Source organism: Gramella sp. AN32 (assembly GCF_023718305.1).
GTDB lineage: Bacteria > Bacteroidota > Bacteroidia > Flavobacteriales > Flavobacteriaceae > Christiangramia > Christiangramia antarctica.
Genome location: NZ_QEYO01000001.1, coordinates 1 through 57,671, shown reverse-complemented (window position 1 = coordinate 57,671; position 57,671 = coordinate 1). Strand labels below are relative to the sequence as shown.

60 protein-coding genes and 1 tRNA gene (1 of these 61 running past the window's edge) are annotated in these 57,671 nt (G+C 37.1%); 23 read left to right on the top strand and 38 right to left on the bottom strand.

Annotated elements, in window-relative coordinates; genetic code table 11:
- The 4 genes in view from mutL to DHD80_RS00290 are tightly spaced (each overlapping or abutting the next) and all read left to right on the top strand, a layout consistent with a single transcriptional unit that may run on beyond the window.
- Window positions 1–309 carry the final stretch of a DNA mismatch repair endonuclease MutL gene (gene mutL / locus DHD80_RS00305; protein WP_251738884.1) on the top strand. Its footprint begins 1,542 nt before the window's first position, so the window shows 309 of its 1,851 coding nt (coding positions 1,543–1,851); its start codon lies beyond the left edge, outside the window; its stop codon occupies window positions 307–309.
- The gene (locus DHD80_RS00300) at window positions 309–1,058 is read left to right on the top strand and encodes a rhomboid family intramembrane serine protease (protein ID WP_251738883.1); all 750 of its coding nucleotides are present in this window, start codon (window positions 309–311) and stop codon (window positions 1,056–1,058) included. Before mutL ends, DHD80_RS00300 begins: the two co-directional genes overlap by 1 nt.
- The gene (locus DHD80_RS00295; RefSeq protein WP_251738882.1) at window positions 1,058–1,957 is read left to right on the top strand and encodes a rhomboid family intramembrane serine protease; all 900 of its coding nucleotides are present in this window, start codon (window positions 1,058–1,060) and stop codon (window positions 1,955–1,957) included. Before DHD80_RS00300 ends, DHD80_RS00295 begins: the two co-directional genes overlap by 1 nt.
- Window positions 1,958–2,986 (top strand): endonuclease/exonuclease/phosphatase family protein, encoded by a 1,029-nt coding sequence (locus DHD80_RS00290; protein WP_251738881.1) that lies wholly within the window; start codon window positions 1,958–1,960, stop codon window positions 2,984–2,986.
- Here the strand turns inward: DHD80_RS00290 and DHD80_RS00285 are convergent.
- The 8 genes from DHD80_RS00285 to DHD80_RS00250 all read right to left on the bottom strand — a co-directional run bounded on the left by DHD80_RS00285 (window position 2,981) and on the right by DHD80_RS00250 (window position 9,506).
- Window positions 2,981–3,619 carry a WbqC family protein gene (locus DHD80_RS00285; RefSeq protein WP_251738880.1) on the bottom strand — a complete coding sequence of 213 codons (639 nt, stop codon included), beginning with the start codon at window positions 3,617–3,619 and terminating at the stop codon, window positions 2,981–2,983. The two genes, DHD80_RS00290 and DHD80_RS00285, sit on opposite strands and share 6 nt — an antisense overlap.
- A 3-nt stretch (window positions 3,620–3,622) precedes the next feature.
- Window positions 3,623–5,188, bottom strand: a complete 1,566-nt coding sequence (gene lepB / locus DHD80_RS00280; RefSeq protein ID WP_251738879.1) for a signal peptidase I — start codon at window positions 5,186–5,188, stop codon at window positions 3,623–3,625.
- Between the two features lie 41 nt (window positions 5,189–5,229).
- Window positions 5,230–5,955, bottom strand: a complete 726-nt coding sequence (dapB, locus tag DHD80_RS00275; protein WP_251738878.1) for a 4-hydroxy-tetrahydrodipicolinate reductase — start codon at window positions 5,953–5,955, stop codon at window positions 5,230–5,232.
- Entirely contained in the window at window positions 5,956–6,534 is a 579-nt protein-coding gene (locus tag DHD80_RS00270) for a DUF5683 domain-containing protein (RefSeq protein WP_251738877.1), read from the bottom strand.
- The gene (locus DHD80_RS00265) at window positions 6,524–7,423 is read right to left on the bottom strand and encodes a ParB/RepB/Spo0J family partition protein (RefSeq protein WP_251738876.1); all 900 of its coding nucleotides are present in this window, start codon (window positions 7,421–7,423) and stop codon (window positions 6,524–6,526) included. The genes DHD80_RS00270 and DHD80_RS00265 overlap by 11 nt, the downstream gene beginning before the upstream one ends.
- The gene (locus tag DHD80_RS00260; RefSeq protein ID WP_251738875.1) at window positions 7,416–8,189 is read right to left on the bottom strand and encodes an AAA family ATPase; all 774 of its coding nucleotides are present in this window, start codon (window positions 8,187–8,189) and stop codon (window positions 7,416–7,418) included. Before DHD80_RS00260 ends, DHD80_RS00265 begins: the two co-directional genes overlap by 8 nt.
- Before the next feature lie 143 nt (window positions 8,190–8,332).
- Window positions 8,333–8,500 carry a hypothetical protein gene (locus DHD80_RS00255; RefSeq protein WP_251738874.1) on the bottom strand — a complete coding sequence of 56 codons (168 nt, stop codon included), beginning with the start codon at window positions 8,498–8,500 and terminating at the stop codon, window positions 8,333–8,335.
- Window positions 8,501–8,615: 115 nt separating this feature from the next.
- The gene (locus tag DHD80_RS00250) at window positions 8,616–9,506 is read right to left on the bottom strand and encodes an SDR family oxidoreductase (protein ID WP_251738873.1); all 891 of its coding nucleotides are present in this window, start codon (window positions 9,504–9,506) and stop codon (window positions 8,616–8,618) included.
- 183 nt (window positions 9,507–9,689) lie between these two features.
- Between DHD80_RS00250 and nirK the strand changes: the two genes are divergently transcribed.
- From nirK to DHD80_RS00225, 5 genes are all read left to right on the top strand, one after another.
- A complete protein-coding gene (nirK, locus tag DHD80_RS00245) occupies window positions 9,690–11,162 on the top strand; it encodes a copper-containing nitrite reductase (protein ID WP_251738872.1) in 1,473 nt (490 codons plus the stop codon).
- A gap of 32 nt (window positions 11,163–11,194) precedes the next feature.
- Window positions 11,195–11,998 carry a formylglycine-generating enzyme family protein gene (locus tag DHD80_RS00240; protein ID WP_251738871.1) on the top strand — a complete coding sequence of 268 codons (804 nt, stop codon included), beginning with the start codon at window positions 11,195–11,197 and terminating at the stop codon, window positions 11,996–11,998.
- Window positions 11,985–12,593 carry an SCO family protein gene (locus DHD80_RS00235; protein WP_251738870.1) on the top strand — a complete coding sequence of 203 codons (609 nt, stop codon included), beginning with the start codon at window positions 11,985–11,987 and terminating at the stop codon, window positions 12,591–12,593. Before DHD80_RS00240 ends, DHD80_RS00235 begins: the two co-directional genes overlap by 14 nt.
- 74 nt (window positions 12,594–12,667) lie before the next feature.
- Window positions 12,668–13,126, top strand: coding sequence for a hypothetical protein (locus DHD80_RS00230; protein ID WP_251738869.1), 459 nt, complete (start codon window positions 12,668–12,670; stop codon window positions 13,124–13,126).
- 8 nt (window positions 13,127–13,134) lie between these two features.
- Window positions 13,135–13,935 carry an alginate export family protein gene (locus tag DHD80_RS00225; protein ID WP_251738868.1) on the top strand — a complete coding sequence of 267 codons (801 nt, stop codon included), beginning with the start codon at window positions 13,135–13,137 and terminating at the stop codon, window positions 13,933–13,935.
- 124 nt (window positions 13,936–14,059) lie between these two features.
- On the opposite strand, the gene scpA is transcribed toward DHD80_RS00225, so the two are convergent.
- Genes scpA through udk form a run of 4 tightly spaced genes read right to left on the bottom strand, consistent with a single transcriptional unit; the run spans window position 14,060 to window position 18,562 of the window.
- Entirely contained in the window at window positions 14,060–16,180 is a 2,121-nt protein-coding gene (gene scpA, locus DHD80_RS00220) for a methylmalonyl-CoA mutase (protein ID WP_251738867.1), read from the bottom strand.
- 26 nt (window positions 16,181–16,206) lie between these two features.
- Entirely contained in the window at window positions 16,207–17,589 is a 1,383-nt protein-coding gene (locus tag DHD80_RS00215) for a methylmalonyl-CoA mutase subunit beta (protein WP_251738866.1), read from the bottom strand.
- Window positions 17,590–17,620: 31 nt separating this feature from the next.
- Window positions 17,621–17,935 carry a septum formation initiator family protein gene (locus DHD80_RS00210; RefSeq protein WP_251738865.1) on the bottom strand — a complete coding sequence of 105 codons (315 nt, stop codon included), beginning with the start codon at window positions 17,933–17,935 and terminating at the stop codon, window positions 17,621–17,623.
- Window positions 17,936–17,953: 18 nt separating this feature from the next.
- Window positions 17,954–18,562 carry a uridine kinase gene (gene udk, locus DHD80_RS00205; RefSeq protein WP_251738864.1) on the bottom strand — a complete coding sequence of 203 codons (609 nt, stop codon included), beginning with the start codon at window positions 18,560–18,562 and terminating at the stop codon, window positions 17,954–17,956.
- Between the two features lie 119 nt (window positions 18,563–18,681).
- On the opposite strand from udk, the gene DHD80_RS19975 reads away from it, so the two are divergent.
- Window positions 18,682–19,851, top strand: a complete 1,170-nt coding sequence (locus tag DHD80_RS19975) for a glycosyltransferase family 4 protein (RefSeq protein WP_251738863.1) — start codon at window positions 18,682–18,684, stop codon at window positions 19,849–19,851.
- On the opposite strand, the gene DHD80_RS00195 is transcribed toward DHD80_RS19975, so the two are convergent.
- The 5 genes from DHD80_RS00195 to DHD80_RS00175 all read right to left on the bottom strand — a co-directional run bounded on the left by DHD80_RS00195 (window position 19,823) and on the right by DHD80_RS00175 (window position 25,075).
- The gene (locus tag DHD80_RS00195) at window positions 19,823–20,758 is read right to left on the bottom strand and encodes a DUF1574 domain-containing protein (RefSeq protein ID WP_251738862.1); all 936 of its coding nucleotides are present in this window, start codon (window positions 20,756–20,758) and stop codon (window positions 19,823–19,825) included. The genes DHD80_RS19975 and DHD80_RS00195 overlap by 29 nt on opposite strands.
- 1 nt (window position 20,759) lies before the next feature.
- Complete coding sequence (locus DHD80_RS00190) at window positions 20,760–21,956, bottom strand: MBOAT family O-acyltransferase (protein ID WP_251738861.1); 1,197 nt, start codon at window positions 21,954–21,956, stop codon at window positions 20,760–20,762.
- 324 nt (window positions 21,957–22,280) lie between these two features.
- Complete coding sequence (locus DHD80_RS00185; RefSeq protein WP_251738860.1) at window positions 22,281–23,201, bottom strand: hypothetical protein; 921 nt, start codon at window positions 23,199–23,201, stop codon at window positions 22,281–22,283.
- Between the two features lie 217 nt (window positions 23,202–23,418).
- Window positions 23,419–23,886, bottom strand: a complete 468-nt coding sequence (locus tag DHD80_RS00180; RefSeq protein WP_251738859.1) for a cytochrome c — start codon at window positions 23,884–23,886, stop codon at window positions 23,419–23,421.
- A gap of 1 nt (window position 23,887) precedes the next feature.
- The gene (locus tag DHD80_RS00175) at window positions 23,888–25,075 is read right to left on the bottom strand and encodes a PQQ-dependent sugar dehydrogenase (RefSeq protein WP_251738858.1); all 1,188 of its coding nucleotides are present in this window, start codon (window positions 25,073–25,075) and stop codon (window positions 23,888–23,890) included.
- Window positions 25,076–25,196: 121 nt separating this feature from the next.
- On the opposite strand from DHD80_RS00175, the gene DHD80_RS00170 reads away from it, so the two are divergent.
- From DHD80_RS00170 to DHD80_RS00160, 3 genes are all read left to right on the top strand, one after another.
- Window positions 25,197–25,271 (top strand) — tRNA-Pro (locus DHD80_RS00170).
- Between the two features lie 217 nt (window positions 25,272–25,488).
- A complete protein-coding gene (locus tag DHD80_RS00165) occupies window positions 25,489–26,730 on the top strand; it encodes a site-specific integrase (RefSeq protein ID WP_251738857.1) in 1,242 nt (413 codons plus the stop codon).
- 284 nt (window positions 26,731–27,014) lie between these two features.
- The gene (locus DHD80_RS00160; protein ID WP_251738856.1) at window positions 27,015–27,875 is read left to right on the top strand and encodes a hypothetical protein; all 861 of its coding nucleotides are present in this window, start codon (window positions 27,015–27,017) and stop codon (window positions 27,873–27,875) included.
- A gap of 2,044 nt (window positions 27,876–29,919) precedes the next feature.
- On the opposite strand, the gene DHD80_RS00155 is transcribed toward DHD80_RS00160, so the two are convergent.
- The 3 genes from DHD80_RS00155 to DHD80_RS00145 are packed head-to-tail and all read right to left on the bottom strand — an operon-like array spanning window position 29,920 to window position 31,028.
- Window positions 29,920–30,264 carry a helix-turn-helix transcriptional regulator gene (locus DHD80_RS00155; protein ID WP_251738855.1) on the bottom strand — a complete coding sequence of 115 codons (345 nt, stop codon included), beginning with the start codon at window positions 30,262–30,264 and terminating at the stop codon, window positions 29,920–29,922.
- 20 nt (window positions 30,265–30,284) lie between these two features.
- On the bottom strand, window positions 30,285–30,635 hold the full coding sequence (locus DHD80_RS00150; protein WP_251738854.1) for a helix-turn-helix transcriptional regulator: 351 nt from the start codon (window positions 30,633–30,635) through the stop codon (window positions 30,285–30,287).
- Between the two features lie 33 nt (window positions 30,636–30,668).
- Window positions 30,669–31,028 carry a helix-turn-helix transcriptional regulator gene (locus tag DHD80_RS00145; protein ID WP_251738853.1) on the bottom strand — a complete coding sequence of 120 codons (360 nt, stop codon included), beginning with the start codon at window positions 31,026–31,028 and terminating at the stop codon, window positions 30,669–30,671.
- 140 nt (window positions 31,029–31,168) lie between these two features.
- Between DHD80_RS00145 and DHD80_RS00140 the strand changes: the two genes are divergently transcribed.
- From DHD80_RS00140 to DHD80_RS00125, 4 genes are all read left to right on the top strand, one after another.
- The gene (locus DHD80_RS00140) at window positions 31,169–31,576 is read left to right on the top strand and encodes a helix-turn-helix transcriptional regulator (protein WP_251738852.1); all 408 of its coding nucleotides are present in this window, start codon (window positions 31,169–31,171) and stop codon (window positions 31,574–31,576) included.
- Window positions 31,577–31,658: 82 nt separating this feature from the next.
- Window positions 31,659–33,086 carry an RNA-binding domain-containing protein gene (locus DHD80_RS00135; protein ID WP_251738851.1) on the top strand — a complete coding sequence of 476 codons (1,428 nt, stop codon included), beginning with the start codon at window positions 31,659–31,661 and terminating at the stop codon, window positions 33,084–33,086.
- Between the two features lie 42 nt (window positions 33,087–33,128).
- Complete coding sequence (locus DHD80_RS00130) at window positions 33,129–36,110, top strand: DEAD/DEAH box helicase (RefSeq protein ID WP_251738850.1); 2,982 nt, start codon at window positions 33,129–33,131, stop codon at window positions 36,108–36,110.
- Between the two features lie 395 nt (window positions 36,111–36,505).
- Window positions 36,506–36,697, top strand: a complete 192-nt coding sequence (locus tag DHD80_RS00125; protein WP_251738849.1) for an Arm DNA-binding domain-containing protein — start codon at window positions 36,506–36,508, stop codon at window positions 36,695–36,697.
- A gap of 522 nt (window positions 36,698–37,219) precedes the next feature.
- On the opposite strand, the gene DHD80_RS00120 is transcribed toward DHD80_RS00125, so the two are convergent.
- The 18 genes from DHD80_RS00120 to DHD80_RS00035 form a co-directional block, all read right to left on the bottom strand.
- A complete protein-coding gene (locus tag DHD80_RS00120) occupies window positions 37,220–38,458 on the bottom strand; it encodes an MFS transporter (RefSeq protein ID WP_251738848.1) in 1,239 nt (412 codons plus the stop codon).
- Window positions 38,459–38,463: 5 nt separating this feature from the next.
- Complete coding sequence (locus DHD80_RS00115; protein WP_251738847.1) at window positions 38,464–40,623, bottom strand: copper-translocating P-type ATPase; 2,160 nt, start codon at window positions 40,621–40,623, stop codon at window positions 38,464–38,466.
- 21 nt (window positions 40,624–40,644) lie between these two features.
- Window positions 40,645–40,938, bottom strand: coding sequence for a phosphoribosylpyrophosphate synthetase (locus tag DHD80_RS00110; protein ID WP_251738846.1), 294 nt, complete (start codon window positions 40,936–40,938; stop codon window positions 40,645–40,647).
- 6 nt (window positions 40,939–40,944) lie between these two features.
- Window positions 40,945–41,598 (bottom strand): hypothetical protein, encoded by a 654-nt coding sequence (locus tag DHD80_RS00105; protein WP_251738845.1) that lies wholly within the window; start codon window positions 41,596–41,598, stop codon window positions 40,945–40,947.
- Entirely contained in the window at window positions 41,595–42,983 is a 1,389-nt protein-coding gene (locus tag DHD80_RS00100; protein ID WP_251738844.1) for an MBL fold metallo-hydrolase, read from the bottom strand. The genes DHD80_RS00105 and DHD80_RS00100 overlap by 4 nt, the downstream gene beginning before the upstream one ends.
- A gap of 15 nt (window positions 42,984–42,998) precedes the next feature.
- Window positions 42,999–43,253 (bottom strand): hypothetical protein, encoded by a 255-nt coding sequence (locus DHD80_RS00095; RefSeq protein WP_251738843.1) that lies wholly within the window; start codon window positions 43,251–43,253, stop codon window positions 42,999–43,001.
- Window positions 43,254–43,292: 39 nt separating this feature from the next.
- Window positions 43,293–44,135, bottom strand: coding sequence for a restriction endonuclease (locus tag DHD80_RS00090; protein ID WP_251738842.1), 843 nt, complete (start codon window positions 44,133–44,135; stop codon window positions 43,293–43,295).
- 2 nt (window positions 44,136–44,137) lie between these two features.
- Complete coding sequence (locus tag DHD80_RS00085) at window positions 44,138–44,968, bottom strand: universal stress protein (RefSeq protein WP_251738841.1); 831 nt, start codon at window positions 44,966–44,968, stop codon at window positions 44,138–44,140.
- Between the two features lie 117 nt (window positions 44,969–45,085).
- Window positions 45,086–46,147, bottom strand: a complete 1,062-nt coding sequence (locus DHD80_RS00080; RefSeq protein ID WP_251738840.1) for a class I fructose-bisphosphate aldolase — start codon at window positions 46,145–46,147, stop codon at window positions 45,086–45,088.
- An 11-nt stretch (window positions 46,148–46,158) separates the two neighbouring features.
- Window positions 46,159–47,172: a type II glyceraldehyde-3-phosphate dehydrogenase gene (locus tag DHD80_RS00075; RefSeq protein ID WP_251738839.1), complete on the bottom strand. Its 1,014-nt coding sequence runs from the start codon at window positions 47,170–47,172 to the stop codon at window positions 46,159–46,161.
- A gap of 73 nt (window positions 47,173–47,245) precedes the next feature.
- On the bottom strand, window positions 47,246–47,452 hold the full coding sequence (locus tag DHD80_RS00070; protein ID WP_251738838.1) for a hypothetical protein: 207 nt from the start codon (window positions 47,450–47,452) through the stop codon (window positions 47,246–47,248).
- Between the two features lie 384 nt (window positions 47,453–47,836).
- Window positions 47,837–48,115: a DUF5676 family membrane protein gene (locus DHD80_RS00065; RefSeq protein ID WP_251738837.1), complete on the bottom strand. Its 279-nt coding sequence runs from the start codon at window positions 48,113–48,115 to the stop codon at window positions 47,837–47,839.
- 17 nt (window positions 48,116–48,132) lie between these two features.
- Window positions 48,133–48,351: an SHOCT domain-containing protein gene (locus tag DHD80_RS00060; protein ID WP_251738836.1), complete on the bottom strand. Its 219-nt coding sequence runs from the start codon at window positions 48,349–48,351 to the stop codon at window positions 48,133–48,135.
- A gap of 21 nt (window positions 48,352–48,372) precedes the next feature.
- Window positions 48,373–48,588, bottom strand: coding sequence for a heavy-metal-associated domain-containing protein (locus tag DHD80_RS00055; protein WP_251738835.1), 216 nt, complete (start codon window positions 48,586–48,588; stop codon window positions 48,373–48,375).
- A 10-nt stretch (window positions 48,589–48,598) separates the two neighbouring features.
- On the bottom strand, window positions 48,599–48,835 hold the full coding sequence (locus tag DHD80_RS00050) for a hypothetical protein (RefSeq protein WP_251738834.1): 237 nt from the start codon (window positions 48,833–48,835) through the stop codon (window positions 48,599–48,601).
- 182 nt (window positions 48,836–49,017) lie between these two features.
- The gene (locus tag DHD80_RS00045) at window positions 49,018–49,620 is read right to left on the bottom strand and encodes a WG repeat-containing protein (RefSeq protein ID WP_251738833.1); all 603 of its coding nucleotides are present in this window, start codon (window positions 49,618–49,620) and stop codon (window positions 49,018–49,020) included.
- A gap of 108 nt (window positions 49,621–49,728) precedes the next feature.
- Window positions 49,729–50,310, bottom strand: a complete 582-nt coding sequence (locus DHD80_RS00040) for a helix-turn-helix domain-containing protein (RefSeq protein WP_251738832.1) — start codon at window positions 50,308–50,310, stop codon at window positions 49,729–49,731.
- 175 nt (window positions 50,311–50,485) lie between these two features.
- Complete coding sequence (locus DHD80_RS00035) at window positions 50,486–50,899, bottom strand: hypothetical protein (RefSeq protein WP_251738831.1); 414 nt, start codon at window positions 50,897–50,899, stop codon at window positions 50,486–50,488.
- Window positions 50,900–51,300: 401 nt separating this feature from the next.
- Between DHD80_RS00035 and DHD80_RS00030 the strand changes: the two genes are divergently transcribed.
- The 6 genes from DHD80_RS00030 (at window position 51,301) to DHD80_RS00005 (ending at window position 56,919) form a co-directional block, all read left to right on the top strand.
- Window positions 51,301–51,675 (top strand): hypothetical protein, encoded by a 375-nt coding sequence (locus tag DHD80_RS00030; protein ID WP_251738830.1) that lies wholly within the window; start codon window positions 51,301–51,303, stop codon window positions 51,673–51,675.
- Window positions 51,676–51,785: 110 nt separating this feature from the next.
- The gene (locus tag DHD80_RS00025) at window positions 51,786–52,664 is read left to right on the top strand and encodes a DUF3347 domain-containing protein (protein ID WP_251738829.1); all 879 of its coding nucleotides are present in this window, start codon (window positions 51,786–51,788) and stop codon (window positions 52,662–52,664) included.
- Between the two features lie 32 nt (window positions 52,665–52,696).
- Window positions 52,697–54,979: a multicopper oxidase domain-containing protein gene (locus tag DHD80_RS00020; RefSeq protein ID WP_251738828.1), complete on the top strand. Its 2,283-nt coding sequence runs from the start codon at window positions 52,697–52,699 to the stop codon at window positions 54,977–54,979.
- Window positions 54,980–55,134: 155 nt separating this feature from the next.
- Complete coding sequence (locus DHD80_RS00015) at window positions 55,135–55,551, top strand: hypothetical protein (protein WP_251738827.1); 417 nt, start codon at window positions 55,135–55,137, stop codon at window positions 55,549–55,551.
- 309 nt (window positions 55,552–55,860) lie between these two features.
- Window positions 55,861–56,466: a DUF3347 domain-containing protein gene (locus tag DHD80_RS00010; protein WP_251738826.1), complete on the top strand. Its 606-nt coding sequence runs from the start codon at window positions 55,861–55,863 to the stop codon at window positions 56,464–56,466.
- A complete protein-coding gene (locus tag DHD80_RS00005; protein ID WP_251738825.1) occupies window positions 56,467–56,919 on the top strand; it encodes a heme-binding domain-containing protein in 453 nt (150 codons plus the stop codon).
- Window positions 56,920–57,671: the final 752 nt, after the last annotated feature.

Below are 57,671 nucleotides of genomic sequence, written 5' to 3'. Positions count from 1 at the left end.
GGTAAAGATGAGGTAGAAATTTCTGGAATTCCTACCCTAATTTCTGAAAGTGAAGTAGAAATTTTACTGGAGCATTTATTGGCAGATTTTGAAAAGGAAGTACCGGATAATGGTTTTACCCAAACCGATCTTTTAGCCAAATCCCTTTCCAATAGTATGGCGGTAAGACCGGGTACACTTTTAAATTATGCAGAACAACAACATATTTTAAACCGACTTTTTGCCTGCAAAGAGCCGGCCTTAACCCCTTTTAATAAAACGATTTTCACCACCTTAACCGTGGATGAACTGGATAAAAAATTTGCCTAATGGGAAGAATCACAGATACCGTAAAGGTTTTATTAATTATAAATGTAATCTTTTTTATAGGCAGCCAGATGATTGGCGACACTGCTTATGAGTACCTGGCACTCTGGTTTTTTAAACACCCGAATTTTGAATTTTGGCAGCCGGTAACCCATATGTTCATGCATGGTGGTTTTATGCATATTTTGTTCAATATGTATGCGCTTTGGGCTTTTGGTAGCCCCATTGAACAATACCTGGGACAAAAAAGATTCATATTTTTCTATTTTTCTGCGGGTTTAGGAGCTGCCCTTTTGCATACGTTGGTCAATCTTTTAGCCTATCAAAATGGATATAATGACCTGATCGCGATTGGATGGACCCCGGCAGAAATTACAGAATTTATATCACAGGCTTATTCAAATAATAAATTCCCTGTACCTGCGGGAACCGACGAGGACACGCTTCGCTCAATGTTGAGTGCTTTTGGAAACCCGGCAGTTGGTGCCTCCGGGGCAATTTATGGAGTATTGGTTGCGTTTGGTATGTTGTTTCCAAATGTTGAGCTATTTTTACTTTTCGTTCCGGTTCCTATAAAGGCGAAATATTTCATTCCGGGACTAATAGCCATCGATTTGTTTTCAGGATTTACGGGACACTCATTATTCGGGGAATCTATCGCGCATTTTGCCCATATTGGGGGTGCACTTTTTGGGTTTATAATGATGTATTACTGGAAGAAAAATCAGTTTAATGATAAACGCTGGGACTAATGTCTACTTCAGAAAGAATAAAATATAAAATAAAAACAGCTACGGTTACCGAAAAGATTATCGCGGTAAATGTGGCAGTTTTTGTGCTCTTTTATCTTGTTCAAACTATAGCTTATTTATTTAATGCCCCTGCCAATTCTATTTTGGAATGGCTTGTTTTCTCAAAGGAACCGGTAGATTTTCTCTGGAAACCCTGGTCGATCATTACCTACGGATTTATGCACGGTGGGTTTATGCATATCCTTTTTAATATGCTGATCCTCTACTTCGCCGGAGTTTATTTTCTGAATTATTTTTCTCCCAAGAGACTTCTTAACTACTATTTTCTCGGCATCATTATCGGAGGCCTGGTATATATGTTGAGTTATAATTTATTTCCGGTTTTTCAGGAAACGGGAAAATCTTATTTAATGGGAGCTTCTGCCGGGGTGATGGCGGTACTTATTGGAATTGCCACGCATGTTCCTAATATGAGGGTCCGGTTGCTCCTTATTGGTAGTGTGAAATTCTGGTGGATCGCGGCGGTACTTGTGGTCATCGATCTTATTCAGATCCCTTTTGGCAATGCCGGGGGTCATTTTGCACATTTAGGGGGTGCAGCCCTGGGTTATATTTATACCACACAACTTCAAAAAGGGAATGATATTGGAAAATGGTTTGAGAACATTTTAGATGGAATTTCGGGCATGTTTAAGTCCAAACCTAAACAGGCGAAAATGAAAACGGTATACCGGAATGAAAACCGAACTGCCCAAAAAGCCGGGCCAGCCCGAAAAATGGATAAAACTGAAAAGCAACAGCGTATAGATTTTATCCTGGATAAAATTAGTAAAAGCGGTTACGATAGTCTTACCAAAGCTGAAAAAGACTTTTTATTTCAAGCGGGTAAAGAAAATTGAATGAAGAATCTCGGCATTTTTGATAAGCTGATTTTTATTTTGAATTCGCTTGCGGCAACAGCCTTGCTATTATCTTACTTACTGCCGCTGGTTCCGCCGAAGTCTTTTCCCTTGTTATCGGTTTTAAGTTTGGGGGTACCGGTTTTAATTGTCCTGAACGTTTTATTTATTATTTACTGGTTATTTCGGCTGAAGAAGCAGTTAATACTTTCCCTACTCATTCTTGTAATCGGCTATAATTACGTGAGTAATTTCTTTGAATTTTCCCCGGATAAAGAAGAAGGTGAAAAAGCTGATTTTACAGTGATGAGTTACAACGTGCGTATGTTCAATGTTTATAACTGGTCTCAGGATAAGAACATTCCCGGGAATATCTATGATTTTGTTTCAGAAAAAAGGCCTGACGTCTTGTGTCTTCAGGAATATTATGTGGGTGAGTCTAAAATATCGAATCTTTACCCTTATCAATTTATACAACTAAAAGATAAAAATTCTGAATTTGGTTCTGCTATTTTTTCAAAGTACCCCATTTTAAAATCCTATTCTTTTGATTTTCCCCACGATGGAAATAATAATGCGATTTATACAGACTTATTAATCAAGGAGGATACGGTAAGGGTTTATAATGTCCATTTTCAGTCTCTAAATATTAAGCCTGGAATAGGTGATCTTCAGAAAGAAGATTCCAAAAAACTATTAGGAAGGATTGGTTCCGGTTTCTCCCTGCAGCAGGAACAGGCAGAGAGTATGTTAAAAAACCTGAGGGAATCTCCGTATAAAAATATGATTGTTGGGGATTTTAATAATACCAGTTTTTCCTATATCTACAATTTATTAAAATTTGACGGAAAATATAAAGACGCGTTTTTACAGGCCGGCAACGGCTTTGGTCAAACCTTTAAATTGAATTATTTTCCGCTTAGGATCGATTTTATGCTCGTAGAGAAGTCTATGGAAGTAATGGAATATAAGAAATACAAGGTCGATTTTTCCGATCACTACCCGATTTCAACTGGAATCCAATTATAATTTTTCCTGGTTTTCCAGATATTGTAATGCAGCATTGCCTTCGTTGAATAAAAGGTCCAGGATGCTTAGATTTTCTATAAAACCCAGTTTAGGTGCAAAAACCTGTGGGTATTTAGAATTCTGATAATCAATTCCTTTTTTGGCTTTTACCAAATGTCGAAAATCTTTATTTTGAAACTGTTCTTTTTCGAATGCATCAGTTTTCTGAAATTCCCATTCCAGCTGAAGACTTTCAGCTACAAATTCCATACACGAATAATTAAAGTCCATTAAGAACTTAAATTCTGTATGATAAAGCGGATGCAATTCATCTTCAAAAAATTCAAAAAATGGGGAGGTTTGGTAAGAAGCTTTTAAACCGCGCCAATGTTGTAATTGCCAGTTGAATTTATTTTCGACCTGTACATCTTTATATTTTTGTTTTCCTGTGATCTCACGACCCAAAGAAGAACTATGTTTTATAGGAATATTAAGACTTAGCTTTCCATTGGAATCATAAATATACATTCTGTTGCGATAACTTTGCTTTTGATAATTATCTTCATTTTCAAAGATGACTTTGTTAGCATTTATCATGGCAACCCATTGCACTATTGGTCCAAAATAGGTTGGATGTATAATTAAAGGTTTCATTAGTTAAGCGTCACGGCGTTTTTTAAAGAAACTCCAGGCAAAATAAATTACCAGAAGCAACAGTAAATAAGGCAAAAAGGAAGTTGGTTCCCCATCGCCTTTAACTGTAGTGAAAACGCGTTCCCATCTAATCTTGTCAAATCCACTGGCATTCGAATCCCAGCTCAACCAGATAAAGACCGGTTTTCCCACCACATGATTTTCGGGAACATAACCCCAGGCGCGGCTGTCTTCCGAATTATTTCGGTTATCGCCCATCATCCAGTAATAATTCTGTTTGAAGGTGTAGCTCTCTATGGGCTGGCCGTTAAGTAGAACCTGTGTGCCATTCATAGTCAGCTTATTATTATTCCCCATCTCCGTACCTTCATAAGTTTCAATAATCTCCTTATAAAAGCCCATACTTTCGGGGGTGATTTTAACCGTTTTCCCTTCTTCGGGGATATAGATAGGCCCCATATTGTCATTGTTCCAATTTCTAATACCATCATTGGGAAAAAGACTGGAATTTTTTACCCCAACGGAATCTACATATCGGGTTATGGTTGACACCTCGGGATTGTTTTTCAGCATTTCAAAACTTTCGTCTGTAAGCGACTGAATATAGAATACGTTCGTATTGGGATTATAGGAATACCCATCGGTCACATTATATCTTTTATAAAGCAGCTGCGGATTTAGGGGCTGTCCTTTTGTTCTACCCACATAAGAAAACTGTGGTTTTGCCCTATCCGGCAATACGGTTTGTTTTCCATTTATATAAACATAGCCGTCTACCACTGAAAGTGAATCTCCCGGGACTCCTACGGCCCTTTTTACATAATTCGACTTCTTATCAACGGGTTTTTCATAATGTTCTGCAGAGCGGTCAAAGAACTTTTTAACCGTATCTACGGGCCAGTTAAAAACTACAATATCATTCCGTTCAATTTTTTCAAAACCCGGAAAGCGGAAATAGGGAATTTGTGGTTTATTTAAATAAGATTTAATCCCCAAAATAGGAATCGTATCATGAACCATTGGAAATGCCACCGCAGTTTTAGGTGCCCGGGCTCCGTAATGGAATTTACTCACAAACAGAAAATCACCCACTAACAACGTCTTTTCCAAAGATGAAGTTGGAATGGTAAAGGGCTGCATAAAATAAGTATGCACTATCGTGGCAGCAATTACAGCGAACAAAATTGAACTAATCCATTCCCCAGCTTCTGACCTTGGTTTTAGATCCCGATCTACGATATAAGGATCATTCGTGGCGTAATTGATATAGTAGATGTAGAGCCCCAACGTAAGGATGACCAAAACAGTTTCCCAGGTCTTATTATGCCCAAAACTTCTAATGGTTTCCACCCATATTACCGGGATAATAATGAGATTTACAATGGGAATAAACATTAAAACCACCCACCATTTTGGCCGATTGATAATTTGCATTAATACCACAGCGTTATACACAGGCACGGCGGCTTCCCAGGCTTTTCTTCCGGCTCTTACATATAATTTCCAGGTACCAAGAAAATGAACAACCTGTAAAACCAGGAAAAAAATAAACCATTCAGTAAAAGTCATTGTATCTATTTTATTTATTAGGTGGCAGTAGCCTCGATTTGTTACACATTATCCTGCAAAAGTCCGCTAAGGACATCTTTCATCGAAAAGATTCCTTTCTTATTATGTAGAAATTCGGCCGCAAGGACAGCGCCTAAAGCAAAACCCAGTCTGGAGTTTGCGGTATGTTTTATCTCAATGCTATCAATTTCTGAAACATAAGAAACTGTATGTGTTCCTGGGACATTTTCTTCACGTTTGGCGAAAATTGGAATAAAATGATCTTCTTTTTTATCCAGTTTCCAACCTTTGAAATGAGTCCCGATCTCTTTGATTTGATTTGCCAGGGTGATCGCTGTCCCACTTGGCGCATCCAACTTCTGTGTATGGTGAATTTCTTCAATATTCACGGAATAATCTTCCATTCCCTGCATCATAGAAGCTAATTTTTTATTCAACTCGAAGAAAATATTAACCCCAACACTAAAATTTGAGGCATAGAGAAAAGCTGAATCATTTTTAAGACAAATCTCTTTGGCTTCATCCAGATGATCTAACCAGCCAGTGGTACCACAAACTACGGGAATTGATTTCCTGAAACATGTGGTTATATTATTAAAAGCGGCGCCAGGAATACTAAAATCTATAGCTACATCTATTTTGTTCTCCTCAACTTTATAATTTGAGATATCCTGCTCAACTTTCAGAACAATTTCGTGACCGCGATTTATAGCGATTTCTTCAATGGTTTTACCCATTTTTCCGTAACCTAGTAAAGCGATATTCATTTAAAAATTAAAGTTTAGCGATAGTCCGTAGTTAGTATTTCCTATAAAATCCTGATCGAGATTCGGTTTAAACGTAAGGTCATCATTTACATTAAATTGTCTAAGATGCGCTTCAACATTGGCATCTACGATATTCAGAACATAAATCCCCACGGTCACCAGGATGGAAATTTCTTTATTTTTTTGATAGAATTGCTGAGCACGAATCAAAGCATCAGTACTAATCCTGCCCTGGAATTCATCAGGCCTGTCTGATATTCTATTTTTATAAGCGTCCCTATAGCGATCGTACTGCTTATCATTATCCAGATAAAAATAAATTCCCGTACCTAATCCACCGTAGGCGATGGGGATTTTCCACCAACTCCCGTTATAAGCCTGCCCTAATCCCGGTAAAATTGCGGAATAAAATGCAGCTTTCGAAGGTGCCAGAGCGTTATAAGGCTCATATTTTTTTTCTTTCTGAATGGGTTCCTGCACAATAACACCAGGTTCCACGAGGAGTGAATCCTTTTGAGCCCATCCTGAAAACCCGATGAGGATCAAAAATGAAAAAAACAAGAACGTTTTATTCTGCACCTTTGATCAATTTTTTGAGACGCTCAAAGTCCTTTTCAGAAGTAAAAGGGATGGTGAGTTTCCCCTTTCCATTTTTAGAAACGCTTATAGAAACCTTTGTATCCAGATATTCTGAAAATTCCTTGATCCCTTTTTTATAGGTTTTTGAAACTGAAGGTTTTGGAGAAGGATCCTTTGATTTTTCCTGATTTAAACTTCTTACTAATTGCTCCGTATCCCGAACTGAAAGTGATTTTTCTAAAATATTTTCGTAAATATCGAGTTGAGTTTGTGGATCTTCAATATTGATCAAGGCCCGGCCGTGACCCATACTCAAAAAGCCATCCCTCATTCCCGTTTGAACAATGGGATCCAGTTTTAATAACCGTAAATAATTAGCAATAGTAGAGCGGTTCTTTCCAATGCGATCACTTAATTGTTCCTGGGTAAGCTGAATTTCATCAAGAAGCCTTTGATACGAAAGCGAAATCTCAATGGGATCGAGATCTTGTCGTTGGATATTTTCAACCAAAGCCATTTCTAAAGATTCCTGATCGTTCGCGATGCGAATGTAAGCGGGAATGGTATTGAGTCCAACCAATTTGGAAGCTCTATATCGTCTTTCCCCAGATACAAGCTGGTACTTGTCGAAATCTAGTTTTCTAACCGTTATGGGCTGAATAACCCCTAATTCACGTATGGAGGACGCCAATTCCCTAAGTGATTCTTCATTAAAACTGGTCCTTGGCTGGAAAGGATTTACTTCAATAGAAGATAATTCCAGTTCAACAATATGTCCAACCAGCTTATCAGCATTCTTATCTTCAGCAGATTTTATGTCGTTATCCGGATCTTTTAATAAAGCGGAAAGTCCTCTTCCTAAAGCCTGCTTTTTTGTTGCCTTAGCCATTTATTTCGTTTTTCTTAATAATTTCATGTGCCAGGCTCAAATAATTACTGGCTCCTTTACTGGAAGCATCATAATTTATAATACTTTCCCCATAACTGGGGGCTTCACTTAAACGCACATTTCGCTGAATGATTGTTTTAAAAACCATTTCATCAAAATGTTTCTTTACTTCCTCAACAACCTGGTTGGACAGCCTGAGCCGGGAATCGTACATAGTTAAAAGCAAACCTTCGATATCCAGTTTTTTATTATGAATTTTCTGAACGCTTTTAATGGTATTCAGCAATTTTCCTAAACCTTCAAGTGCAAAATATTCACATTGAATTGGAATGATCACTGAATCTGCAGCGGTCAAGGCATTCAATGTTAATAAACCCAGAGATGGAGCGCAATCAATAAGTATAAAGTCGTACGTTTCTTTTAAATGTCCGATGGCCTTCTTCAGCATATACTCACGCTCTTCCTGGTCTACCAGTTCAATCTCAATAGCTACAAGATCGATATGGGAAGGAATAATATCAAGATTGGGGGAACTGGTCTTCATGATGGCCTTTTCCGCTGTGACGGAATGTTCCAACAGTTGATAAGTCCCAAATTCCACACCTTCCACATCGATCCCGAGCCCGGAAGTGGCATTCGCTTGAGGATCGGCATCTATAAGTAAAATTTTCTTTTCAAGGACCCCCAAAGACGCTGCGAGATTAATCGAGGTTGTGGTTTTCCCAACGCCTCCTTTTTGGTTGGCAATAGCAATGATTTTACCCATTAAGTGCATTCAATTTTAAGAGGTAAAAATACAATTTATTATAGGTTTAGAAAATGAATTTGTTAACAGCTTATAAAGAAAAAACCGATTATTCAGACGGTTTTCGCCAAATAATCGGTTTTTGAAATTTATTACCAAGTTTTTTATTCTTTTATTTCGTCTGTTTCCGGCATTAAAATTCCCAAAATATAATTTTCATCCAGGTATTTTTCAGCCATTTTCTGAATATCATCAGCCTCAAGATCGTCTACCTTATCTTCAAACTCAAGAATGGTGGCCACATCTTCATCTTCTTCTTCAGCATTTTGCATCTTTAAGCTGAATTTCAGAAAGGTCTTCTTTAGTAAATTTATATGTCCATGTAATCTAGAGCCGGTAAATTCACTAAAAATCAGAAATTTACTAACTTCTCATCTAACCCATTTCCTATTGGGTTTTCCTACTTTTTTTGCTTTTTATCATCGCTTCCAGTTGATCCCACATTTCTTCAGGAATATCTTCCAGTAAATTGAACTGTCCGGCGCCTTTTAACCATTCGCCCCCGTCTATGGTAATCACCTCTCCATTTACATAGGCTGAAAAGTCTGAAACCAGATAGGCAGCGAGATTTGCCAGTTCCTGATGTTCGCCCACCCGCTTGAGGGGCACCTTTTTAGAAAGATCGAATTTTTCTTTTAGATCTCCTGGGAGCAAGCGATCCCAGGCACCTTTAGTAGGGAATGGCCCGGGAGCAATAGCATTGGAACGTATTCCATATTTGGCCCATTCCACCGCAAGGGAACGGGTCATAGCAAGCACCCCTGCTTTTGCCGTAGCGCTGGGTACTACGTAAGCGGAACCTGTCCAGGCATAGGTGGTAACGATATTTAGGATGGTATTGTTTTGTTTTTTTTGATCGATCCATTGCTTTCCAAATGCCAGGGTACAGTTTTTACTTCCCTTTAAAACGATGTCTATAATGGTATCAAAAGCATTGGCGCTAAGCCGTTCGGTAGGGGATATAAAATTTCCTGCAGCATTATTTAAAAGGACATCAATACTTCCAAATTTTGCGATTACTTCGTCCCGCATATTTTCTACCTGATCATAATGCCGAACATCACATTGAATTGCTACACAGGTTCCGCCGGTTTCTTCTTCCAGGTCCTTAACCGTGTTCTGAAGTTTTTCTAAATTTCTTGAGGTAATGGCCACTTTAGCGCCTAATTCCAGAAAATATTTGGTCATGGCTCTACCAAGTCCGCTACCGCCCCCGGTAACCACGATATTTTTCCCTTTTAAAGCTCCATCGCGGAGCATAGGTTTTGTAAAGTCCATACTTTTAGTTGTAAATATAAGGTTTTCTGCCCGTGATTTTTGACGCCACACCAAGGATTTCCTGAAAAACTTAACTATTTATGACCTTGGTCATATCCTAATTTTATTATCGGGAATAAGTTTGCTCAGGATTAATTTATTAACAATCACACCTGTAATACTATGGACTACTTCTTCTTAAAATTGAATAAAATTAAAAAGAACTGGCACTTTGCCTTTGTGTTCTTTCTGGCCTTATTCCTGGCATCCTGTAATAACCGGGATGACGATGCATCAAAAAATCCGGAAGAGATCAAGGTTAGCCTAAAAATGAAAGCAGAATTAACCGCGCCGCCCCATGTTCCAAAACCTACGGCAAGACGTAAAGCAAAACAGCTGATAGTGGATATGGAAATTCTGGAAGAAGAAGGCGAAATGACCGATGGCGTAAGCTATGTATACTGGACCTTTAACGGTACAGTCCCAGGCAGTTTTATAAGGACCAAAGTAGGCGATGAGGTAGAATTCCATCTTAAGAACCACCCGGATAATAAGTTGCCGCATAATATAGACCTACATGCGGTGAACGGGCCTGGCGGCGGGGCAGTATCTTCTTTTGTGGCCCCCGGGCACGAAACGGTTTTTTCCTTTAAGGTACTTAACCCGGGTTTGTATGTATACCATTGCGCTACCGCCCCGGTAGGGATGCATATAGCTAATGGGATGTACGGCCTTATTCTCGTGGAACCCGAAGAGGGATTATCGCCGGTTGACAAGGAATTTTATATTATGCAGGGGGATTTCTATACAAAAGGTGATTTTGGTAATCCTGGACTTCAGCCTTTCGACATGAAAAAGGCCATAGAAGAAGATGCCGATTATGTGGTATTTAATGGAAAAGTTGGAGCCCTAACCGGCGATAATGTCCTTACCGCAAACGTGGGAGAAACTATCAGGCTTTACGTAGGAAACGGAGGGCCAAATTTGGTTTCTTCTTTCCATGTTATCGGGGAAATTTTTGATAAAGTGCATGTGGAAGGTGGTAACCTGATCAATGAAAATGTGCAAACCACGCTAATCCCGGCGGGGGGTGCAGCCATCGTAGAATTCAGGGTAGAAGTGCCCGGGGAATATATTTTGGTAGACCACTCTATCTTCCGTGCCTTTAACAAAGGCGCATTAGGCCAAATTGTAGTAAAAGGAGAGGAAAATCACCGGGTTTACCGCGGGAAGATCCAGGAAGGGGTATATCTGCCTGAAGGTGGCGCTATCCAGGAAATGCCCATTTCAGACGAAGATTTTGAAGCTTCCCAACAACCCGAAAAGCAGCTTTCTTTAGAAGAGAAAATAGATTTGGGTAAAAATGTGTACAGCCAGACCTGTCTTGCCTGCCACCAGGCCAATGGTCAGGGGGTGCCCAATGCTTTCCCTCCCCTGGCAAAATCAGATTATCTCAACGCCGATGCGATGCGCGCGGTAGATATTGTAATGCATGGGAAAACAGGGGAAATCACTGTGAACGGTAAAAAATATAATAGTGTGATGACCGCGCAAAACCTAACCGATAAAGAAATAGCCAGTGTTTTAACTTATGTATATAATAATTTCGAAAATAACGGAACGGAAGTTACCGAGGAAATGGTTAAAAAACAACGGAGATCAAAATCTGCCGAGTAGTATTTAAGCTTTAAACCAAAACATATACCATCATGTTTTTTAAACTGATCATCGGCTGTACGATTTTATTCGGTTCCTTACTGTCCAACGCACAGGTAGAAAAAATGGCTGTTATAGAAGGGGGGGAGTATATCCCTTTATACGGAAGGGATTCTGCCAGGATTAAAGTTGATGAATTCGCCATGGATATTTATCCGGTTACCAATGGGGAATACCTGAAATTCATTAAAAAGAACCCCGAATGGCAGAGATCAAAGATAAAAGCGCTTTTCGCTGATGGCAATTATCTTCGCCATTGGAAAAACGATTTGGAATTAGGGAAAAAGGAGTTGGTAGAAGGGCCTGTAACCAATGTCTCCTGGTTCGCGGCAAAAAAATATTGTGAATGCCAGGGCAAGCGACTTCCTACGCTGGACGAGTGGGAATATGTAGCCATGGCCGATGAAACCCTGCCAGATGCCCGAATAAAAGATACGTATAATGAATTTATCCTGGGCTGGTACGAGAAACCCCAGTCGTTTAACCAGGAAGTAGGAAGTACTTTCAGGAATTATTGGGGGGTGTATGATATGCATGGAATGGTATGGGAATGGACGCTGGATTTCAATTCGGTGTTAATTACGGGCGAATCCCGCCGGGATGTAGATAAAGATACTAACCTATTTTGTGGCAGTGCGGCTATAGGCTCTTCAGACCTTATGAATTATGCCGCATTTATGCGCTATGCCTTCCGAGGTAGCATAAAAGGAAATTTCGCTATACGCAACCTTGGTTTTAGGTGTGCGCAGGATATTGAACCATTCAGAAAAAACAAGCTCGCTAATGAAAATTTCTAAATTAATATTGTTTGCAGTACTAGTACTTGGTTTTTCGTGTAAAGATAATCCGGGTAAGCCTGCTCCAGAGCAAGCCAGGCTCGAGAAAATAGAGGAGGAAGAGATACCGGAGCTTTCGGTATATAATTTGCCCGCGGTCTGGACTACCCAGGACAATAAACAAATAGAACTGGAAGACCTTAAGGGGAACGTCCTGGTTATGGTGATGATCTATACTTCCTGCAAATCGGCATGTCCGCGCCTGGTCGCCGATATGCGCAATATCGCCGCCGATGTACCCGAAAATAAGAGTTTAAAATATGTATTCGTAAGTATAGATCCGGAAACAGATACCCCGCAACGCCTTAAGGATTTCGCCAAAGAAAATCAAATGGACGATGAAAAATGGCTTTTTTTAAGGGGTACGCCGGAGGCGACCAGGGAATTTGCCGCCGTGCTTGCGGTAAGTTATAAACGTATTTCCCCAATGGACTTTTCGCATTCCAATATTATTAGCGTGTTCGATAAACAAGGTGTGCTGGTGCACCAAAAACAAGGCCTTGGCGTTGATGACAGCGAGACCGTGGCGTCAATAATAAAAGAACTGGAAAAATAAACCGGGGTTTAACCCTCTTGAGGTTGCCGTTCCCGGATAGGCCTTCTGGTGCTTAATTCATAAGAATTTAATTTATGAAAAATATTTATCCTGTTTTGTTTTTCTTTCTTGGTGGTCTGTTGAGCGCTCAGGAATTCACTATTTCAGCTGAACTGAGGCCGCGTTTTGAATACCGGCACGGGTATAAAAGCCTGTTCCCTGATGAGGCCGATGCCGCCGCCTTTGTCTCCCAGCGCAGTCGCCTGAATGTGGCATATAATACTGAAAATTTCGAATTTTATACTTCTTTGCAGAATATTAGGGTATGGGGGAACGTAGCCACCCTGGCAGCAGCCGATATTAACGGCATCAGCTTACATGAAGCCTGGGGGAAGTATTATCTTTCCCCGCAGTTTTCCTTTAAAATAGGAAGGCAGGAAATTACCTATGATGACGAACGTATGTTTGGAGTTGAACTGGGCCCAGACCGCCAGAAGACACGACGCGTTGCTTGCCAGCTTTACCAGCGGGGAGTGCATAGGCTGGATGTGTAGGGCTGGCATTGAATGCTGAAGATGAAAGCCTGGTGGAAGTTCCTTATGAGGTGAACAATTATAAAAATTTCCAGTATGCCTGGTATCATGGCGATTTTGGCAAATTTCGCCTGAGCCTGCTCCTGCTTAAGCTGGGGATGGCTTACGATAATGGATTGGAACAGGAAATCGCTTATAACCAAACCCTTGGAAGCTACCTGGCTTTTACTGAAAACCGTGTAAAGGCTACCGCGGCCCTTTATTACCAAACAGGTAAAATCGCCAGCAGGGACCTTTCTGCCTGGTATGCTGCGGCCGAACTAAATATTGGCCTTAGTGAAGAAGTTGCCGCTGGTATTGGGGCAGAATACCTTTCCGGGACCGATATGGACAGTCTCGATACCGATTTGAATTCCTTTACACTCTGGTTTGGCACGAACCATAAATTTAACGGGTGGATGGATTATTTCTACGTAGGAAATCATTCAAATTCAGTGGGATTGATTGATGTTTTTGCCCAGCTTTCCTATAAAAAGGAAAAATTTAATGCCACCCTGAAACCCCATTTATTCTGGTCTGCCGCCAATATTATAAATACAACAGGTGATGTGGAAGATAAATACCTGGGCGCCGAAGTGGATTTCTCCCTGGGGTACCAACTTATAAAGGAGATAGGCTTAAGCGCGGGCTATTCCCACATGTTTGCTGCCAGCAGTATGGAAATTCTAAAACAAGGCAATGCCGAAAATACCAATAACTGGGCCTGGGTAATGCTAACGATCAAACCCACGCTTTTTTCTTCGGAAAAAAAGCAGGGCAACCAATTGTAGCCGCCATAAAAGGGAGGAATATTGCACCTGCAAAATTCTGATAACCCGCAAGGGCTTGCTTAGGGTTTTTATTGCCCTATGAAAATTTCAGCCCAAGAAAATCCTATAATTTAAAACCCCGGATTTAGTCGAGCAGGATCTCGAGCAACTGTATCGCTGCCTCACTTATTTTAGTTCCCGGTCCAAATACGGCAACCGCACCGGCATCAAAAAGATACTGATAATCCTGCGAAGGAATAACCCCTCCTACGATCACCATAATATCTTCCCGACCGTGTTTTTTCAATTCTTCAATTACCTGTGGGACCAGGGTTTTATGTCCTGCGGCCAGCGAGGATACTCCCAGAATATGTACATCATTTTCTACGGCCTGCTGTGCAGCTTCCGCGGGAGTTTGAAAAAGCGGACCAATATCCACATCAAATCCAAGATCTGCATAAGCCGTAGCTACAACTTTTGCTCCGCGATCATGACCATCCTGACCCATTTTTGCGACCATAATTCGTGGTCTTCTCCCATCCTGCTCCGCAAATTGATCAGCCATTTCCCGGGCTTTATTAAATGATGTATCGTCTTTCATTTCTTTTGAATATACTCCGCTAAAAGATTGAATTTTTGCCTTATATCTTCCGAATTCTTTTTCCAACGCAATACTTATTTCACCTAATGTCGCCCTTTCCCGAGCTGCAATTACGGCTAATTCCAATAAATTGCCTTTTCCGGTTTTTGCTGAATTTGTAAGATTTATTAATGCAGCCTCTACCTTTTTAGAATCACGGGAAGATTTTATATTTTCAAGCCTGTTTATTTGTTGTTTTCGAACGCTTTGATTGTCTACTTCCAAAGTAACCAATTCATCTTCACGTTCCAGCCTGTATTTATTTACCCCAACAATAATATCAGTTCCACTATCAATTCTGGCTTGTTTTCTGGCAGAAGCTTCCTCAATGCGCATTTTGGGGATGCCGGCCTCAATGGCCTTGGTCATTCCGCCCAGTTCTTCAACTTCTTCGATTAATTTCCAGGCTTTTTGGGCGATTTCATCGGTCAAACTTTCCACATAATAGCTTCCTGCCCAGGGATCAACAGTTTTGGTGATATTTGTTTCCTTTTGAAGATATAATTGCGTATTTCTGGCAATTCTTGCTGAGAAGTCAGTTGGTAAAGCAATCGCTTCGTCTAAAGCATTCGTATGCAAGCTTTGCGTTCCTCCGAAAACTGCAGCAGCAGCTTCAATACAGGTCCTGGCGACATTGTTAAAAGGATCCTGTTCCGTTAAACTCCATCCACTGGTTTGGGAATGCGTTCTTAGACTTAAAGATTTCGGATTCTTCGGGTTGAACTGCTTGACCAGTTTTGCCCACAGCATCCTGGCAGCCCGCATTTTAGCTATTTCCATAAAATGGTTCATTCCAATAGCCCAAAAAAAAGATAATCTGGGCGCAAAACTGTCGATATCCATTCCGGCGTCCAGTCCTTTTCTTATGTATTCTAAACCATCGGCCAACGTATAAGCCAATTCAATATCACAGGTTGCCCCGGCTTCCTGCATATGATAGCCCGAAATACTAATGCTATTGAATTTCGGCATGTTTTTAGACGAATATTCGAAAATATCAGAAATGATCTTCATGGATGGAGTAGGAGGGTAGATGTAGGTATTCCTTACCATAAACTCCTTCAAAATATCATTTTGAATAGTTCCTGAAAGCTTTTCCGGAGCAATCCCCTGTTCTTCCGCAGCAACGATATAAAATGCCAGAATGGGCAATACCGCACCATTCATGGTCATGGAAACCGACATCTTCTCCAGCGGAATCTGATCAAACAATATTTTCATGTCTTCCACAGAATCTATGGCAACTCCAGCTTTTCCCACATCACCTACAACCCGTTCATGATCACTATCGTAACCACGGTGCGTAGGGAGATCAAAGGCTACGGAAAGGCCCTTTTGGCCCGCAGCTAAATTCCTTCTATAAAAAGCATTGCTTTCTTCCGCAGTGGAAAATCCTGCATACTGGCGAATCGTCCAGGGCCGGCTTACATACATCGTGCTGTAAGGTCCACGAAGATAAGGTGGGATCCCGGCGGCAAAATTGAGATGTTCTATACTCTCAATGTCTTCTTTTTGATAGGCTCTCTTAAGATCGATCTTTTCAGGTGTTTCAAAAACCTGCCCATCTATTTTTGATGGATTGTGAAAATTATTTAGCTGAATATGTTGTAGATCCTTGCGGCCCATAATTTGATATTTTCAAAACAAACTAACTAAATTGATTTTTCAGATTCTAAACGTTCCTTTTCTATTTTTTCACCAAGTCGTTTTGGTAGAATCGACTCAATTAAAGTTTTCCTGGGATTCTGTTTTAGAAATGGAAAGAGTTCAATATCGTTAGACATCTCGTCCTCTTTGTTCGCAAACTTGTTGGTGCCAATCAGAATAATTTCACCATCGTCGAAACGTTCCTGCTCCAACTCAGCGCTTTCCCTTATTTTTTTCTGAACCGTACCTAATTTTAATTGCTTCAAAAATCCACCACCTTTTTCAATATCCTTAAAAATCTCTAATGCTTTTTGTGCAATTTGCTCTGTTAAAACTTCAATATAAAAGGTCCCTTCTGCAGGATTTTCAACTTTGTCTAAATAACTTTCATGCTTTAAAATCAATAATTGATTTCGCGCAATCCTGTCACCAAATTCATTGTTTTTATGGAAAATTGAATCGTATGGTGAATTTCTAACTTCATCAGCACCGCCCAAAATCGCGCTCATACTTTCAGTCGTGGTGCGAAGCATATTTACATTATAATCGTAAAGCGTTTTATTTCTTTGGGAAGGTTCTGCCAGAATAGAAATTTCCGCAGCGATTTTAAATTCTGAAATTATAGTCGAAAATAACCAGCGCAAAGCTCTTAATTTTGCAATTTCAAAGAAATAGTCAGAACCTATAGCTACCAAAAATTGAACTTTTTTGATGTTCACTTTTTCGGAAATTTCTGAAAAGTGGTTTAAATATTCCGTTAGGTGCGCCATAGCATAGGCGAGCTGTTGCGGAATATTGGCGCCCGCATTTTGATATAACCTGGTATCGATACTCATCACCGATTCAAAATTTGAAGAATTGAAAATAATTTTTTCAAATTCTGAATGATCGCTTTTAAGATTATTAAACCAATTTCCATCCCGGGAAAGATGACCAATAATATCAGTTTGAAGAAATACTTCGTAATTTTTATTCTGAAGAAATTCATTCAATTTTTGACAGTAATCCGCATTCATAAAATTAAGCTGAAGAAAGATTTTGGTGCCCTCAGGAATTTCAGAAATTAATTTGGGAACGTTTATGGATTCATCAGGAATAATTAGCCAGAGCGATTCTGCTCCTTTTTGCAATTTTTCAGAACATTTCCTGATAGCCGGTTTAACAGCATTTACATACACCTGTTCACAAATATTCCAGCCGGAATTTGCTGAATTGGAATAGGTCTTATTTAAATCGTCTTCGTTATAAAATGGTTTGATAGAAATACCATGAAGGGTAGGAGTGACCAGTTTTTTATTATAATCTTCTCCCTTGAGATCGACCTGTATTTTTTGTTTCCATTGCTTTGCAGAAACTTCCTGAAATTCCTGAAATAACAATTCTTTCATGCTAATAAATTTTGAAATTTCTATAAACAGGTTAGTTTACAGAATCATATTCGATAATGTAGATATCTTCATTATCCCTTTTCATATAATATTTCTGACGGGCAAATTTTTCTAATTCTACGGAATCGTGAAGGTTTTCTATGGTTGCCTTGTCTTTATTAATCTCTCCCTGATAGTAATTTTTGTTATCCTGAAGTTCATCAATCTCCTGGTTAAGTTCGTGATGAATAAACCAGGAATTGGTATCTAAAAAAAACATCCAACCTGCAAATACAAGGCTTATCAGCACATATTTATTGCTTATCACCTTAAACCAGCCTTTTTCCTTTAGGTCTTTGTACTTCATGGTTTTAAATATACAAAATTAGGACAAGCGGTCCTTAATGATTGTTTGAACGATATCAACAGCAACCGTATTGTGCCTGTTGGTGGGAATAATAATATCGGCAAATTCTTTGGTTGGCTCAATGAACTGTTGGTGCATAGGCTTTAAGGTAGTTTGGTATCTCCATAAAACCTCATCCAGATCCCGGCCGCGTTCCGCAATATCCCTTTTTAGCCTTCGAATGAGTCTTTCATCACTATCGGCATGCACATAGATTTTAATATCGAACAATTCCCGAATTTCGGGATGGGTGAGGATTAAAATCCCTTCTACAATCACCACTTTCCTTGGATGAATTTCTATAGTTTCATGGGTTCTATTGTGTTCAATGAAAGAATACACGGGTTGCTGGATGGTATCGCCGTTTTTTAAAGACCTAAGGTGACTGGCCATCAATTCAAAATCAATTGATTTTGGATGGTCAAAATTTATCTTTTTTCGTTCTTCAAAGTCAAGATGGGAAGTATCCTTGTAATAAGAATCCTGGGAAATAATATCTACTTCTTCATTTTTAAGTTCCTCGGTTATTTGATTTACCACGGTGGTTTTACCGCTACCTGTACCTCCAGCGATACCAATAATGAGCATAAACAGAAATTTGTGCAAAGTTAATTATTAGTTTTTAAAATTGAAGGAGAAGAAATTAAGGATATCTGGAAAAAAACTGGATTAAATCGATAATTTTGAATTGAAACAATATTTAAAAGGTGAAAATTTTATTTTATGCACATTCTTCCACTTTATATGGGGCGAACAGGTCTTTGATCGATTTGATTGTAGGGTTGAGGGAAATTGAGGAGAATTTTAAGGCATTATTGATATTACCTTCCGCCGGACCTATTGAAACTATATTGAAAGATTATAATATTGAATATCTAATAATTAGAAGTTACAACTGGTTCTATTATGATGAATTCATCTCAAAAATATGGAATAATACCTTGTTGAAACAAATCTGGATTGCAAAAAATAAAATTAAGAAACAGCTGGGGAATAAATTTCAGAAGAAGAAACATATAATCTTCGCCAAGCAGTTTCAGCCGGATCTTATCTATGTAAATTCTTCGTTATTGCCCATGGGACTTTATGTTGCCGGAGCTTTAGAGCTACCAGTAATTTGGCATCATAGGGAAACGGTGAATGATACTATTACTAATTTTCAATTAGAAAATATGGACAGTTTAAAATATTATCTGAATCGGGTAGAAACTAATATATATATATCCAGATTTTTAGAGAATTACTATTCAAAGTTCAGTGAAACTCAAAAATCCTTAGTGGTATATAATGGGCAGAAATGTGAAAATAGTGTTATAATCAGGGATAATTTTACCATTTTGAGATTTGGAATTGTAGGAAGGCTCAATAAACAAAAGAATCAGGTTGAGATTATAGAATTATTTCAATCCCTCTGTAAAGATGACCAGTGCATTATTGAATTACATTTATTTGGAGGTGGCTTTGAAGAAGTTGAGGACACTTTAGTTGATCCTACGAACTCGAAAATTGTTTTTCATGGATTTAAATCTGCGCAAGATATATATCAAAATTTAGATATTCTAATTGCCAATGCAAGGCACGAAGCCTTCGGGCGAACCTTACTTGAAGCAAACTTATCAGGAATTCCTGTTCTCGCTTTAAATAGTGGAGCATTTCCAGAAATTGTAGAAGAGTGCGTTAATGGCTGGATTTATGATAATCTTTCTGAGCTTAGAATAAAAATATTGGAATTAGCTAAAATGAAAGATAGGGACTATAAAGCCATATCTTTATCTAGTAAAAAATATGCAGCAGGTCGATTTTCAAGAGAAGAAATGTCAAGAAAAGTTTATCAGCGAATAGGTAGCATTATTTCAAAGAATAATGATCCAATATAAAATCATTTAATTCTTTAGTGGCTTTTTTTGCGCCATCAGGATTTAAATGGTTGGCGTTAAAGAAATATTTTGAGGTATATGATGGGTTTAGTTCTTCATTAAAAAATAAAATGGTGGGGTATTCATCCTGAATATTTTGAACGAGGCTGTCTCTAACACTTGTTATATGAACATCTTTTAGATTATTGTATCTATAATGATTGGGCGGACTATATAATAACACTTGGAAATTTTCTTCTGCACATAATTTTAAAAATTTGTTTAAGACTTTTAGATTGGGTTGCAATGCTTCCTTGTTATTAGCATTTTCAATAAATATATCTTTATCAAAAATTAAGCTATCATTATGGTTTATTGCCTGATAAGAACCAAAAAAATGGTTGGTATCAAATCCATAAGCATTTGGGGTTATTTCTTGTTTATCCAAATAAAAATTCTTGATCCTGCTCCACAAATATTGGGGATTTGAAGGATAGAGTTGGTAATCCCAAGGTTTAATATCTCTTTGAAAAGTATTTACATCATAAAAAATCAAATTTTGCTGATCGACAATTTTAGAGGTATACTCTTTATCTCTGTAAATCATATCATAAGGTAATTCCAGAACAATTAATTGTAGTGCTCGCAACTCCTTATAAAATTTTTTTAACAGAAGGTAATTTTCGGGAATTCTCTGGCTGGAATTGGAAAAGTTAATAGTGTAATAATCTAAAAATTCTGGATTAATAGCCCTCTCAGTTTGACTAGATCCTAAAACGGCAATTTTTATATTCGACTTATTATTATCTATAAATTCGGCTTTAACTTTCGTTTCCAGATCGATATTTCTTAATGTTATTTCTAGTCCCACCAAAACCATAATTATGGGTGTGGAAAAGATCAAACATGTCAAAAGAATCTTTTTCATATTAAAACTGGAAATATATAAAAGATTCCTGGGGTCCACCAAATTGGATTATAAAATAAATAAATAAGTAATATATAATCCATCGCGTCCATTTTGGTATCCGTTCTTCTAATTGGAAAAAAGGATAATCCTTTTCTCTAGTATAAATTTCCATAAAAATAAGTAAGGGGAGAAATAATATTTTTAGACCAATAATAGATTCGAAGTTTCCATCTGGAATTAAAGAAAAAATTCTCTGTAATATTATTAAGGCGGTAGAAGTATTTTGAGCTCTAAAAAATACTATGGAAATAATTAAGAATGAAAACGATAAAATTATAGAACTAAAATATCTTAGTCTTAATATTCCACGGGTGAATTTTTTAGAATTTTTATTTGATAAATTCTTTTCGTAAAATTGGTAACCAATCATATAAACGGCATGTATGAAACCAAATATGATAAAAGTCCAGGCGGCCCCATGCCATAGTCCTATTAATCCAAACGTTACAATTAAGGCAAGTCTCCTGTTTAAAATTGATTTTTTCCTGTTTTGTAGAAAAGGAATGTGCACATAATCACGAAACCATTGACTAAGAGTTATATTCCAACGTCTCCAAAAATCTGGAATGCTTGTGGCAAAATGCGGAAGTTTAAAATTCATATGCAACTTGAATCCAAATAATTTGGCAGATCCCAGGGCAATATCAGCATAACCTGAAAAATCACAATAAATCTGGAAATAAAACAAGATCAGTCCATAGGTTAATTCCATACTTTGGTACTCTATGGGATCATCAAAAAAAGCATTAACAGCAAGCGCGAGATTGTCAGCAACGACCATTTTTTTAAATAAACCCCATAATATTTGGCGTAAACCTTCTTTGGCGTCGCAATATTTGAATTGTCGATTTTTAAAAAATTGCGGAAGTAGAAAAGATGCTCGTTCAATGGGTCCCGCCACTAACTGGGGGAAGAAACTTACAAAGCAAAGAAATTCTAGCAGTTTTTTGGTTGGCTGGAGTTTATTTTTATAAACATCTATGGTATAACTAATAGTTTGAAAAGTATAAAAGCTTAAACCTACAGGTAAAATTATATTGAAGGACCTTACTGCAAATGCGTTGTGCTGTAAATTGAACAGAGTTATAAAATTATCTGTAAAGAAGTTGAAATATTTAAAAGAAAAAAGTATACCGAGATTCCAAGTGATGCTCATCCATAAAATGAGTTTTTTTCTCTCAGGTATTTTACTTTTGAAAATTGCAATTCCAGCTAAATAATCAATTATAGAACTAAGAAATATTAGTATTAAAAATCTATAATCCCATAACCCGTAAAAGAAGTAACTGGCAGCCAGCAAAAAGATATTTTGCAACTTTCTTTGGCGACTACCTATTAACCAATAGCAAACGAAAACAATGGGCAAAAAAATCGCGAATTCGTAGGAATTAAAGAGCAACTAATAGAAGTTTAGATGTGAATTCAAAAATAAAAAAACCCGGGAAATTTCCCGGGTTTTAAAAATTATAATGTGGTAGAATTATTTTCTCTTATTACAATCTCCTCCCTCACCAACGGCATCATCAGTAATAATAGAAATAGTAGATCGTCCAAATAAAGTAGATCTGTAAATTCCTGTACCGTAATATGATGAACAAGTTACACCAGTTGCATCTGCGGCATATTCATGGAATAATAAACTGGTATTAGGATTATCTAAACTACGAAACCTGATAGGACCAGAATTACCATTTAAATCTGGTTGAGCAAAAATTTCGCAAGTTATAAGATTTCCAAAAATACCTGGATCACAACTACCTTGCAACGCTGTTCCTTCATACACTCTACTATTCAACACATATTGCATAGTGATAGGACCCTCGTTTCCACCTTGTAACATAAAATTAAATGTTTGGATAGCTCCAGGTGCACCTAATTCTGGGTGTGGTACTGCATCATCATCAGAAAGAGCACATCCAGTTTCACAAGTATAAGTACCAGTTTTAGTAGTTACAGCAGCTTTTGAAGTTTCTTTTAAAATTATAGCGTCACCTTTGTCCCCCATATAGGTAATATTGCTTATTGCAGGATTAGATCCGTCCTTCTCAACTGTAAAATCGAATTTAAAACCTGATTCGTCAAAAGAAATAGCATCTACTGATTGTCCTTTAGACACATTCGCAGAAGACCTCACTACAGATTTAGAGGCATCAGGAAAAGAAAATTCTACAGAGGGATCACTCTTACCATTTAAAGTAATATAAATCGTTGCTCTGTTTTGTCCATCAAGAGTAGTAAATAAACCTTTATAAATACCAAGGTTGGAATTATCATAAGCCCCTTTGGCTAATTGTTCTTCGAAATTAACTTCTTGGTCAGAAGCTAAATCCATACTGTCGTTTTCTGTAGAGCAGGAAAATAAGACTGCACTGCAAAATAATAGAGTAAATAATTTTTTCATAGGTAAAAGATTAAGTTGTTTTACTAAAATCAGTGCAATATAATACAATTATTTACACACTAACGTTAGTATTAATTGATTTTCGTAAATTATCGTTTTAATAATTTTATGCTAAAGTAAACTTTATGACAGTACAGACTATTAAAATTTTCTAAAAAATACCGGATTAACGTGAAATTAGCAAAAGATAAAGCTAATACGTTAATTACTAGAAACTTTAACGCTTTTCATCGACTTTAGCGACCTCTTCAGCGGTTACTATATCATCTATCTTATTGCTCCAGGAGTTCATTACATAATTTAAAGCATCTGCAACTTCCTGGTCGTTCAATCCCATCGGGGTCATCACATTGTTATAGGTCTCTCCATTCACTTCAATCTCTCCCTGCATTCCATATTTAACCCCGCGTATGCTTTCCTCTCTTTTTTCAGTGAGCCAGTTAGATCCGTCCAGTGGTGGGTAAGTTCCTGCAATGCCCTTTCCAGTTGGTAAGTGACAAGTTACACATAAATCAGAATAAATAGCTTTTCCTCTTTGAATACTTGCAGTTAATGGAGATGCCTCACTAGACTTTTCCGATGACGGGATTACATAAGAATCTTCTTCCTCATCTGTGGAATCTTTTTTATTATCCTTACAGGCGCAAATCGCCAATAAACCTAATACGAATACTATTTTTTTCATTTTATTTATTTGTTAATTTTACTATTCCTTTGCCTTCTACGGCGATATAAATCTCACCATCCGGTCCTTGTTGCACATCCCTTACTCTGCCAACCTTTTCAATTAATTTTTCGCGTTTTGTGATTACTTTACTTTCGAGTGTTAGACTTTCTAAATACTGAAATTTTAAAGAGCCAACCAATAGATGACCCTTAAGTTCAGGAAATTTTTCAGATGTGACGTATTCAAATCCGCTAGGAGCTATGGAGGGAAGCCAATAAAAGATTGGATTTTCCATTCCCGGTTCGACCCTGTCTTCAGTAATAGTAGTGCCGTCATAGTTCTTGCCATAAGTCACTACCGGCCAGCCATAATTTGCACCTGGTTTCACGATATTAATTTCATCACCACCTTGAGGCCCATGCTCGTGCACCCAAATTTGACCGGTTCCAGGATTCACAATCATTCCCTGTGGATTCCTATGGCCATAGGAATAAATTGCTGTTTTAGCATTAGGATCATTTATAAAAGGATTATCGTCAGGAATAGTTCCATCTGCATTCAACCTATATACTTTTCCGTTATCTCTGGTAATATCCTGGGGGTTTTCATCTCTGTTTCCCCTTTCTCCGGCCGTAAAATATAAATATCCATCTTTATCAAAAACAATTCGGGATCCAAAATGTTGACCTTTAGTAGTGTTTGGGGAGGCTTTATAAAGTACTTCCTTATTTATAAGTTTGTTATCTTCCAGTTTGGCTCTCATAATTGCGGTATTCCCTCCATCACCTTCACCTTCTTCCGAAGAATAAGAAAAGTAGATCCAGCCATTGTTTGTATAATCTGGATGAATTTTAACGTCTAATAAACCTCCCTGACCTCGGTTATAAACTTCCGGGCCTCCGGAAATTTTTAATTTCGATCCATTTTTAAAAAGAATGATATCTCCTTTCTTTTCAGTAATGATTATACTGCCATCTGGTAAAAAATCGAAGCCCCAGGGAATATCCAATCCATCTACAACTATTTGGTATCCATATTTATCTGAAGCTACTGCTTCAATAGGGTCTGGAGATTGCTGATTAATTTCATTATCAATTTCCTGTTCAGTTTCAGGATTAACTTCAACAATTGCCTTATTATTCTCCTTAGACTCTTCACCACAGGCTATTAAAAATCCAAAAATTCCTATTACTACTATTTTTTTCATTTTTTCTTACAGCATTAAGAAATCTAAGATATAAAAAAATCAAAGTTTAGATGGTAACCTGTCAATAATTATTATATTTGCCGCCCGTTCAGCATACATTTAGTAAATGAAACCTGAATTTCGGGGTGTAGCGTAGCCCGGTCATCGCGCCTGCTTTGGGAGCAGGAGGTCGCAGGTTCGAATCCTGCCACCCCGACGAACCTTATCGAAATAAGGACTAAAACACTGTTAATCTATTGATTTTCAGTGTTTTTTGTTTTTAACAATATCATCTGATATCATATGAATTCATCCATTTCAGTGAATGATTCGGTGAATACATTCTTCCCACTAATTCATTACCTTAGAAGAACATTACGGTTGATTTGACTTTCGTCTTTACAAAACTATTGTATCATTTAAAGACGCTTAATATGCCTGATTTTACTACATTCTCCGTGCTTTTCTTTACCAGAAAACTGAACCGGAATTCAAATGAATTATCCATTTACGCCAGGATTACCGTAAATGGAAAATGCTCTGAAATGAGTCTTAAAAGAAAGACTTCAGTGAATGAATGGGATAATTCCAAAGGAAGACTTAAAGGAACTACCCCCCGAATTAAAAAACTGAACAGCTATCTGGACCAAGTGTATTCTCAATTATTGGATACCCAGAAGAAGCTTTTGGATAAAGATAATCTTATTACCGCTGCAAAAATTAAAGCCTCTTATTCGGGCTTGGATGAAGATCATAAGACCATTAAAGACATCGTAACCTATCATAATGATAAAATGACAGATGTTCTTAAATGGGGAACGCTTAAAAACTACCGTACCACTGCAAACTATATAGAAGAGTTTTTAAAGAAGAAAAAGAAAACTGATAACATTTATCTGAAACATATTAATTACCAGTTCATCACGGAGTTTGAAATGTTTCTCAGGGGCTACCGTCCGAAGAAAGCTCGAAAGACCTGTGGAACTAACGGCACCATGAAACACCTGGAGCGGCTAAAGAAATTACTAAATCTGGCCATAAAATTAGAATGGCTGGAGAAAAATCCCTTTAAGAGCTATAGTTTTAAGTTTGAAAAGAATGATCGGCAATTTTTAACCGAGAGAGAACTGCATATTTTAGAAGGCACGGTATTTACCAGTACTTCCCTTGAACGAATAAAGGATATGTTTTTATTCTCCTGCTATTCCGGCTTAACTTATATAGAGCTTAAAGAACTTACCACAGATAACCTTGTAAAAGGTATGGATGGAAAGGACTGGATTTATACCAAACGAGAAAAAACACAACAGTCCGTAAAAATTCCACTACTCAATCCTGCGAAGGAAGTTATTGAAAAATATAAAGAGCAGCGATTAAATGAAACCAGAAAAGTTTTTCCGGTAATCTCTAACCAGAAGACCAATAAATACCTGAAAGAAGTTATGCAATCGATTGGGATCAGAAAGAAAATCACCTTTCACTCTGCCAGACATACTTTTGCTACGGTAGTAACTCTTTCTAACGGTGTTCCCATAGAAACTGTTTCAAAACTATTAGGCCACACCAAACTATCCACTACACTAATTTATGCTAGAGTATTAGAAAATAAGTTAAGCTCAGATGTCAGCAAATTAGATCAAATAATAGGAGCAAAAAGAAAAATTAATAATAATTAAATCAGTTTTTAGGAAATGGTAGCAGAACGCACCCTTTTTCCCGTATACCTTGTTAATAGTGAGGTTTCAAAATTTCTATTCCAGAAGGTCCGAATAGTAACCTAAACTAAATTTAATTAATTCGTCTTCCTTTTTAAAAATATAAAAAAATTTCAATTGTCCTTTATTAAGTTCAGATTTTTTTTACTACTAGTGATTATGTAAATATTTACAATTTTTATGCTTTTCCGTAATCCACTTTACGCTATATACTTTAAATTTAGGGTAAACTAAAATTAAATGTCATGAGAAATTTTAAATTTTATTTGTTTTATTTACTTACTATGCTGTTAATTAGCTCTTGTTCTGTAGATGGAGAAAAAAAATCTAGTACTTCCTCATCTGAGGAGGAAATATTTGTACTGGAAAGTAAAACTTCACTTGGTGATGGAATATTTCTACCTCAAGGCACCGAATGGTATTACGTGGATAAAGAACATTCGGCTGTGGAATTTAAATTGCCTAAAGGTTATAGCTTTTTAGTGCAAAATTCAGAATCAGGTAAATATTCCTTATCTCAAAATCCAGAAGGTGGTTATTCCTGTAGTTGCTCTGGTGAAAATAGTTGTAAGACATTTTACAATAAGGATGTTGGATATGGTTGCTTACAGAGTACTTGCACAGGGTCTTGTACAGGTACTCCTACAACAAACAATAATGAAATAATAGAAGGTGTGTTGATTGAAAAGTACGCTAATCTTCAAGGAACAAAATCCAAATTTGAAAAAGCATATCTCTCACCAAACGGAAAGAGCGGTTTTTTTCAAGTAGCATCCATTCAAAATGAAATAGCTAGAAATATGAAAATGGCTTTTGAAAGTTCCGGTCAACCAGATTTTTCATTGATAGATTTAGGTGATTTTGATAAACATAAATTAGTGCTGGCAGATGTTCAATTGTATGGTTTTCATTTTGGTATACCATTACCTGATGACGGTAGTTTAGACCAAAGCTTCAGTAATATTTCGTATACAAAAAATCCCGAAGCACCTACCCAATGCTCCTGTGATACTGAAGGACAAACTGGTTGCGAACTACAAAAAGATTGCTTCCTCGGACAATGTGCTTATCATTGCGATGGTTGTAGCACATGTACAATGAGTTAAAAGTATAATGAATTGGGAAATATGTTGAATTATATGTTTCCCTTTTCATTTTAGAGGTTCTTTTCTTATTAATTACATTTAAATATCAAATTCCCTAATGGAATTAAATATAACACCATTAATCGGTCTCTTTTTGTTCAACGTTGTTTGGAAATAACCTTGAACCTTTCTTTTCTAAATATAACTGAAGTTTTTGAATATTGAGAAACTTGTTTTATGTTAAACAGTACCTTATTTTTCTTACGTTACCGAATCTACGGAGCGGCATATCTAAAGTCTTAGTCAAAAAATTTTGTTAGATCCTTCATTTCCATGTTATTTTTTTGATATAGTATTTTAATTTCGCTGAAAGAATTTATAATACTTCAACCTTATTCATCTTTTTTTCCGGCATTGCATGTCCGCATTTATTTCCTCAAAATGTTAAGGTTAATTTAAGGGGAAGAGCAAGAGGGTAACACGCTGCGCGATGTTACGGTTTATTTCCCCTTAGTTTTTTATTCATTTGATTTCGTTTGGTTTCAAGAAATATAATTTTACAATAGCCGTCTAAACCTTTTCACGGAAAAAGCTTCACAAGCCGTATTAACTGGTGAATTTTTCACGGAAAAATGTCCTTTTTGAAAGTGAAATCTTACAATGGTTCATCTCTTAAATATTTTCTGTTTTGAATAAGAAACATCAGGGATAATACGGCTGCAAAACTTTTAAATTTAAGTCCGCCTGTTATTTTTTGAATTAACTATTTACTATACAAAGAGATCAGCAATTAATTTAATTATAAAAATATGTTCTCTGGCTATTCCCAGTAGGAAGTAAATGATAAAAGGAAAGTTTTACAAATACCATTTCCATGTAATGTTTAGGTGAAAAAGGGAATAGCAAGAGGATAACGGGCAAAGCCACGTTACAAACTATATTCCCTACATTTTACTTTTATTTGGGAGGAAATATTAAAGAACTATATGAAATAAAAATATCCACTCTGATACTTTTACTAAAAAAACTCCCCAGCCCAGTAAAATCCGTAACTTATTTAGTAAAAAACACTAATTTTGAGCGTAGTTTCTTGCGCTAAAGACTTTTCAATTTTTCCATAATTTACTAGATATCTATCACTAATTTCCCGGTATAACTCATTCACCACATTTCCTTTCTCTTCGCATTTGCTTCGTTCAAGAAAAAGAGGTTCACTTAAAAGGTCTTGGACACAAGTCAAAACAGTACATGATCCATTCTATAAAATCTAAGTAATTAACTTTATTGACTTAAGTCCGCTTGTTCCATTTCCATAACTAACCTTTGGCTATAAAAGAACGATCATTCATTCAATATTTTTCTTCATCTTTTATAGCCTTACCTTTTGATGCAGAAGAAACAGGATTTGAAATTAACGGCCTGCATAAAGCCGCCCTGCTTTTTATAAGGCCTATCTAATTTCAAACCCTGAAAGTGAAATTGCAACAAAAGGTAATGTAAACAGCTCTGAAAGAAGTAAATGGAATCGGGACGAATTATTTTCAATCTGAACGGAATGCCACGTGAAATTCAAAACAAAAGGAAAATACACCAGGTAAAAAAAGTAAATTTTTATAGTAGGTAGGGAGGTTGATTTTCAGTTGGTTCATAAGACCCCTCTTTTAAGACTCTTTGCGAAAATTAAGTTTAAAGATTGACGAGTATATCATTTCTCAAAACGCTAAAAAAAGGAAGGGAAGCAAGATGTGTCAAGTATTTTTTTGTAAGTTAGAATATTCATTTTCAAATCCCTACCGGAAAATGATAATGAGGGAAGAACAGGTAACAGCGTAATTCCCTCTATTTACTCTATTCTACGGTTGTAATTTAAACTATCCAAACACTTCATAGTATTAGTTCGGTAGATATGGGGCTATAAGCCTGCTACTATTCAAGATTCTGTTTTCGCCATAAACATCTCTTTTTTCATTGCGACCATCGGGAGTAATCAAGATTGTGCCCACAGGCACACATCTTGCATTACTTTCAATTCTGAAGCACCAATATTGAAATTGGAACAAATCCTTTATGGTTGGACCTTCTTTTCTGACCTTAACATTTTTTCATAGAACAAACATAAGTCTTTGGTTTCTTTACTCATATGGTTATTTTCATTGTCAGTTTCTACCTCTATTTTGCTAATAGGTGTCATCATATTTAATAGTACTATTTCTGGATCAAAACTTTTTAATCCTTCAGGAGTGATGTCCAATATAATGGCAATCTTCCGTATGGTAGTTTCATCAATACAGGTGCGTTGCTCAATTTTACTTACGGCTTGTTTGCTAATTCCACCTAATGATTTACCTAATACAGCCTGGGACAGCCCCCGCAATTTTCTAATCCTTTCAATCTTGTGCCCAATACGCATAGTCCTTCTTTCAAAAATTTTTAATTAATGGCTTTCCTAAATTTTTCTTTTTCACAGGCTAACAATCGCTTGTAAAGCTCAATGATTTTCGCTTCTAAATTCATCGCAATATCTTCTTGTTCGGAAAGGGGAAAAACCTGTTTATCTGGATTATTGATTACCTTGAACATTTTTGCCCTATCAAAATTCTTGATGAAAGATGCTGTGACCTCCAAGGCTTCGGCAATATTGATTAAAAGGTTCTCGTTTATTTCATTGCGTTTTTCAAGTGCGGATATTGACGTTTGATTTAAACCCAAAGTCCTAGCTAGAGCATCTTGCTTAAAGCCCTTTAGTATTCTGATTATCGCAATGTTATTTCCAATACTCATTATATGATTTTCATTTTTGACATCTTTGAATTGCTATAGCTTTATTTTATTCCTTTCCAATAAATTTTTCAATAGTTCAAGAATGTGTTTCTGGGTTTCTAACAGTTCTTTTTGCAATATGGTATCTTTTTTCTCGGGATTGCTCTGGACAACATCGATGGGTTCGGTTGGATTGGATAACTTATTATTTAATTCCTTGTACTGCAAAATAATTAAGGGGTCGCATTCCATTATTTCAGCTATTTCCACCAGTCGCTTTAAGGTAATATCAGTAATGTTGTTCTCTATATTACAGTACGCGCGTGTAGATATTTCTAAGCAACTTGCCATATAGCTTCTTTTATAATTTCTTTCTCTTTCCCGTATTTCCTGTATGTTATCCCCTATTTTCATAATCAGGGTATTTTGATTTACTATGTAAATAAATAACCGGAAATCCTTTTAGCGAACCAATATGAATTGTATCCTACCAAAAATGGATTGTTTTTTACAAAGCCGGGAGTGAAATAAAAAGATTGATTATATTTGATATTATGACAACAGCTACCAAACCCAACCATATAGGCAGAAAGATTGCCCGCATTCGTGAACTTCGGGGAATGAAACAGGAAACCCTCGCCGAAGAATTAGGCATTAGCCAACAAAGCGTTTCCCATTTGGAGCAAAGCGAAACTTTAGATGACGAGAGAATTGAAAAAATAGCAAAGGTTCTAGGTGTTTCTAAGGAAGCTATTGGGAATTTCTCAGAGGAAGCAATTTTAAACATTATTGGTAATACATATACTGTTGATAATTCCTCAGCCGTGAATTATGGGTGTACAATTAATCCATTAGAAAAACTTCTTGAATCTTATGAGGAAAATAAAAAGCTTTATGAGCGTCTTGTTCAGGCTGAAAAGGATAAAGTTTTATATCTCGAAGAGCTTTTGAAGAAAAAATAATTTTAGATTTTCATAATTGAAAAGCCTTGTCGATATTTTTCGATGAGGCTTTTATCTTTACCGTATAAGAAACAACCATATAATGACTTCGGAAAGAATAAAGGAAATATTACAAAAAGGTGAGAGTACTGACGTAGAATTCAAAACGGCAGAATTTGAGTTGAACAAGGATGTTTTTGAATCTATTTGTGCTTTTCTTAATAGAAAAGGAGGCCATTTATTGTTGGGAGTTAAGGATGATGGCACGGTACAGGGAATAATTGAGGATTGTGTGCAGGATATCAATAATAATATTGTAACGATGGCTAACAATCCCCAAAAGCTTAATCCACCCTTCTACTTATCACCCCAGGTCATCGATTATGGAAATAAAAAAATAATCTATGTGTTTGTACCCGAAAGCTCCCAGGTACATAGTAGCAACGGGAAAATTTTTGACCGAAATGAGGATGGGGATTTTAATATTACAGGACAAACGGAACGGGTAACGCAACTCTATCTCCGAAAACAAAGTATTTATTCCGAGAACAAAATTTACCCCTATTTAAATTTATCTGATTTCAAACAAGATCTTTTTACTCGTGTGCGTACCCTTGCAAGAAACCAGAGGGCAAATCACCCTTGGCTGGATATGGATAATGAAGAAATGATGCGTTCAGCTGGATTATTTAAACACGATCACCAGACCGGTAAAAATGGATATACTTTAGCAGCTGTACTATTGTTTGGAAAAGACGAGGTTATTCAAAGTGTCTTGCCGCATCATAAAACGGATGCTATTTTACGAGTAGAAAACATAGATCGTTATGACGATCGTGATGATATACGAACTAACCTGGTTGAAAGTTATGATAGGCTTATGGATTTTATAAGAAAACATCTGCCTGACAAGTTTTATCAAGAGGGTGAACAGCGTATAAGTTTACGTGACCACATTTTTCGGGAGATTGTTGGGAACCTTCTAATTCATAGGGAATATGCCAATGCATTTCCCGCTAAACTTGTTATTGAAAAGGAAAAAGTAATTACAGAAAACTGGAATCGACCACATGATGGGGGTTTAATTGATCCCGCTAACTTTTCTCCCTATCCTAAAAATCCTGTAATAGCAAAGTTCTTTAAAGAAATAGGCCGTGTAGATGAATTGGGCTCGGGGGTACGGAACACCTTTAAATATTGTAGTATTTATACTCCCGGTACGAATCCTGAATTTGTTGAAGATGATATTTTCAAAGCGGTTATACCATTGCAAGCAAAGGAAGATGAAAAAGTTGTAACGCCAAATAATTGGGAAGAAGTTCGGAAGAAGTTCGGAGAAAGGTTCGGAGAAAGTTCGGAGAAAATATTAGAATTAATTTTTAATGATCAATATATATCAGCTTCTGCAATGGCTGAAGTTATTGGCATCACAGAAAGAGCCGTTGAAAAACAAATCGCCAAATTAAAAGAAAAAGATGTAATTAAGAGGGTTGGCCCTAACAAGGGAGGATATTGGAAGATAAATTTGTAATATAATCTACTTAAACAAAGCTTGTAAAGCAATATTTAGATAATGAAAATTAGCTTATTAAATTCTCTATTTAAAGCCCGACAAGACGCTTTTGCCATTCACTGGCAGAAAGGTAAAAAGAGCGGATACATGCCCGCCTATAGTTATGATCCCTATATGTACAGATTACATAAAATGAAAGGAGGCTCATTTAAAAACTATAAAGATAAAACCTACCTGCCATTAACTGATAATCAGATTCAAAAACACCTGAGAGGTGAACAATTATTAGGCATTTATCCATTGCTTAAGAATAATGCTTCCTGGTTTATTGCAGCTGATTTCGACAAAAAGAACTGGATAGGAGAATGCAGGAAATTCATTGAAATTTGTACTGAAAATAATATTCCCGCATACCTGGAACGATCCCGTTCAGGTAAAGGAGGCCACGTTTGGATATTCTTTGAACAACCTTACCCGGCTATTAAAAGTAGAAGAATTATAACCAATTTGTTGGAACAGGTTGGTTTGTTTTCCATCTTTGATAAAAGCTCCAGTTTTGACCGCTTATTTCCCAATCAGGATTTTCTCTCAGGTAAAGGCCTGGGTAACCTCATTGCGTTACCATTCCATAAACCTGCCCTTGAACAAGGCAATAGCTGTTTTGTTGATCTGTATACAGATGAGCTGAAACCCTATCATGATCAGGAGAAATTTTTATCCACTATACAGAAAGTATCTGTAAATCGTCTTGATAAATTATATCAGGCGCTAATGCCCATTTCTGAAAGTAACCCCAGTCGAGATACTTCAGGAAGACTTCAAATAAGTTTAAGCAATACTATTCGGTTAAACAGGGCAGAAATTGATACCGATTTAATAAATTTCCTAAAAGAAGAACTGAATTTTGCCAATTCTGAATACTTCATCAAAAAGAAATCTGGAAAAAACACCTGGGGGACACAACCTTATTTCAGTTGTATAGAAGGTACTCAAGACGAGGTAATTATGCCTAGGGGGTTTATTGGAAAACTACTCAGATATTGTAAAAAACAAAAGGTGGATTTTGAATTTTTGGACAACAGGAAGAAACAAGCCTCAGTAAAATTTTCTTGTGATTTAAACCTGCGTTCCCACCAAACGTTAGGGATCAAAGCAGCATCAAATAAAGATTTTGGGATTATTTCGGCTCCGCCCGGTTCGGGCAAAACGGTAATAGGCTTGAAAATTATTGCCAATAAAGAGCAACCAGCCCTCATCATTGTTCACAGAAAACAACTGTTGGAACAATGGATCGAGCGCATACAAAGCTTCCTGGGGATTCCTAAAAATGAAATTGGGAAAATAGGACAAGGAAAAGCAAAATTGGGTAAAAGCCTTACCGTTGCCATGATCCAAAGCCTGGGAAAGTATATTGAAAAACAGGAGTCAAAAGAATTCATCCAGTCTTTTGGTACTCTAATTATTGATGAGTGTCACCATATACCTGCGGAAACCTATAGAAATACTATTTCAAAACTTTCCCCATATTATCAATATGGGTTGACTGCCACTCCTTTCCGAAAAGGGAATGATGAAAAACTGCTGTTTATTTATTTGGGTGAAACAATTGCCGAAATCAAACCAAGTGATATAAAGAAATATAAGCGCCCACGGATTGTAATAAGGAACACCTCCCTGAATGTCCCCTATAACCCAAAAACAGATATTTTTGAAACCTTGTCAAAAATACTGGTACACGATTCTGCCAGAAATGAGTTGATTTTAAAAGATGTAGTTGTAGAATTGAAGCTTGGAAAAAGAGCCGTTATTATTACGGAGCGAAAGGAACATATAGATGCTTTAAATCAATTGCTTAAACAGTCTTTTGAATCTGTTACATTGAGCGGGGAAGATTCAGAAATTAGCCGCAAATCCAAATGGAAATTACTGAACGAAGGTAATTATCAGGTATTGATTACTACAGGACAGTTTTTCGGTGAGGGTACCGATCTTCAAAATGCTTCCTGCCTTTTCCTGGCCTATCCTTTTTCTTTCAAAGGCAAGCTTATTCAGTATATCGGGCGGGTACAACGCTCTGAAATCACTCCAATTATTTATGATTATAGGGATCATCAAATTGCTTATCTGGACCGCCTTTTTCTAAAAAGGAATAAACATTATAGGCACTTTGATAAACAAGCCACCTTATTTGATGAAGAAATAAGCTTAAAGGATTCCACCCGAAACGTAACGATCGATAGAAAAATTAAAGTGGCCATAGCTGATTTGGACTTTCGGTATGGAGCTGTTGCATTTAAATATGAGGTTCCGAAAATCAAAACAAACCTTGAATTCGAAGTTGAAAATGATGATTTGCGACCAGAGTTTGATGTGTTAAAGCCATACTTTTCAAAAGTATTGAAATCAAAGTTGATAGAAGTTGAAATATTTGCCGAGTATGAAGATGAGATGTTGGTAGCTCAATCTGCTAAATCTAATGATATAGAGAAAATCAACCAGGAGATTATTGAAAGTGTAAAATTTCGTTTTATTGAAAAAGGTATTCTTGGTAAAACTTATTCCTCTGAGGCTGAAGAAAAATTATTGGATTTAAAGCAATTACAGGAGAATCAAACCGATCAATCAATTTATGGTTCAGAAGAGAATCTATTAAATGATATTTTAAAGAATAGGGATGTAAAACACTTCTACCAATTAAGGTTTTTGGCCTCCAGGCATGAAAGTGAAATTATGAAACTTCGCTTTGTATTACACCCCTTTTCGTTTGTCTTTTTAATTGCGGGAAGCGAAGCTTATCATTTAATTTTGGAAACCTTGGATACTGAAGAGGCAACGTACATATGGCATTTGGACAAAAAATTAGAGGCCTTAAAAGATAATATAAATGCAGTTGATAAAGATTTAAACCTAATTAGAAACAAGGGCAGACAGGTTTTTTTAGAAACTTCTGTAGAAAATTTTAGCCGAATCATCCATGATTATTCTGATCAGCGTAAAGGTTTTATAGTGTGGAAAAGTGCTTTGGAGGAAAGGCTTATTTAATATGGGTTTTCAAGCCCATATATTGAAATTAATATTTTTTGTATTTTTATACTATCAAAGGCGATTAATTGAAATTAACGCTGTTGTTCTTTTATGTTTAGTGAATGATTCAGTGAATATATCCGCTCGATAAAATATAAAGTGGCTGGTGATGAGACTTTCGACAAGCTGGGAGTTTCCTGCCACCCCGACCAAGACCATTATCAAATGGTATCAAAACCTTGTTAATCATATGATTAACAAGGTTTTGTAGTTTTAGGTCACTCATAGAATTTGATGGGAAATCATATAAAATGAGTCCGATTCGGTGACCTCTTATTATTTAGGGCTATTTGCCCGAACAGTTGATTTGACTTTCGTTTTCACGCATTTTGTTTAACCTGAAAACGATTATTATGAGAAATTCGGTGACCTTTGGGATTGTCTTTATCCCAAAATCCAGTAAAGCCAAAAATGGTAAGGTTCCCCTTTATGCCAGAATTACCCTTAACGGAGAGCGAATTGAATTGAGCCTGCAACGTAGAATCACCCTAAATCTCTGGGATGACCGGAAAAGTCGTCTTAGAGGGATGCTGTTTCCTTTTTGATGCTGATACATTTTCAGCATATAGAATTAGGGAGGACTTATAAAAGGGCAGACGAAGTCAACTGGGTTATGCAGTCCGGCTAAATTCTATATGCTGGTATTTTGCATTTATAAAAAGAAAAAAACAGTAACGGCTGAGAAGTAAATGGAGAACGAGAAAATGAAAAACAAACTGGAAGGAGAATAAAAAGCTAATACCTAAAATCCTTAATGAATTTAGGATGTTAGATACTTACGCTAGAAGATATGCTGGTTTTATTATTTTAGGCTTTAGGGGGGAGACATTGATAATATTTTACCTTGAAAAGAATAATTATCCATTAAATTTTGGTTTAATAAAAATATAAAATGTTGAAATTATAGGAAGACATCTGATAAAATGCCTCTAAACCTTTTAAACAAAAACTCTGCAACTAAAGGCCAGAGATTTGTCTTACATGGTTCATAAAGTCCATAAATGGCTATTCTTCATAAAACATGTATTGTAATATAATAGATTTAGAGTATAAAGTTTTTTTAGAATTCAATTAATAGGTTGAAAATCTTCATTTATTCTCATTTGGAGTTTTAAATAAAACAGTAATCCTATGGAGGTCAAGCTAATGATACCGGCTATAACAAAGGGATAATAAAAACTACCAACGATCATCCATGTGCCTGTAATCGGTCCCAGAATTTGCCCCACACTATTGGCCGATGTCTGGATAGAAATATTGCTACCTGCATTTTCTTTTGAAAGTAGGGAAACGGCTGAAAGCAGGTTTGGCGTCACCATTGCACCCCCTGCGGCAAATGTGATAATAAGGCCATAGACATAAAATTCGTTATTAAAAAAGGGAAAAGCGATCATTGAAATTCCTGAAATCAATAATCCAGTACCAATTTGTTGCTTTGTAGTTAATATTTTTTCACCATAGGTTGCGAACACAGGTTGTAATACCGCCATTACCGCTCCACAAAGCATAAAACCAAGACCTATCTGATTACTGGTAAACAACAACTTATCTTTTCCATAAATTGAAGAAACTGTTTCAAAGAGGGTAACTACAAACTGCATTACAAAAGAAAGCAGTAACAGAATTATAAAAAATCTATTAAAAGAGAAATTTATTTTCGGTTTTTTTGAGAGCATTTTAGCGACTGGTTTAGTGTTTGTTAGTTTTTTGATAATTAGTGCTAAAACCAGGAATCCTAAAAAGGCCACCAGAAAAAAAGGAATTGAAAAACGATCCAGATGTAGAACACCCATAGAATACTCAAAATGCAAATTGGTCTGGGATAGAAAGCTGCCCAAAACAGGTCCAAAAATAACCCCTGAACTAATAGCTACCCCAGACCAGGCCATAATCTTGGTCCTATGTTTTATAGAAGTAATATCACTAAGGTATGCGTTACTAACAGGAATAACAGCCGATGTAAATATCCCTCCCAGGATTCGTGCTATATAAAGCATTGTAAGAGAGGTTGCCAATCCAGTAAGCAGTTGCATTACTATAAACCCTATCAATCCAATAATGATAATAGGTTTACGACCATATTTATCTGAAAGCTTTCCCCAAACCACTACAAATAGTAACTGAAATAACGGATAAATGCTCGTGAGCAATCCAATATGGAAATTGATAGGGTCGCCGTCGAGATTGTCTTTTAATGCTAATCTTTCGGTATAGTAAGGAAGGGTAGGTAATAAAATACCATATCCGAGCATTACCACAAATAAACTTAGCAGGACTAAAAAAATCCTGCCAAGCTTCCTATTCATTTGCATTATTTTTTACCGATTTTCTTTTTCAACAATTGTGCATTAATAGCAACAATAATGGTACTCAAACTCATAAATACTGCTCCTACTGCAGGTCCCAGCACAAAGCCAGAGGAATATAAAACCCCGGCAGCCAATGGTATGGCCACAACATTATACCCGGTTGCCCATATTAGGTTCTGGATCATTTTATTGTAGGTTGCTTTCCCGAATAAAATCAGGTTGGCAATATCCTGTGGGTTGCTGTTTACCAAAATAATATCTGCGGTTTCGGCGGCAACATCGGTACCAGAGCCTACCGCAATACCCACATTGGCCTGTGCCAAAGCAGGTGCATCGTTTACCCCGTCTCCAGTCATCGCGACAAATTCGCCTTTACCTTGCAGTTCCTGAACGATTTCCACTTTTTGATGTGGGAGTACTTCTGCATAATACCCATCCAGACCGAGTTTTTCACTTACAGCTTTGGCGGTTTTTTCATTATCACCCGTAGCCATCAGCACTTTAATATTGTTCTTTTTGAATACTTTAATAGCTTCAGCAGATTCTGGCCTGATCTCATCGGCAAGTGCTATGTAACCTGCCAATTCATTATCGATTAAAACGAAGACAACGGTTTCGGCGGCATCGCTATAGGCATCTTCAGGAATGTTTATTTTTTCATCCCTTAAATAACCAGGGCTTACTACTTTTATTTGTTTCCCTTCAACATTCGCTTCAACCCCTTTCCCGGTAATGGCGTTGAAATTTTCAGGTTTTGGGATGCTAACCTTACCTTCTTTTACTTTTTTAATAATACCTACGGCAATAGGGTGCTCCGAGCTTTGTTCCAGGGCGCTTGAAAGCCGTAAAATTTCTTCAGAAGAATAAGACCCATTTACTGATTTAATTCGGGTTACCCCAAAATCACCTTTGGTTAAAGTTCCTGTTTTATCAAAAAGCAATGCCGAAATTTTACGGGATTCTTCAAAGGCAGTCCTGTTTCGGATCAGCAAGCCATTTTGAGCCGAAACCGCTGTTGAGATGGCAACGACCAATGGGATGGCAAGGCCAAGTGCATGTGGACAGGCGATGACCATAACGGTAACCATTCTTTCCAAAGCATAAACAAAAGGAAAGCCCAATATCAGCCAAACTGCCAATGTGCCAAATCCAATGGCCAGGGCAATATAGGTTAGCCACTTCGCGGCCCTGTCTGAAAGGTTTTGCATTTTGGATTTGGTTTTCTGTGCTTCCTCCACCATGGTGATTACCTTATTGAGATAACTGTCTTTTCCGGTATGTTCCACTTTAACTTTTAGGGTACTATTTCCGTTTATCGAACCTCCAATGACTTTATCATCCAACTCCTTTTTAACCGGTTTGGATTCCCCGGTAAGCATAGATTCATTCAAATAGCTTGTGCCTTCAGTGATAATCCCATCGGCAGGGACTTTCTCTCCGGGTTTGACCAAAATGATGTCATCCTTTAATAAATCTTCCAATTTTATATCTTCAACGTTATCACCTTTCACCCGATGTGCTTCGGCTGGCATCATACTCACCAATAATTGTAAAGCTTTTGATGCCCCCAAAACGCTTTTCATCTCTATCCAGTGACCTACCAGCATAATAGCAATAAGGGTAGCCAGTTCCCAGAAAAAATCGACTCCGTCCAACCCAAAAACGGTCGCCGAACTATAAAAATAGGCCACACTTATCGCCATGGCGATCAAGGTCATCATCCCGGGTGCCCCTTTTTTTACTTCGGAAATAAAACCTTTCAGAAAAGGCCAACCTCCGTAAAAATAAACCACAGAGGATAGTGCAAAAAGAATATACTGGTTCCCGGGAAGCAAAAATTCATAACCCAAAAAATCCTGGATCATTGGAGAAAAGAACAGAATTGGGATAGTAAGTACCAGCGTTACCCAAAACCGCTTCCTGAAATCGGCAATCATCATGGCATGATGGTCATGCCCCATCTGCCCATGGCCAGGACTATGTCCTGAATGATCGTTACTTCCGTGATCCATCTTACTATGATCCATAGCTTCACTATGGCCGTGTTTTATTTTTTCGGCCAGGCTGTCTTTTATTTCGTTTACCTTTTTTTTAGCTTCTTTCTTTGTGAGACTCTTTCCTTTTCCGTTTTTCTTGTGTTGGTGATGTTCGTGATTTTCCATAATTTTGACTTTTGTTGGTTTTTATCTCAATTTTTTTCGCATTGCTTCTGAAATGTTTTCTGCATACATACCATAGGCATCCACCAAAAGGCCCTTAATCCCGTTTTTGGACGAAATGGCATAGAGAACGCTATTATCGTCAGTGCTGCTCATTCCTTCAAAACGGTATAATTCATCTACTTTAAAATCTTCAGGATGGATTTCGATTTTAAGCGAAGCACATTCCAGGCATTCGGGTTTTAAATTAAAGTCATAGGGGTAATCATTTGCCTGTAGATCATTTATTGCTTCGGAAAGGGTATCGTAATTTTTCATTTGATTTTATTTATAGTTCATTGTGAAATAACTGCCATCTTCTTCGGTAAACTTTTGAAAGGTCAATAGACCTTTTTCATTTAATTTTTCGTTGACGGTATAGTTGAGTTGCTTGATGCGGATCCCAAAGGCATAGGCTTTGATGTTTATTTTTGACCTTATAATTTTAAAGCCTTTGTCCACTTCCAATTTTCTGTCATAAATTTTTATGTTGCTTTTGGAACCAAAAAAATTCAACAGACCCGAATCAAAACTCATTTCAAGCTCAATATCATACAAGTTATCCAAATCATACAATTTTTTAAAGTTTTTAGAAGTAGTATTGATTTCGGTTTCCTTTGATTTTGGGTTGGAAAACGGAAATGCCATTAGCATGATACTTGCTTCATCGGGTTTACAGCGATAGGTGGTAGTGTATTTATCGGTAGGTTTTTTGTCTTTGTCAAATAATTCTGTGATTACTTCAATTTCATAATATCCATTCTTCTCTATAACATTTTCTGCTTCAAAAGTTTGTTTATTTAAAAAAGCACCTTCTTCATAGAAATTCTCCCGAACAACAGATCTACCCGAAATCTGCCCTATGAGCATTTCTTTCTGGCCATTCATATCGGAAAAGCACAACAAGAGCAGGATTGATATATAGGATATCATCTTCATTGCACCGAATTGATAATTGTTTCAATACTGTAAAGCTGCGGGATTTCCGAATCCCAAGCATAGGTTTCCTTTATTCCTATTTGTACGGCTTCCGCACCTTCTTTCTCGCCGTGCACAATAAAGATTCTCTCTGGCTTATTTTTTATTTTGCTCATCCAATCCATAAGTTCAGCATGGTCTGCGTGTGCCGACAGCCCTTCAATTTCAGCAACCTCCATATTAAATGGCACCCATTTTCCATACACTTTTAGTTCTTTATCACCTTCTAGCAATTTTCTTCCACGGGTTCCTTCAGCTTGATACCCAACAAAAAGTAAGGTGTTATTCGGGTTTTGCGCTTGTGTTTCAAGATAGTTGAGCATTCTTCCACCAGTAAGCATTCCGCTTCCGGCAATTACAATTTTTGGTTTATTATCAGTTCGTAATTCCATAGTTTCCCGATAACTGCTTACTACTGTAAAATGCGAACACATTTCATCACATTCATTATCTTCCAATCTGTGCCAATCCCGCGTACGATGGAAGAGTTCCAAGACACTAGCGCCCATTGGACTGTCCATTATCATAGGTACTTTTGGAATTTTCTTTTCTTTCAGTAATTTCCAAAAAATAAGCATCATCAGTTGGGCACGTTCTACCGAAAAACTGGGGATAAACAGACTGCCACCTCTATTGATGGTGTCGTTAACCAATTTTTCAATTTCCGAGATAGCCTCTACCTCGTCAGGATGAAACCTTCCGCCATAGGTCGATTCTATGAAAAGCACATCGGCTTTTTTTGGTTTCAGGGGTGGATAGAGCAATAAATCATTTGTTCTTCCAATATCTCCTGAAAAAACAAAACGTTTTCCGTATACATCTAACTCGATGTAGGTAGCACCAAGAATGTGCCCGTTGTATTGAAATCGAGCCCTAATACTATCAAACAGTGGAATCCATTGTGCTTGCGGAATACCCTTAAAATGGGGAATGGTTTTTTCTACATCTTTTAAATCGTATAGTGGTTCTGCTGGGCTATGCTTGGAATAACCTTCCTTATTGGCGCGCTCAGCTTCCTGTTCCTGTATTTTACCACTATCATTAAGTATAATTTTTGCAATGTCCAACGTTGGATTGGTACCATAGATAGGACCGTTAAATCCTTGTTTTACCAATCTTGGCAGATATCCAGTATGGTCCAAATGTCCGTGTGTTAGCAAAACCATATCAATTTCTGAAACCTCTACGGGTGGATATTCCCAATTTTTAAGGCGTAATTCCTTTAACCCTTGAAAAAGACCACAGTCTATCAATATTTTTCTATTTCCTGTGTCCACTAAATATTTTGAGCCGGTTACTGTACCTGCAGCGCCCAAAAAGTGGATGCTTATTTTATTTTTTTTCATTTTTATAGTATTTATTTAGTGTCCACTACAACAAGAAGAGGTGTTTCCTTTGTCTTGATTAGGTTTGCACAATTCCGCTATTTCATTATATAGATTTCGGGAATCCTCTTTGATAATAAGTGCCAGTCTCTTTATGGATTTAGGCTCAAAATTTACCATTCCCAATAATATTTCTAGGGCTTCTTCAAGTAGTTTTGGGTCATCTTCCAAGGCCTGGTAAAATGGTTCGAGATCAATGCTGTCCTGTGGTTTCAATTCTTCAGTTTTCATAAGTTTTGTTTTTAAGATTGTTAAACTTTTTATTATTCATTAAGTGCTTTTACATAGTGCTTCTGAGTCTTCTAAAATCTTTTTATGTCTTTTTTTATCAATTCCTATCTGCTCCAATAACGCAGGGTTTTCGTGAAGTTCTTTGCAGAGCACAATACCTTTATCCAATAGTTTTGTTTTTTCGGCTTTGGTTATAGTTGTTAAAGCAGTTAGTGGGTGTAAACCAGATTTATCTATTCTATCTTTTAAACCGTTTCCTATAGGGTAATCCCAGCTTGTCAATAATAATCCTACACATTTACCATATTGAATGGCATCTGTGGTAAAACGGGTATTGGTATAAACCCCTCCCTGATGAGATTTAGTTTCGTGACCTTTTTGATGTTCCCATTGTTTCTCCACATCCAAAAATCTTGAGTGGATATATAAGGGAATCTTTACATTACAAAACCTACCTTGATCACTATGGTATTTACATTCAATCATATAATGTTTCTCCTCTTTTTGTGCTATCACATCTATTTCGTGCTGCACACAATTACCCTGTACAATCACACCAACTTTTATTGTATATCCTTCGTACGCAAATAGTTTTCCCACCAGCTTTTCAAAAGGAAAACCAGAGGGTCCCAATTCCATCAGGGCTTTTTTGAGTTTGTATTTTGAAGCACTTATCCGTGACCTGCTTTTCAGCATTTTAAACGCCATTTGATAAATTTTTTTGGTAGTCATCCCTTCTTCAATTTGCCCTTGCACCTTCCGGGCTATCTCCTGAACAATATTCTCATCTGCCCGTGAACGCCGTAGGGAGTTGATGAGTTTGTTTATATCAAAAGCTTGGTACTCACCGGAATATTTTTTTACTAGAACTGATTTATTCATCGTTATACTTTAATGGTCATCACCGGCAATTCGGAATGATTGGTTACGCCCTCGGCGATACTCTTAGAAAACAAGCTTAAAAAACCTGTGTGGCCATGGGTACACATAGCGATCAAGTCGGCATTCCCGTACTTTAAGAAATTGTTTATGCCGGTTTCCACGGCAGGCTCGTTATATACGTTCATTGAATAATTATCCAAATTTGGAAATTTTTTCAGGAATTCTTTGATGGGGTTTAAACCTTGTTCAATACTATTAAAATCGGTTTGTGTGTTGATCCGCAATAAGTGGATTTGCGCGGCACATTTTTCAGCAATAGAAATAATGTGCTTAAATGCTTCGCTTACATCTTCTCTAAAATCTGAAACAAAAACAATATCCTTAAAAGGAAAGGATACTTCTTCCTCCTTGACCACAATTACCGGCACATCAGCTTTTCTCACAATTTTTTCCACGTTGCTGCCCAATAACTCACGTACCCCACCTTTGGTGCCGCTGCTTCCTGTAACTATAAAATCGTGGTGAAAATGGCCGGAATGCTCCAAAATATTGGTTTGGCCTCCATTATATTCTAAAAAGACCCTGCATTCAAGTCCCTGTCGTTCCGCTTTTTTCTCCAGTTCCCTTAGATCGGCTTTTGCACTTCCTATTTGTTTTACGGTCTCGGGATACCGCTTTTCCTTTCGTTTATCCAACTTTACCCAATCCACGGGGGTGTTCATTAGATGGAAAAAATGGATTTCGGAATTATAAAGTTTCGCCATTTTAATTCCTAGTTCCGCTGCTTTATCGCAGTTTTTGGAAAAGTCTGTAGGTACGAGTATGTTTTTCATAATTTATTGAATTTTAGTTGCAATGGTATTGTCAGATTTCTCTTTGTCAAAACCGTTTAAATTATAAAGGTTAGGAGGTTTAAGCCTATTCCTGAATTTTAAATTATTAGCTTATAATCAAGCCACCGTGATACTATTTTCCAGATACACCTGTTGCACGGCCTGTAATAATTTAATTCCTTTACTAAAAGGTCTCTGGAACGCTTTTCTGCCCATTATCAGCCCAGAACCCCCAGCCCTTTTATTGATGACGGCAGTGGTAACTGCCTGAGCCAAGTCTGACTCACCTTTGGAGCCACCACCGGAATTAATCAATCCTATCTTACCCATATAGCAGTTGGCTACCTGTAACCTACATAGATCAATGGGATGGTCTGTGGTCAACGTTTCATACATTGCATCGTCATATTTGCCAAACCCAATTTCTTTAAACCCGAAATTATTTGTGGGCAGTTTCTGTTTGATGATATCTGCCTGAATCGTAACCCCTATATGGTTGGCCTGGCCTGTAAGATCAGCCGATGCGTGATAATCTTCTTTATCGGTTTTAAAAGCTTCATTTCGGGTATAGCACCATAAAATGGTAGCCATACCTAAATTGTGTGCTTCCTCAAAAGCTTCTGAAATTTCCCTTAGCTGTCTATTACTTTCTTCGGAACCAAAATAGATGGTGGCCCCCACGGCAACGGCGCCCATATCCCAAGCACTTTTTACTTTTCCGAATAAAGTTTGGTCATATTTGTTAGGATAGGTGAGCAGTTCGTTATGGTTGATCTTCACGATAAAGGGGATTTTGTGGGCATATTTGCGGGCGTTTAGCCCCAAAACCCCAAAGGTGGAAGCAACCCCGTTGCAACCGGCCTCAATGGCAAGTTTTATAATATTCGCCGGGTCAAAATAATCAGGGTTTTTATAGAAGGAGAAGGCTGCGCTATGCTCAATCCCCTGGTCCACGGGCAGAATACTCAGGTATCCTGTCCCACCAAGGTTTCCATGATTATACAATTGGGAGAGGCTTCGTAGTACCTGTGGATCGCGGTTGCTGTTCACAAATACTTTATCTATAAAGTTCCTGCCAGGGAGCTCCAATTCATCTTTTGTGATTTTTTCACTAACGTGATCCAAATAGAAAGATGCTTTTTCTCCTAAAATTTCTGTGATATTTTTTTCTGTTTTCATTTTAATAAGAGTTAATGAATTCCTAAACTTTCATTGGTTTTGGCAATGGATTTTGCCCCATCGGTTTCAATTCCGGTAAGGGCACGAATGGCATCGATGGTTTCAGGTATAACAATCGCTTGGTTATCGACTACATAGGCATAAAAAAGTTCGTCTCCCTGTACCTTTAGCATATCTTCCCAAAGGGCAACTTCATACATATCCCCCCAGGGCCTGCCCATATCCAGGAACATTTCCTTTATGGTATTGTTGGAAACCAGTCCCTGGTCATAATGGATCATTTTTATCCGCGTGGACGTTTTAAAGGCATTCAGCACTTCTTCTTTCGTGGCTTGTTTTTTTAACTTCACATTCCAGTAGTGCATATGGCTTAAGGTTTCTGGCACTTTCACTGCAGCAGTGATCACGTCCAAATCGGGATCCACGCTTTGTGCGTCGGGACCCTGATGGCTCGGGATGTCTTTTTCGGGCACCATGGTGTTCATAATACCACCAAGATGGCTTTCCCAGGGATCTGTGGCCCTTCTTAACAATGTTCCCCGTGCATGATCCAGTAAACCGGCTCTTTTTAAAGCGGTTAGGGTTCTTAAAATAGAGGTGGTGTTGCAGGAAACAACCCTGGTGGCATCCAGATTTATAGCCGATTTGTAATTGTTTTCTGCACTAAAGGAATGACCAGTGGTCTGGTGTTTTTCACCTCCCTGGACAATAAACTTGAGGCCTTGTTTTTTATAGAGTTCCACATTTTTTGCTGCAATGTTCTTCGGGGTACAATCGACCACGAGGTCCACTTTATCCAATAGGTCCTGCATATTGCCCTTTACCGAAATACCGTAAGCCTTCATTTGTTTTTCGGCTTCAGTGGTTGCCGCATAGATATCGTACTCTTTTCTCACGGCGTTCTGTATGCGCCAATCACTGATGACATCGCAAACCCCAACAAGGTCCATATCATCTTGTACGTTAATGGCATCGGCGACTCTTTTGCCAATGACCCCGTATCCTATTACTGCTATATTTTTCATATAAACTGAGTTTTTAATTATTTATTCTTTTGTTTTACTAACTAATGCTTATTGATAATAAGTGTACAATTGACTATAGCAACCAGACGAAATAAACTGCAAATTTAAATTTGCCCAAATCAGCTACGGCTCTACGCTTACCTACAGTGACCAATGAGGCTTTTTCTTTATATTCGAAAGGATTTGGGCCCTCATCCTTAATTATTTTCAATAGCATATAATCCAAATATTTACCTTGCTGAATAGCTATTTGTGCTACTTGCGGATAGCCTTTTGGCATTTTTCTGTAATTACAACTGGTATCTCGCCTATGGAAAAAATGTTTTCGTAACCTTCTACTATTAAAAGGAGTCGGTTTTTAATCGGTTGCCCTCAACCACATGTTTTTTTATAAATACCCTTTGGAAGTTGTCCTTTAACACCTGCGAGTCCAGATTAGGATTTTGGCTGGTCTTACCACTTTTTGGCAGGTTATCGAGGTTCCAATACAGCTCCACATATTGAGGAACTGGAGGATACTTCCGAAATAAACAAAGTGGAATGAAGCTCATTTGAAGCATTACTTTTCTATTTTCATTTTGGATCAAGTAGATAACTAGCTAAAGAGCCAAAATGATAAGCGACCTTATGAACCAGACGGTGTTGCAGAATCCTTCAGAGTTTTTTAATTTTCTACATTTATTTGGGCATTATAAAATGCTGCAATGCACGCACCAACCAACCAGCTTATAATGAATGTTTGAACAATGCCTAATAATGCCTCCAATAGGGGGACATCCATCCTAATAATATTGGTAGTATCCAGGCCATGTATCAGGCTGTTAAAGAATTTTATGGTTCCTTCCTGTCCTGCTGTGGCCATTACGATCATGCATCCCAAATAGACCAATGCTCCTGTAAGTCCAAAAGCAAAACCGAGTTTTTTTATGTTTAATCGATACATAGTTTTATGGTTTTAAGTTAGTTTTCTGACTTTAAAATCTTTTTAGATTCTTCAAATTCTTCTTTGGTAATTTCACCATTGGCAAAACGCCTTCTAAGAAGGTCCAAAGGATCTTCTTTTTTTGATTTTTGATAAGGAATGTCCGATGGAATAAAAAATATCCAGCCTAAAAAGACTAACCAAATAAACCACCATATTAGGTGCATGCCTCCAAAGTGTCCGTTATAGAAATCCATAATTTTAAATTTTAGTTATTTTTAATTCATTTTTTCAATGGTAAAACCCTCAATAGAATTGAGTTGTTTTTGTAATTCATCAATGGAAAGTTTTTCTTTCATCCTGATGACCGTAGCTCCCTTTGGGTTTAGATAAACCTTTGTCTCTTCAATAGCCGGATGTGCTTCCAAAGTTTTCTTGATCCTGGCAATACAACCGCCACAACCTATCCCACTTATGTAATATTTTCGTTTCATATTATTAAGTTCAGTGATGTTGATGTTCTTTTTTTCCTTTGTCAGGTGAATTTCCTTTATTTTCCTCTGAATGATTTCCATGACCATGCCTTGAGTGATGCATGGGCATTAATAAATGGATGGCAAACATTAAGAGGATAAAGGCAAAAAGTGTATTATATCCTGTAATTCCCAAACTGGGGGCCAGGAAAATAAGGAATAAGGGGATTGCACATCCCACTACCATCCATAACCAGTGATTTTTCATAATTTCTGTTCTTTAGTTAAACTTTATTTTTAATGATCCCCGGAATGGTCGTTTTCGCTAATCTTATCATTAGCTACCATTCCCATTTTATTCATATCCATTCCTTTTTTTGTCCCTTATATTTTTACAGGACTCTGCACAGTCTTTTCTCATCGATGCTTTTATATTTAAATTTTTGCGGTTCAATTAATCTTTTTTATCGTCCACTTGTTGTTTTCTTTCACAGCTACTGTATTATTAGACAGCAGTTTTGAGGTTATGATAGGTGGTACCTGCTGGTTTTTTTTATTTGAAGGGGCAACGTGTATGGCTAGTTGGGTCAAATATTGCGTTGCTTTTCCTGCGGTGTCAATAACAACTTCAAAATAGTGGTAGTAGGCCACCGGCTTGTTGAAAATATCGTTGTAGCCCACAATTTCTTTTTCCACCACGATTGCCAGTGCCACACCATCCTTAAAATTGGTAGCGTTTAAGAATTCTGGTTTTATGACCGTTTTTCCGGATTTGTCTATATAGCCGAAGTAGGGTATGCCATTCTTTTCAGCGGTAATGAGGCTTCTCTCATTGTTAAAGACTGGATAAGTGGAATTGTCATTATCTGAAGGAACCAGATCGTCCCTAAACTCCACTACAATTTGCCCTTCTTTATCAATAAATGCCCATTTATCCCCTTTTTTAACCGCTGCAACCTCATTGTTGAAGGGTGATATATAATCTACATTTTCAATAATTTGAGTGAATCCCAGTAACGGGAACAACATTATTGTGATCATTAATTTTTTCATTGTTTTTAAATTTTAGTTTATGCTAATTTTTTAATACTTCATCTTTACTACACCTTTTTAAAATTACAGGCTTTTAAAATGCTTCATTTTCATAATTTTCTTTCTTATTTATATGATTTCATCATAGAAGTTCCGCTTCCAGTCTTTTGAATTTTTATAATCGGTCATACTCATTCCCTCCATTTCTTTAAATTGCCCCGACAAATGGTTAATGCTACTGTAATCAAGCATAAATGCCACATCGGAAAAGGAATATTGCTTTAACTGGATGAGTTCCTTTACCTTTTCTATTTTCAGTTTTATAAAATATTTTTCAATGGTCGTATTTTCATTTTTGGAAAATAGCCTGCTCAATATTTTATAGTCTTTGTACAGGCTTGAAGCCAAATGTTCTGAAGTGTTCATTTTTAGATGAAGGGGCAATTCGGTAAGAAGTTCTATAAGGATGATCTTTATTTTTTCTACCAGCATTTCTTCTTCACTTTGTACTATTTCAAAACCATTTGAATGAAGAACTTTAGTCACATTATCAATTATCTCGTGTTCTGTTTTATTTGAAGCTTCTACCACCAATTTTCCTAGTTCCAACGAGAGCACGATCACGCCAAACCCTTCAAGTTCTTGTTTTATAACTTTTAGGCAGCGGCCACATACCATATTCTTGATCCAGAATTCTTTCTGTAAATCCATAGCATTATGTATTTGGTACAGGAATATTTTAACCAACAAAATTGGTGAAATGTCTTGCTTGAATTATTGAAAGTGTAATGTTTAAAGGAATGAGTTCACCAATAATAAACTTATAGGTACTACTGGATAAAACGGAAGAACAGGTCAACTGAAAATAAGCCTTCCTAGATATCAGTTAAATTAAATAAACCTCGTGGAGGACCTGTATATCTTTTGGTATGAGGGGTGGGTCGTAATTTAAAAATGGAACGGTATTCTTATCCAGTCCTTCAAATAAATTTGCATAAGTGTACACTAATGTGTGCAGGAAAACCAGGTTTTGATTTTCCATTTTAAATGAAGTTTTTTGAAGGTTATCCTCACCTTTTTTTATAATAGACTTATTATCACAACAACCTTTTTCTACTGAAGACTTTTTGGTAAGATTGGTTTGGGACATAATAGAAGAATCACAAACCTTGGCTTTGGTTAAAACAGCTATATCCACAAGCTTATTACAGCAGAAATGCATATTCACAGTAAAGGACGAGGTGGCGAACATTACTGCGAATATTAAAGAGATGGCTATTATTTTATGAAAGCGTTTCACTTTTTATAATTGGTTTGTAATAAGGTCAAATGTATACTGTAAGGATTACCTAAAAAATGACATTCGTCATATTTGATATTTTTTTAATTCAATATCACTCGTGTAGTACTAATAAAGGTATTTCCCGTCTAAAATTGTTTTCCGTAGTTGTGGATCGAAATAATATGTAGGGTAAAAAATTGAGGATTTTTTGGTACAAGGGCAACCTTTTTTCCAGATTTTTCCCTATGATAAAATGCATTCTCTCGGTCTTAAATAGTGCTTAAGCCCTTCTGGTAGTGAATAGCTGTTTTTTAAGGGACTACGAATCTTATATTAAAAAATTCATAAATTTAACCACTCCACAAAACCAACCTAAAAATGGATTGTTTTTTACGTTACATTAGCTTACTTATTTAAGAATGGGAAAAGTATTTCAAATAGTGATTTTGGTAATTACCCTTGGCATTTTTTTAGTGCCTACCAGTGTATTAGCACATATCGACCTTTCCCATAAATCTGAAAAAAATTGTTGTTCAGGTAACGTGGAACATGCTCAAGACGATTGTTGTAAAAATCATAAAACCCCCGACAATGAAGAAAATGATTGCAATGGAACTTGTGGGAACCTTGCCTGCCACTGTCCTTCTACAATAAACTTACCTGTAAATTATTCTACAACCTCGGAAGAAACAATTGCTGGGGTTATTTCTTTTTACAACGACCATTGGAACTACACCAAACAGCAACCCAAACCTTTTTATTTCCAGATTTGGACCCCTCCAAAATTAAGCTGATACGGCTTATTTTGTTATTTTGACAGCCACGGCTACGTCAAATTAAATTGAAAACAAATCCTTCGTTTTCAACATTCAAACTTATTAAACAATTTTAATTCCTTTTAAAAATGAAATCAATATTCAACATATTGATAGTGCTATTGGTAGTGCTATCAGCTACTTCGGGCTACGCCCAAATAAAAAACCAAAAAACCGAAACCGTAAAAGTTCTCGGTAACTGCGATATGTGTAAAACTTCTATCGAAAATGCAGGAAATCTTAAAAATGTGTCCAGTGTTATCTGGAACAAAGACAGCAAAATGGCAGAAATAACCTTCGATTCCAAAAAAACAAATCGGAGCGAAATACTAAAACGTATTGCTTTAGCGGGTTATGACAGCGACGAATATTTAGCGCCTGATAATGCCTATGCACAACTTGCAGAATGTTGTAAATACGAAAGACAGGACAAAGAACCCGCAATGGCCGTGGACCACACCAAAATGGAGATGGAGATGGAAATGACTATGCCATCTACTGAAAACCACACAGATATGACTATGTCCGAAATAAAGGAAATTAGTAATCTGGACGCATTGTTCAACAGTTATTTCGCGGTAAAAGATGCCTTGGTAAACACCAATCCTACAACTGCTGCCGCCAAATCATCGGAATTATTGACCGCATTAAAAGCCCTGAAAATAGGATCGCTAAAAGCAGAAGAGCAGACCACTGCCACTAAGGTAATACCGTCACTGTTGGAGGCTTCAAAAAATATCTCAGAAACAAAGGATATTGGCAAGCAACGGGAAATATTCAAAGTACTGTCAAAAAGTATGCACGAACTCATTTCTTTTTACAATGCCAACGAAACCCTTTATTACCAATACTGCCCAATGCAGGATGCCAATTGGTTGAGCAAGGATAAAACCGTTAAAAATCCCTATTACGGGTCACAAATGTTAAGCTGTGGCTCTACCGTGGAAACTATTGACAATAAAAAATAAGGATCAATAAAAATCTAATTTTTGACACCAGAATGAAAAAAATAATCACTGTGCTTTTGTTACTCGGATCTCTTTCCCTACAGGCACAGAATATCGTGCGCTATGACCTTTACGTGCGCGATACCATTGTTAATTTTACCGGTAAAGAAAAGCGCGCCATCGCCGTAAACGGACAAATACCAATGCCCACGCTCACATTTACAGAAGGCGATATTGCCGAAATTTATGTGCACAATGAATTGGAAGAAGAAACTTCCCTGCACTGGCACGGTCTGTTTTTGCCCAATAAGGAAGATGGCGTACCTTACCTTACTCAAATGCCAATTAAGCCACACACCGTCCATAAATATACCTTCCCCATTATACAGCACGGAACCCATTGGTATCACAGCCATTTTGGACTTCAGGAACAGATAGGGATGTATGGCTCTATGATTCTGAATAAAAGAGCGGATGATAAAACCTTCAGAAAAGGCATAGACGATTTGCCCACCATCCCCATAGTTTTGAGTGAATGGACAGATTTAAAACCCGAAAACTTGCATAGGATGTTGCACAATGCTTCGGACTGGTTTGCCATAAAAAAAGGCACTACCCAAAGTTATGCCGAGGCCATACAAACCGGACATCTCAAAACAAAACTTCACAACGAGTGGAAGCGAATGCTGGCTATGGACGTAAGCGACGTTTATTATGATAAATTTCTTATCAATGGAAAAAGTGAAAATGAGGACACATCCTTGAAAGGACTTAAAGCCGGGGATAAGGTGCGCCTGCGAATTTCAAACGGAGGTGCTTCCAGCTATTTTTGGCTTACCTACGCCGGCGGAAAAATAACTGTGGTTGCCAATGACGGTAATGATGTGGAACCCGTAGATGTGGATAGAATACTTATTGCAGTATCCGAAACTTACGATGCAGTGGTTACCATTCCTGCAGATAATACAGCCTTTGAATTTTTGGTAACCCCGGAAGACCGCACAAAATCAGCTTCTATCTATTTGGGCGAAGGAATTAAACAGCTCACTTCGCCACTCCCAAAACTGAAATACTTTGAAGGAATGGAAATGATGAACGGAATGATGAAAATGAATGGTGATCTGGACCAAATGGGGATGAATATGAGTATGCAGCAAATGGATATGAACGTGGTGATGTATCCTGAAATAACCGGTGCTGCAGAAAACGGAAAAGATATGATAATGGAAATGGGGGGCGAAGCACCTTCAGGCCATAATATGGATCAAATGGACGGAATGCAGATGAACGAGGAAATGTACAATAGCAATGAACTTTCAGATATCACGACACTTAACTACGCTATGCTAAAGTCGCCATTTGTAACTACACTCCCCGAGGAAGCACCTCTAAAGGAATTGCATTTTACGCTTACGGGCAATATGAACCGTTACGTTTGGAGCTTGGACAACAAGGTAATTTCCGAAAGTGATAAAATCCTGATAAAAAAAGGTGAAAAAGTGAAGGTTACCCTGTACAACAATTCTATGATGCGTCACCCAATGCACTTGCATGGTCACGATTTTAGACTGCTCAACGGTCAGGGGGATTACGCACCGCTAAAAAATGTGGTGGATATTATGCCTATGGAAACCGATGTCTTCGAGTTTGAAGCAAATTCTGAAGGCGATTGGTTTTTTCACTGCCATATTTTGTACCATATGATGAGTGGAATGGGCAGAGTGTTTAGCTATGAAAACCAGGAGCCCAATCCATTGATTCCAAATCCACAACTCGCATTGAAAAAACTAAAAGGAGATGACAGGGAATTTCATTTAATGGCAGAAAATGATTTTGCAACTAATGGAAATGATGGGGAGTTAATGGCACAGAGCACGCGTTGGAGTTTTGGCACCGAATGGCGTTTGGGATATAATGATATGCACGGATACGAAACAGAAACCCATATAGGGAGATATATAGGAAAAATGCAATGGTTGATGCCATTTGTAGGTTTTGACTGGCGCTATAGAAAATTGGCCCATAATGAGGTGGAGGAAAACCTTTTTGGCCAAAAAAATACCAAGGACAAGCGTTCTGTATTAAGTGTGGGGGTTAATTATACCTTACCACTATTAGTGATGGCACAAGCTGAAATATTTACAGATGGAAATGTAAGGCTGCAATTTGAACGTAATGATATGCCTCTTACCGCAAGGCTACGAATGAATTTAATGTGGAATACCGACAAGGAGTATATGGGGGGATTACGGTATATTGTAACCCGAAACTTAGGAATTACTTCGCATTACGACAGCGATATGGGATTTGGGGTGGGATTGAACGTAAATTATTAAAATTCAAATTAGTCCAATTTTAAAGGTTTTACTGCTATTTCAAGTGTATCATAACTCATAGTGAACACCGTATTATTATGAAATATTTTTTACATTTCGCGTTAAAATTTACTAAAAACCGAGTTGGAAGTTTGGTTTTTTCTAATTTTACATTTATGAAAAATATTTTTCGCAGAATATTGACTGTTAGTTTGACCGTTGTGGTTTTATTCACCACTACGTCATTTAAAGTTGATATGCACTTCTGTGGAAATAACCTGGTAGATTTTTCATTATTCCATAATGTACAAACCTGTGGAATGGAAAATGAACAGCCTACCAATACTTGTGAAAAAGGTTTTTCTAAAAAGCCTTGTTGTTCTGATAAACAACTAGTTATTGAGGGTCAGCATGATTTTAAAACTTCACTGGATAAGTTAGCGTACGGGCATTATGCCTTTGTGGCTACATTTTTCTCTACGTATATCAATCTATTTGATGAGCTTGATAATAACGTAATTCGATTTAAAGATTATTCCCCTCCATTTTTGGAGCGGGACATTCAAATTTTAGATCAGGTTTTTCTTATTTAATTTCTAGCCTTTTTATAATCTAGCCCAATAGCGATTGCTATTCTTGGGCTGATTTCGTTGTTCATTGATTGCCACTCCAGGCTTTCTTCATTGGGATAACTCAAAAACTTATAATTTCTGAGAAAATTTCAGCATAAAAAAAAGCTTGGAAAAAGACAACCTTTAAATATCATAAGAACCATATACCAAAGGAAAATATAACGAACAAACGAAAGTGAATGTTTCTGAATAACCCCACAATTCGCAATAGTACTAACGAAGTAAAATAACACAAAAATAATTTTTCAATTATAATTAAAAATAGATAAAATGAAAAAAGTAAGAGTAAGAATGGAAATTTTAATAATGACAATAATTGCGCTAACGGCAATGTCCTGTAAAGATGAAAATAAGGAAGATCCAGCTGAACCTATGTCCAGTGAAATGCACCAGGAGGAAGTGAATAATAACAAGGATTCAGATAAAATAAGGGCAGGAAAATCTGGAAAAGGAAGCCCAGATGCCATTTTGGATAACTATCTAAAAATCAAAAATGCACTAGTCGCCGATAACCAGGCAGAAGCTGCGAATGCTGGCGGACTTTTAGTTGCAAATTTTGAAGAATTTGATAGTAGCAACTATTCTTCTGAAGAGCAACAAGAATTAACTGATATAATAGAAGATGCCAGAGAGCATGCAGAACACATTTCAGAAAGCCCTATGGAACATCAGAGGGAGCATTTTGATATTCTAAGCAAGGATGTTATAGATATGATAGCTATTACCGGAACTAATCAAAAGCTATATCAGGATTTTTGTCCAATGTATAATAATAGCAAAGGCGCACAGTGGTTGAGCGCAACCCAAGAAATCAAAAACCCATATATGGGAAGTAAAATGATGGATTGTGGAAAAGTGCAAAAAGAGATCAATTAAGTGAAATTTGTCAAAATCAGTGCACTGATTTTATTAGTTGCTTTGGTGGGTATCCAGTTTGTGCCCACCAAGCGCAACCAAAGTAACACTGTGCCAAAAACCGATTTTATGTTGGTCAATAATGTGCCCGGGGCTGTTCAAAATAAGTTGCAGGTATCTTGCTATGACTGCCATAGTAATAACACCCAATATCCCTGGTACAACAAACTTCAACCGATAGCCTGGTTAATGGAGGATCATATCACAAAAGGAAAGGAAGAATTAAATTTTAATGAATGGGGTGAACTTTCGAATAGAAGAAAGAACAGTAAACTTCGATCAATCATCAGTCAGATTGAAGATAATGAAATGCCGATGGATTCCTATACCTTGATCCACAGGGATGCCAAGTTATCTGAAAATGAAAAAACTGAAATCATAAAATATATGTCTCAGCTTAAAAATAGTTTATAACGTTTTAAAGAAGAAAATTAAGAACAAGTTTAGCTCCAATGCTATTGATGGTACTTTCTTTTACTTATGCAGAGGAAAAAGAAAAAAATGGACCATAACAACCATAATTATAGAATATTTTCAGAAATCCAATAATATCAAACTTACTTCTCCCTATTTTGAAGGATAATAAATTTGAACAAAGACATGTTCTTCGGAAACTCTTTTTCTTCATCGCACCCGACGTAATAACTCTTAGTATTATCAGGACTTTAGATATATAAAAATTGAAAAAGGCTCTGAATAGATTAAGAAATTATCTTTTTAGTATTTTAAACAGAGGTAAAGAATAAATTAGAAATAACCTGAAAACTTGATGAATTTCTGAAATTGAAATTTTCATCAACTTCTGAAATGTGAACTATTCATGAATCAAATTGTACATAAATGTAGATGAAAATTATTATCTTAGAAAGGCGTGATTTGAATTTAAGCAAATAAATTAAAATGATAATTTGAGTCCGATCGGTGACCTTTCAAAAACACAAATTTTGCAAAGTCACTTATTAACAAGAGATAACAAATAAAAGGTGCGTTCTGCCGCCCCGATTAACTTATAACAACTAAAAAAGCCGATAATAAATACCTACCGTCTGGACATATTTCTAAAGAGGATCCAACCTTGCATAATAGAGGAGAATTTTTGTAAGCCTTTCCAAAAGGTTGTGATTCCGGGTTTTCTCTCAGAGAGATAGCCTTTCCAGCCGCCCAAT

Coding starts and splice junctions, on each gene's coding strand:
- dapB (WP_251738878.1), bottom strand. CDS start 5,955: ATGAATATCGCTTTACTAGGTTACGGAAAAATGGGTAAAACCATTGAA.
- DHD80_RS00025 (WP_251738829.1), top strand. CDS start 51,786: ATGAAATCAATATTCAACATATTGATAGTGCTATTGGTAGTGCTATCA.
- DHD80_RS00065 (WP_251738837.1), bottom strand. CDS start 48,115: ATGTATCGATTAAACATAAAAAAACTCGGTTTTGCTTTTGGACTTACA.
- DHD80_RS00155 (WP_251738855.1), bottom strand. CDS start 30,264: ATGCGTATTGGGCACAAGATTGAAAGGATTAGAAAATTGCGGGGGCTG.
- DHD80_RS00060 (WP_251738836.1), bottom strand. CDS start 48,351: ATGGATTTCTATAACGGACACTTTGGAGGCATGCACCTAATATGGTGG.
- DHD80_RS00050 (WP_251738834.1), bottom strand. CDS start 48,835: ATGAAAAATCACTGGTTATGGATGGTAGTGGGATGTGCAATCCCCTTA.
- DHD80_RS00080 (WP_251738840.1), bottom strand. CDS start 46,147: ATGAAAACAGAAAAAAATATCACAGAAATTTTAGGAGAAAAAGCATCT.
- DHD80_RS00240 (WP_251738871.1), top strand. CDS start 11,195: ATGTTTTTTAAACTGATCATCGGCTGTACGATTTTATTCGGTTCCTTA.
- DHD80_RS00055 (WP_251738835.1), bottom strand. CDS start 48,588: ATGAAACGAAAATATTACATAAGTGGGATAGGTTGTGGCGGTTGTATT.
- DHD80_RS00230 (WP_251738869.1), top strand. CDS start 12,668: ATGAAAAATATTTATCCTGTTTTGTTTTTCTTTCTTGGTGGTCTGTTG.
- DHD80_RS00185 (WP_251738860.1), bottom strand. CDS start 23,201: ATGAAAAAATTATTTACTCTATTATTTTGCAGTGCAGTCTTATTTTCC.
- DHD80_RS00015 (WP_251738827.1), top strand. CDS start 55,135: ATGAAAAATATTTTTCGCAGAATATTGACTGTTAGTTTGACCGTTGTG.
- DHD80_RS00125 (WP_251738849.1), top strand. CDS start 36,506: ATGAGAAATTCGGTGACCTTTGGGATTGTCTTTATCCCAAAATCCAGT.
- DHD80_RS00140 (WP_251738852.1), top strand. CDS start 31,169: ATGACAACAGCTACCAAACCCAACCATATAGGCAGAAAGATTGCCCGC.
- DHD80_RS00095 (WP_251738843.1), bottom strand. CDS start 43,253: ATGAAAACTGAAGAATTGAAACCACAGGACAGCATTGATCTCGAACCA.
- DHD80_RS00105 (WP_251738845.1), bottom strand. CDS start 41,598: ATGAAGATGATATCCTATATATCAATCCTGCTCTTGTTGTGCTTTTCC.
- DHD80_RS00290 (WP_251738881.1), top strand. CDS start 1,958: ATGAAGAATCTCGGCATTTTTGATAAGCTGATTTTTATTTTGAATTCG.
- DHD80_RS00020 (WP_251738828.1), top strand. CDS start 52,697: ATGAAAAAAATAATCACTGTGCTTTTGTTACTCGGATCTCTTTCCCTA.
- udk (WP_251738864.1), bottom strand. CDS start 18,562: ATGCTCATTATTGGTATCGCTGGAGGTACAGGTAGCGGTAAAACCACC.
- DHD80_RS00175 (WP_251738858.1), bottom strand. CDS start 25,075: ATGAAAAAAATAGTAGTAATAGGAATTTTTGGATTTTTAATAGCCTGT.
- DHD80_RS00045 (WP_251738833.1), bottom strand. CDS start 49,620: ATGAAAAAATTAATGATCACAATAATGTTGTTCCCGTTACTGGGATTC.
- DHD80_RS00180 (WP_251738859.1), bottom strand. CDS start 23,886: ATGAAAAAAATAGTATTCGTATTAGGTTTATTGGCGATTTGCGCCTGT.
- DHD80_RS00110 (WP_251738846.1), bottom strand. CDS start 40,938: ATGAAAAATTACGATACCCTTTCCGAAGCAATAAATGATCTACAGGCA.
- DHD80_RS00195 (WP_251738862.1), bottom strand. CDS start 20,758: ATGAAAAAGATTCTTTTGACATGTTTGATCTTTTCCACACCCATAATT.
- DHD80_RS00030 (WP_251738830.1), top strand. CDS start 51,301: ATGGGAAAAGTATTTCAAATAGTGATTTTGGTAATTACCCTTGGCATT.
- DHD80_RS00120 (WP_251738848.1), bottom strand. CDS start 38,458: ATGAATAGGAAGCTTGGCAGGATTTTTTTAGTCCTGCTAAGTTTATTT.
- lepB (WP_251738879.1), bottom strand. CDS start 5,188: ATGACTTTTACTGAATGGTTTATTTTTTTCCTGGTTTTACAGGTTGTT.
- DHD80_RS00215 (WP_251738866.1), bottom strand. CDS start 17,589: ATGAAAGAATTGTTATTTCAGGAATTTCAGGAAGTTTCTGCAAAGCAA.
- DHD80_RS00260 (WP_251738875.1), bottom strand. CDS start 8,189: ATGGGTAAAATCATTGCTATTGCCAACCAAAAAGGAGGCGTTGGGAAA.
- DHD80_RS00160 (WP_251738856.1), top strand. CDS start 27,015: ATGAGAAATTTTAAATTTTATTTGTTTTATTTACTTACTATGCTGTTA.
- DHD80_RS00130 (WP_251738850.1), top strand. CDS start 33,129: ATGAAAATTAGCTTATTAAATTCTCTATTTAAAGCCCGACAAGACGCT.
- DHD80_RS00235 (WP_251738870.1), top strand. CDS start 11,985: ATGAAAATTTCTAAATTAATATTGTTTGCAGTACTAGTACTTGGTTTT.
- DHD80_RS00100 (WP_251738844.1), bottom strand. CDS start 42,983: ATGAAAAAAAATAAAATAAGCATCCACTTTTTGGGCGCTGCAGGTACA.
- DHD80_RS00210 (WP_251738865.1), bottom strand. CDS start 17,935: ATGAAGTACAAAGACCTAAAGGAAAAAGGCTGGTTTAAGGTGATAAGC.
- DHD80_RS00250 (WP_251738873.1), bottom strand. CDS start 9,506: ATGGACTTTACAAAACCTATGCTCCGCGATGGAGCTTTAAAAGGGAAA.
- DHD80_RS00115 (WP_251738847.1), bottom strand. CDS start 40,623: ATGGAAAATCACGAACATCACCAACACAAGAAAAACGGAAAAGGAAAG.
- DHD80_RS00135 (WP_251738851.1), top strand. CDS start 31,659: ATGACTTCGGAAAGAATAAAGGAAATATTACAAAAAGGTGAGAGTACT.
- DHD80_RS00145 (WP_251738853.1), bottom strand. CDS start 31,028: ATGAAAATAGGGGATAACATACAGGAAATACGGGAAAGAGAAAGAAAT.
- DHD80_RS00255 (WP_251738874.1), bottom strand. CDS start 8,500: ATGCAAAATGCTGAAGAAGAAGATGAAGATGTGGCCACCATTCTTGAG.
- DHD80_RS00075 (WP_251738839.1), bottom strand. CDS start 47,172: ATGAAAAATATAGCAGTAATAGGATACGGGGTCATTGGCAAAAGAGTC.
- DHD80_RS00085 (WP_251738841.1), bottom strand. CDS start 44,968: ATGAAAAACATACTCGTACCTACAGACTTTTCCAAAAACTGCGATAAA.
- DHD80_RS00265 (WP_251738876.1), bottom strand. CDS start 7,423: ATGGCTAAGGCAACAAAAAAGCAGGCTTTAGGAAGAGGACTTTCCGCT.
- scpA (WP_251738867.1), bottom strand. CDS start 16,180: ATGGGCCGCAAGGATCTACAACATATTCAGCTAAATAATTTTCACAAT.
- DHD80_RS00295 (WP_251738882.1), top strand. CDS start 1,058: ATGTCTACTTCAGAAAGAATAAAATATAAAATAAAAACAGCTACGGTT.
- DHD80_RS00190 (WP_251738861.1), bottom strand. CDS start 21,956: ATGAGCATCACTTGGAATCTCGGTATACTTTTTTCTTTTAAATATTTC.
- DHD80_RS00285 (WP_251738880.1), bottom strand. CDS start 3,619: ATGAAACCTTTAATTATACATCCAACCTATTTTGGACCAATAGTGCAA.
- DHD80_RS00090 (WP_251738842.1), bottom strand. CDS start 44,135: ATGAATAAATCAGTTCTAGTAAAAAAATATTCCGGTGAGTACCAAGCT.
- DHD80_RS00040 (WP_251738832.1), bottom strand. CDS start 50,310: ATGGATTTACAGAAAGAATTCTGGATCAAGAATATGGTATGTGGCCGC.
- DHD80_RS00150 (WP_251738854.1), bottom strand. CDS start 30,635: ATGAGTATTGGAAATAACATTGCGATAATCAGAATACTAAAGGGCTTT.
- DHD80_RS00070 (WP_251738838.1), bottom strand. CDS start 47,452: ATGCCAAAAGGCTATCCGCAAGTAGCACAAATAGCTATTCAGCAAGGT.
- DHD80_RS00165 (WP_251738857.1), top strand. CDS start 25,489: ATGCCTGATTTTACTACATTCTCCGTGCTTTTCTTTACCAGAAAACTG.
- DHD80_RS00300 (WP_251738883.1), top strand. CDS start 309: ATGGGAAGAATCACAGATACCGTAAAGGTTTTATTAATTATAAATGTA.
- DHD80_RS00010 (WP_251738826.1), top strand. CDS start 55,861: ATGAAAAAAGTAAGAGTAAGAATGGAAATTTTAATAATGACAATAATT.